Source organism: Carboxylicivirga taeanensis (genome assembly GCF_051851475.1).
In the GTDB taxonomy this organism is placed as follows: Bacteria; Bacteroidota; Bacteroidia; order Bacteroidales; family Marinilabiliaceae; genus Carboxylicivirga; species Carboxylicivirga taeanensis.
Window position 1 is genome coordinate 1 of sequence record NZ_JBPUSJ010000001.1, and the last position, 57,671, is coordinate 57,671.

Here is a 57,671-nt window from a genome sequence, read left to right on the forward strand (position 1 = left end):
AATGCCTGAAACCCTTATCAATCCTGCCCTTTCACGAGTACCATTGTCCTCAAAAGCGGGTGCAAAATAAGGAACTATTTTGCGAATATGCAAATTTATTTTTCGCCCGAATGCCCCACCCTACACCCAAATCAACACTTAACAACTGATAATGCGATGATTGAAATCAAATTATTTTGTTGAAAAAAATGATTCTATTGAAATAATGGACGTTTGACCGTGAAAAAACTAATCTATTTGACGCATGGAGCGTATGTCCACCTTCTCATCGAGCAGTTGATTTGTATTATTTAAAGTCCATATCCTCCGCACCACTTCCATCCCTTTTATTACTTTTCCGAATGCAGCAAAGCCTTGTCCATCTGGATTTCTTTTACCACCATAATCTAACTCAGGCTGATTGCCAATACAAATAAAAAACTCGGACGACGCAGTACCCGGCTCCAAACGCGCCATACTAACCGAACCATCTTCATGCAAAACCCCGGTCTGTTTGGTTGCTTCGTGCTCGATGCTTTTTAACGCCAAAGGATGCTCTTCATCGAACAACCCACCTTGAATAACATCAATTTTCACCTCATCCAGCTCTTGATTACCCTCATCTACAACGCGATAAAACACAGCTCCATCGTACCTTCCTTCCTTAACATACCTTAGAAAGTTGGCGGCTGTTATTGGGGCCTCATCCTGATATACCTCTATCAAAATATCTCCAAAGGCCGTTTCGATAAGTACTTTTGGATTTTCTTCACATCCTATAAGGATAAGCAAACAAGCTAGCGAGACGATGAATTTCATGTTTTTCTTTTTAATACAAATGAGCCCACCAAGATAAGAAGCACTAATGCAACTATAATAAAAGTCCAGTAATTAATTGTTCGATATTCGAGCGACAAGGTATAATCCTTATATAAGAAACTACCTCGCCGGAAAGTCCATTTTGCGCTATTAGCTTCAATACTATTTGCATTGGTTTTGTATAGCAACCCGGGAACCTGCACTTCAGCAGTGTAAACATTGTCGCCAAGCAATATTACTTCATTATCAATCTGCTTTTCGAAAGGTTCAAAATAACCGTTTGTATACGCTTCACTCAGCCAAACAGTGTGCATTTGCTGATCGATCAGCTGACAAATTTCATCCAGATCAGGCCCGTTATCAACCGAAGATTGAAATAGTTGCATTGCAAATAACGAATCCTTCTCAGTTAATGCAGCCATTTGAGAGTTGCTTGCCAGACTATTGGCCAAGGCAACAAACTCAATACCTAAAGAACCAGCCAAGTAGCTCCAAAACCTACTTTCTCCCTGCTCTTCATAGGCTTTAATCTCTGTTTCCATCATATTAATAACTGCGGCGGAATCTCCTTCGAAGAAATAGGCATATTCATCAGTTGACAAATAATCTTCAACGGAGAGGTGTTTAAACGGAAACCGCTGTTTAAAAGTCTCGGTGTATTGATGAAAAGAAAAGAAACCCCTAAACTTTCTATTTAGCTCCCCGTATATATTATCTTTATGAGCCGAGTCGCCTTCTAACTCAAGCGCCCTATTAACATCACTAAGGTTAGCAAATGTTTTTTCGGCGATGACTAAATATAAAGTATCCCCTCCTTCTCCATCTACTTTTTTATCGTAACGCAAGTCCCACCCCTCATTGACATCGAAAGAGAATGGAGACGAGTAAATTAGTGAAGAATCGCCTTCGGCAACAACCCGTTTAAAAATAGTTCCATCAGCATTAATACGTGTAAAATAGCTGTATTTCAAATCTTTGCAGGCCGATACAATTAGCACCAGAACCACAAGCCATAGTTTTGTTTTCATCACTTTTAATTATTAGTTAACCAACTACATACGTCATATTCTTTTCGCAACATCCAGGCGGTCAACCTCACGGTCTCACCAGATTGGAAGGCTTCATAATCAGATGGATTAAATTGCTTCATATACACCAGCACGCCTTCCAACATCTCACCCGCTTCTCTGTTCTCAGCTTTTAACTGATGAAGCTTCTTTTTATTAATCGCCACGCTATTATCAGTAACTACCAACGCTTGTGTACGCCCCAATATGTCCATCATTCTATCGATGGTTTGCCGACATGACCAATCGGCAGCTTCTGTCACCTGCGTTGCAATAGGCTTTTGCTCTGCCAGAAGCCTTTGCTCCCAGGTGTCGACTTCCATCCATACATATGCCCCTAAACTTATAAGTATCAAAATAGATGCTGCCACTCTCAGGCTCAGAAGCAGTTTTTTAGTACGCCTGCTACCACCAGCTATCTCCATAAGCAATTCTCTTTTAAATACCTCCGCTTCGAATAGTTGAGGAGGCTGCGATTTTACCTTCTCAACAAATCTTTTATAGATATCCTGTTCCATCTTCTATATAATTATATATTTCTCCAAACGTGCCCTGATAAGCTTACGGGCCACATAGAGGTTATCCTTTATCTGTTTAGCCGTCAGCCCGGTTACTTGTTTCACTTCTTCTACCTCCAAATCTTCAATATCCCTAAGTACAAACACCACTTTCTGCAAAGGCGATAAAAACTTTGTAGCCTTCAATATCAATTCGCCCATTTCTTTATTAGAGAGCTCGCGATCAATGTCATAATTGGATATTTCATTATCGCTTAGGGCCACACAAGGCTTCCTTTTTCGCAATGTGTCTATTGCCTGCCGGACAGCAATCGTGTATAACCATGTTGTAAACTTTGCCTGTCTGCTATCATATTGCTTCAATTTTTTCCAAACAACAATAAAAGTATCCTGAACAACATCTTTCGCTTCCTCCTCCTCATTAACAAAGCGAAAAACGACGGTATACAAATAGCGGGTATACTTATCAAGCAACAAGCTAAATGCCTCGACATCTCCTTGTTTACTTCTTTGTATCAATCGTTCTTCAAACATTTTGTCTTTTAAGAATCTCACTAACCATTATACGATAAAGTTAACACCAGGTCGAATACAAAAACGAAAAAAGTTATCACCTCAGTATCTGTACGATAACGTACAGCTCGAACACTTCTACTCATACCATGCCTCAAACGCGCTGTCTGCAAAGGCTGCCAGATATCATGTGTTCGAAAATGGACAAAATTCAAGTAATTTTCAGGCGGAAACCTTCCACCGAGTGAATTAACCCATCATTAATTACTATATACCAATACGTTACTGCAACTGGCACAACTATTGATTTCGACAAAAACGCGGTTAGAAACTATACATCTTAGAAGAACAACTATGAGCCAAAGCATTATTAGAGTGAATGAACTTCACAAATCATACATTACCGGAAGCAACTCATTACATGTACTTAAAGGGCTGGACATTAACATTCGTCAAGGCGAAATGGTCTCTATAATGGGCTCTTCAGGTTCTGGAAAATCTACTTTACTAAATATTCTTGGCATTCTGGATAACTATGACGCCGGAGAATATTACCTCAACGATATTCTTATTCAGAAAATGAATGAACGCAAAGCGGCAGCTTTCAGGAATAAATACATCGGCTTTATCTTCCAATCATTCAACCTGATTTCGTTTAAGAATGCAATGGAAAATGTTGCCCTTCCCTTGTATTACCAAGGCGTAAGTCGAAAAAAGCGGAATGCTCAAGCCATGGAATTGCTTGACAGACTTGGCCTAAAGGAATGGTGGAGTCATTTACCAAGTGAACTTTCGGGCGGACAAAAGCAGCGCATTGCCATTGCCCGCTCACTCATTTCACAACCCAAAGTGATTCTTGCCGATGAACCTACTGGTGCACTGGATACCCAAACTTCATACGAAGTAATGGAAATTCTGAAAGAGGTAAATGCTTCTGGCATCACTGTAATAATCGTAACCCACGAAAACGACATTGCGGATATGACGCAACGTGTTATTCGACTGAAAGATGGCGTTATTGAATCTAACCATACCAACGGACAAACAGATTCAAACAATGAAAATCACATAAGCTCACCACACAAGTCTGTTTTATCATGATCGATTACATACAGGAAATATTTTCCACGCTCAAGCAAAACAAGCTCAGGGCCATCATGACAGGATTCAGTGTTGCCTGGGGGATATTTATGCTTATCATTTTACTTGGTTCGGGCAAAGGACTTGAAAATGGTATGGAGTTCAACTTCAGAGGCACTTCTAAAAATGCATTATGGATTTGGAGCCGCCGCACGCAAGTGGCCCACGATGGACTAAAAGCCGGCCGACGAATTAATTTCACGGTAGCAGACGGTGACATGCTGAAACGCAAGTTCGAGGATGATATGGACAACTTTTCGGGCCGATTTCACCTTTGGGGCGACTATGGAGTAACTTACAAAAATGAATATGGCGACTTCCGTATTGAAGGCGTTATGCCCGAATTTAAGGCCATAAAACTGGTTGACATGCTTCAGGGGCGATACATTAACAATATAGACATCAAACAATTCAGAAAATCAGTTATCATTTCGGAACCGGTTCAAAAACACCTTTTTAAGGATGAGGATCCCATGGGAAAATACATCCGAATAAGCGGGGTCCCTTTTATGGTGGTAGGAGTCTTTGTGGACCCGGAAGATAGAGACCGGAAAAATTTGTATATGCCACTAACAACTACTCAACGGGTATTTAACGGCAATAATCGCTTAAGTGAAATGGCCATCTCTACCAATGCCACTACTGTAGCTGAAAATAAACGGATTGAAGAGGCGGTGCGCAACACACTTATGGAGCGACACCGGGTGTCTCCAGAAGATAAGCAGGCAATAGGTATTTGGAATACATTGGAAAATTTCAAACAGGCCCAAGGCGTTTTTGCAGGTATCCGCATGTTTGTATGGGTTATCGGAATCATGACAATTATTGCAGGGATTGTAGGTGTTAGTAATATCATGATTATTCTGGTGAAAGAACGCACCAAAGAAATTGGTATTCGAAAAGCCATAGGAGCCTCTCCATTTTCCATCATCAGGCTGGTTTTATCAGAATCAGTTTTAATAACTGCCTTAGCAGGCTTCTTTGGCTTAGTGGCAGGTATGGGATTATTAGCAGGCGTTTCGGCCATATTAAGACAGATTGCCACAGAGAATCAGGATGTACAAAGAGCTTTTTTTAATCCTTCAGCCGATTTAGGTGTTGCCCTATGGGCGTTGGCAATATTAATAAGCGCCGGACTGATTGCTGGTTACATTCCCGCCCGAAAAGCATCGGCCATACGGCCAATTGAAGCATTACACGATGAGTAAGTCTAACCCCCAAAGTCTATAATTATGTTTGACAAAGATAGGTGGCAAGAAATATTTAACGCCATCAAGAAAAACAAGTTAAGAAGTGTGTTAACAGCCTTTGGTGTGTTTTGGGCCATTTTTATGCTCATTGTAATGACCGGCTCAGGTAACGGACTAAAAAATGGCGTGTATGAAGGCGTTAAAGATTTTGCAACCAACAGTGGTTTTATTTGGGCCGAAAATACAACCGTCGCTTACGAAGGCTTTAAGCGTGGGCGTCATTGGCAAATCAACAACGATGACATTGAAGCGATCAAAGAACAGGTACCTGAAGTGGAAGTGATTTCGCCCCGGCTAAACGGCTGGGATTTACGCAGTGGCGAAAACATTGTGAGAGGCAAACGTTCGGGCGCATTCAATGTGATGGGCGACTACCCCAGCTATCGTCTGATCGACCCATGCTCCATGCCCTATGGACGTTACATAAACGATGAAGACATCAAGCTCAAACGAAAGGTGTGCATTATTGGGGAAAAAGTGTACGAAGTAATGTTTGATGAAGGCGAAGATCCGGTTGGCCAGTACCTGCGCGTAAATGGAGTCTATTTTATGGTGGTGGGCGTATTTAAATCCAACAACCCGAAAATAAACATAGGCAGTAACAAAAAGGAAACTGTTTACCTGCCATTTACAGCCATGCAGCAAACGTTTAACTATGGCGACCAGGTGCATTACTTCGGTTTAATTGCCAAAAAAGGTGTTAAAGTACAAACAGTCATCGATAAAATTTCACCAATACTGCAAAGCAATCACAAACTCTCGCCCGATGATAAAGAAGCCATTGGCCAATTTGATCTCGAAAACCAAATCAAAACCATGAATTTTATTTTTTTGGGCATCGATATATTAATATGGGTGGTTGGTATCGGCACCTTATTTGCTGGAGCAGTGGGTATCAGCAACATCATGCTGGTCATTGTTAAAGAGCGCACCAAAGAAATCGGTATTCAAAGAGCCATTGGAGCCAAACCATCCATCATAGTCAGTCAGTTATTAACAGAATCGGTCTTTCTAACCACAATAGCCGGATTTATAGGTCTCGCATTTGGAACGGTAGTCCTCTACCTCGTTGACATGGCCGTTGATGCCTCCAGAGCAGCCGGTAATGGGGAAGATGAAACATTTTTCCTTAATCCGGAAGTGGGCTTACCACTTGCCATGTCAGCTCTCATCATGCTCATATTGGTTGGTTTAGTTGCCGGATTAATTCCAGCCATGAAAGCGGTTAAAATAAAACCCATTGAGGCCCTTAGACATGAATAAAAAAATGAACATACTAGAAACTATAAAAAATAAAAACTCATGAAAAAGATACTAAAAATATTAGGTGGCGTTGTATTCATCGCATTATTTGCCTGGGTGGTGTTTTATCTCTACACTCAATCGAAAAAAGATCCGGTTGTTTACGAAACGGAATCAGCTGAAGTAACCGATATCATTAAAAAAACAGTTGCTACTGGTTCGGTGGTACCACGAAAGGAAATAGAAATTAAACCACAGGAATCAGGAATCATTACTGACATATTTGTTGAAGCAGGCGATGAAGTTAAAAAAGGAGACTTGATTGCCAAAGTGCAGATTATTCCGGAGATGATTCAAGTAAACAATGCTGAAGCGCAGTTGAAAAGAGCTGAGATAAGCTTCAAAAATGCTGAAATTGAGTTCAGTCGTAAAAAAGAGCTATTCGATACCGGCGTGATACCCGAATCAGAATTTCAGGAAGAGCAATTAAGGTATGAAACTGCCGAAGCCGATAAGCTGGCAGCAGAAAACAACCTGCAACTAATCAAAGAAGGTGTCACCAGCAACTCTAAGAGCCAAACCAACACCTTAATCCGTTCGACCATCACAGGCATGATATTGGATGTGCCCATTAAAGAAGGAAATTCAGTGATAAAGAGTAACACCTTTAACGATGGGACAACCATAGCTGTAGTTGCCGATATGGGTAAAATGGTGTTTGAAGGTAAGGTGGATGAAACTGAAGTTGGAAAAATTAAGCAAGGCATGGCTCTGCTCCTATCTATTGGTGCCATCGAAGACGAAAAGTATGACGCTTTTCTCGAATCCATTGCGCCGAAAGGGGTAGAAGAAAATGGAGCCATCCAGTTTGAGATTAAAGCGGCCGTTAAACTAAAACAAGGGCAGTTTATCAGGGCCGGCTACAGCGCTACAGCCGACATCGTGCTCGACCGCAGAGACAGCGTTCTGGCCATTAAGGAAAAGCTGATTACCTTTAGTAACGATTCGGCTTTTGTTGAAATTCAAACCGGCGAACAGCAGTTTGAGAAACGCCTAATATCCACAGGCTTATCCGATGGTATTAAAATTGAAGTCAAGGAAGGCATTAACAAGGATGATAAAATTAAGATCCCCAAGAGTTAATTGAATAATAATTGATATTTTTATTACTTCATTATTACCCGAAGAGAAACATACAGGCTCACATCCTACAAAAGAATTATCTATGTTACGAAAATCACTTATCGCACTTGCCTGCATCATTTTGATCACGCTAACGACTAAGGCCCAGGACAGCCTGAAGCAGGTTTGGGGCGAAAATAAAAAGCAGTGGTCATTGCTCGAATGCATCAACTATGCACATGAGAATAATATTACCATCCAACGTCAAGCCATTAATACTGAATATCAGGAGAATGTACTAAAACAAAGTAAAAGAAATCAACTCCCAGATCTGAATGCTTCTATTGGTGCTCAGTACAATTCAGGTTTCAACTGGACCGAAAATGGAGGTGCTACATTGTCTAACAGCCAAAGATATAATTCAAATCTTAGCAGTAATGTTTCTGTATTTGAAGGACTAAACAAGCAGAACACTATCAAACGTAATAAAGTTGACCTACTTGCAGCTCTTGAAGATATGGAGAAAACAAAAAATGACATTGGTTTACAAATTACTGGTCATTATCTCCAGATTCTTTTTAATAAAGAACTATTAAATGTTGCTAAAGAACAATATGAAACAAGCCAGCTTCAAATGGATCGCACTAAAAAATTGGTCGACGCCGGCAGTCAAGCAATGGGTAGCTATTTAGAAATCAAATCTCAAGCTGCGAAAGAAGCACTAAATGTGACGCAACAAGAAAATGCCTTAGCTATGTCGCTATTAAGTTTAGCACAGCTATTGGATTTAGAACGACCAATAGAATTTGACATTGAAACACCAGAGTTACCAGAGCTAAATGCGTTTACATCTGACCTCCCAAGAAACGTCTACTCTACAGCTCTTGAAATTATGCCCGAAATAAAAAGTGCAAACTATAAAGTATCCAGCTCTGAATACGACTTGAAAATAGCCAAAAGCTATGTTTACCCAAGTTTAAGCATTGGTGCTAACTATGGCACAAGTGCGTATTTCCTAGAAGGTGCAACTAATGGAGCATTTGAAGATCAATGGAAGGATAACCGGGGAGGAGGTATTGGAGCTACCTTACGTATTCCAATATTCAATAAGCTACAGGCTAGAAACGGGATAGCCAATGCAAAGCTTAGTGTATTGGATGCCCAATACCAATTAAAACAGGAAAAACTCACATTGCGCAAAAGCATCCAGCAGGCCTATGCTGATGCCATGGCGGCCTACAATAATTTTTTATCCAGTCAGGAAGCAGTGAACTCGTTTGCTGAATCATTCAGGTACACCGAAAAGAAATTTAATGTAGGGCTAGTCAACTCGGTGGATTACAATGTGGCTAAAACAGATTTTACGAGGGCACAGTCGGATTTATTACAATCGAAATACGAGTACATCCTACGCACAAAGATTTTAGACTTTTACAAAGGCATCCCTATTGAACTATAGATTCATAATACCCTTTTTACCCTTTATTTAACAACACCGGATAGGCAGCCAGCATTATCCGGTGTTTTAATAATTTATCCTTTTGTTAATATCCCTCTTTAAAATCTAATGATTAAATTAGCCCATAAATTACTGAATCTATGAAGAAACCCGTTGTTATTGCCATCGCCGCTTTAGTTGTTATTCTTATCGTATTAGTTGTTGCCAAAAAACAAGGTTGGATTGGTCAGGATTATCAGGAGAAAGTATTAGCCGAAAAAGCTCAACTACGCACCATTACTGAAACCATTACCGCCAATGGCAAAATAAAACCCATGGTGGAAGTCAAAATCAGTTCAGATGTTTCCGGCGAAATTCTTGAGCTTCTAATCGAAGAGGGAGAAGAAGTTAAGCGCGGACAGGTGCTCGCTCGCATTCAGCCAGACATTTATCAGCGTAACTATGAAAAAATGCAAGCCTCAGTAAAATCTGCCGAAGCCAATGTTTTGCAGGCCAAAGCCCAACTGCAGCAAAAAAAACTGAGCTATGAACGCAACCTGGAGCTATGGGAAGATAAAACCATCTCTGAAGCCGACTTTGAACTAGTAGAGTCGGAGTATCAAATAGCAAAAGCAAACATCTCTTCAGCTGAAGCTGCCTTGCGCAACTCCAGGGCCTCCTTAAACGAAGCAAAAGACAATCTAAATAAAACCACCATTTATGCACCCATGGGTGGCACCATCTCACGACTGAATGTGGAGAAAGGTGAACGCGTGGTGGGGACCGCACAATTTGAAGGTACCGAAATGATGACGCTGGCCAACCTGAACCAAATGGAGGTGTTGGTCGATGTAAATGAGAATGATATCATTCGCGTTAGTCATAACGACACTTGCCTTATTGAAGTGGATGCTTATTTAAAACAGAAGTTTAAAGGCATTGTAACACAAATCGCCAACTCAGCCAAAACAGAAGGCATTAGTGCCGATCAGATTACCAATTTTGAAGTCCGCGTGCTTATACTGCCCGAATCGTACGAGCATCTGGTTAGTGATAAGGCGGAAAATACGTATCCGTTTAGACCAGGTATGTCAGCCACAGTGGATATCCAAACAAACACCCGCTACAACACGCTAACCATCCCCATACAATCAGTCACCACGAGAACGGAAATTTCAAAAAACGACACCACACAGCAAGTGACGGATAAGGATAAACGCATTGAAGTGGTATTTGTAGTGGAAAACGGGAAAGCCAGGCAGCAAGAAGTGGTACCTGGCATCCAAAACACCCAGTTCATTGAAATTCTTGAGGGACTTAACGAAGACGCCGAAGTAATAACCGGGCCTTATTCGGCCATCTCTCGAAAACTTAAAAATGAGACAGCCATTGAGGTTGTTGACAAACTCTTTGAAGATAAATAAGCATATCGAATTAATTCACTCACTGCGGATGGCACTCTATTATTAAAAATTGCCATCCGCATTTTTTTCACCGTTTCCAACTATCAAACAATTTGTTATTTTTGCGGCATAAGGATACGAACATGGCAAAAATTTTAAGCATAGAAACATCAACCGGAGTGTGCTCTGTTGCATACAGCGAAGATGGTAATATTGTCGCATCAAAAGAGCTGTACCAGGTTAACTCACATGCCTCCAACTTAACCGTTCTTATTGAGCAGCTCTTTAAGTTAGACAGTACCCCGGATATTAAAGATATAGATGCCGTTGCTGTTAGTAGCGGACCCGGCTCCTACACAGGCCTTCGCATTGGGGTTTCTACAGCCAAAGGCATTTGTTATGCTTTAAATAAGCCGCTCATTGCAATCGACTCTATGCACATATTAACGCAGCCAGTGGTTGAACAATACAAGGCAACAGAGCCACAAGCAACCGTTTTTTGTCCTTTGATGGATGCCCGCCGCATGGAAGTATATACTGCCGTGTTTGACCATGAACTGAAGTTAATTGAGAACATTTCGGCCAAAATTGTTGATGAAACAACTTTTTCGGATTGGTTAAGTAAATACCAGGTAGTATTTTTTGGCAATGGTGCAGAAAAGTGTAAAGACGTTATTACACACAGCAATGCCTTGTTCATTGACGATTGCCATCCGCTGGCCAAACATTTGGCACCTCTAGCAGAAAGCTATTTTGCAGAAAAAAAGTTTGAAGACGTGGCCTATTTTGAGCCCTTCTATTTAAAAGACTTTGTGGCCACTACACCAAAGAAAAAAGTGTTGTAAGCAAAACCAATAAGTATTTCAAAGCGTTTGTTTGTCATAAAGAGTAAGTAACCTTAACTTATTCTACAAAAACAGCGCCTATGAAACGTGCTATACTATTGTTGCCCGCCTTGCTTTTTTGCATGAGCCTGCTAGCCTCACAAGAGGAAGAAAATGATACCATCTTTATCCCACCATATCCATTAACCAAGCATCAGGCCTATCAGAGTGGTGAACGCTTGGTATTTACGCTTAATTATGGCTTTGTAACGGGCGGCAAGGCAACCTTAACCGTTAAAGACTCTCTCATTAATAACACTTTCACCCATCATGTGGTTGGGAAAGGGGTCACCGTTGGAGTGGCTGATGTACTCTATAAAATACGCGACCGCTACGAAAGTTTCATTGACGTAAAAACCAACCAGCCGGTGAAAGCCATACGCAGCATTCGCGAAGGCCGCTACCGCTATTATAACGAAGTAGAATACAATAGAGATTCATCACAGGTTATCTCTCAAAAATCCGGCATTCATACTGTTCAGGAAGGCATTCTCGACATTCTTTCTGCCTTTTATTTTGCCCGCAACCATAAGTTTAATGAAAATTTGAAAGAAGGGGAAATCATTGAATTTATGACTTATTTTTCCGATGAAAACTTTCCTCTGCGTATCCGCTATAGGGGCACGGAAGTGATAAAAACCAACTTTGGCAAAATAGAATGCTACAAGTTTTCACCAGTTACAGAAGTAGGCCGCGCTTTTAAAACCGAAGATGATATGCATGTGTGGATTACCAGAGATAAAAATCGAATACCCATACGCGTACGATTCGATCTTGCAGTGGGCTCATTTACCTGCAATCTTGAAGAGTTTAAAGGACTGAAACACCCCTTTAGCAGTGTTAGGTATTAATAACAACTGGCATAAGCTATTAGCTTTTAGCGGGAACAATTCGTTTTTTTACTGTAATTAGCTTATTTTTGCACCGTTTTTCTAAAAAGATTTTTAAAATAATCACAATTTCAATAGTATGGCAACTACAGCTGATTTTAGAAACGGGATGTGCATTGAATACAATGGACAGTTGTTTTTCATCGTACAGTTTCAACATGTTAAACCTGGTAAGGGTGCCGCATTTGTTAGAACTAAACTTAAAAATGTATCAACCGGTAAGGTACTAGAAAATACATTTAATGCAGGTGTGAAGGTAAATGAGGCTCGCGTTGAGCGTCGTCCGCATCAGTTTCTTTATAAAGACGATATGGGCTACCACTTTATGAACGCCGAAACTTTTGAGCAGGTGCCTATTGAAGAAGGGCTGATTGACAATACAGCTTTACTCAACGAAGGAATGGAAGTAGAAGTAGTTTACCATGCTGACACTGAAACACCTCTGATGGTTAACCTGCCTGCTAATGTGGTATTCGAAGTGACCTATACTGAACCAGGTGTAAGAGGCGATACTTCATCAACCAACTCATTAAAACCTGCAACAGTTACTACAGGTGCGCAAATTATGGTACCGCTGTTTATCAACACTGGTGATAAAATTAAGATCAATACGAGCGACAACTCTTACGTGGAGCGCGTAAAATAATTTCAAAAGCAAAGAACCTGTTATAAACTTATTATGAATCAAATGATTAAATAAAGTTTGTAACAGGCCTTTTCTCTGCCACCGCAATATTTCCTCACTTTTATAGGTTTTTTTTAATACCTTAGATGGAAAGAGTTATCCCAATATGGTTACGCAACTAAAAAAGAAAAGATTACGCCTCTATAAGGATCGGTTAAACATCATCCTGGATATTGCGCAAACCATTAACCAGGATCATACAATTGATGACTTACTCTCCGAGTTTGAGATTCTGCTTCGGGAAGAACTGGAGGTTGGTAAAGTATTGGTTTATACCCTTTCTAATAACGAATGGAAAAACCTTTTAATATCGGGTGTTACAGAAGATGAAGCTGCCGCCATTGATGTAAAAAAGGATTTGCTGCAGTACGACACAATTGAAAGCATTACCCTCTCTCACCCGCCAAATTTGAAAGGCTTTGATGCCGTTATTCCACTTTTTCACCGCTACAGTGCCATCGGCTACGTGCTGATTGGTGATATTGAAGAAGAGCAGCAAGGGATTAGTCCAACCATTAAGCACCTTAAGCTCATTCAGATTATCTCGAACCTGATTATTGTGTTTGTTGAAAACAAGCGCATGCAACAGGAGCTGCTGGAGCAGGAAGCCATCAAAAAAGAGATGGAACTGGCTTCCCGAATCCAAAATCAGTTGGTTCCCAATGAGCATCAGCTGCCCAAGACATCAAAGCTTGAAATTCATACCTACTATCAACCGCACATGGGAGTTGGAGGCGATTACTACGATGTATTTCGCCTTTCGCGCAACACCATTGGCTTTTGCATAGCCGATGTTTCGGGAAAAGGTATATCAGCAGCCATGCTAATGTCCAACTTTCAGGCAGTTATACGTTCATTATTTTCGTACCGCTGTAATCTAAAGAAGCTGGTGCATCAGCTGAATGCCCGCGTTAATGAAAGCGCTAATAACGAAAAGTTTATCACCCTCTTCATTGGTCGATACAACCTCATTACCCGCCGTTTAAGTTATGTGAATGCCGGCCATTTGCCACCCCTACTTTACGATGCCAGAAAACAACAGCTGACCCATCTGGAAAGTGGATGTATTGGATTGGGAATGCTTGATTTCATTCCCTCTATAGAATTGGGCAAAGTTCACATACCCAGAGGTTCCAAACTACTTGCTTTTACCGATGGATTAGTGGAACTAGATGATGGCTTTCAGGTAGAATCGGGTGCTGAAGAGGTAGAAGCAGTGATGAATAACAGCGCGCCGCTGGAGCAAAACTTTCAGGGGCTTAGAACCATTATCGACCGGATTGAAAAAGAAGGTGCTGCTTTTGATGATATCTCCCTGATAGGATTGGAGTTCAAATAAAAAAGCAGACTTTCCAGCCTGCTTTTCTCAATTATTCGTTTCTATATTTTTACTGTGCGATTATCAAAAAGTAGTTCTTTTTACCTTTTTGAACCAGCAAGTATTTATCATTCAATAAATCAGCTGACTGAATAAGCTTTTCAGCATCAGCCACCTTTTCTTTATTCACACTTAAACCTCCACCTTTTATTGTGCGGCGCAGCTCGCCTTTGGAAGGGAAAACTGTGGCGTGCTCTGCTAACAGGTCAACAATATTAACACCCTCGGACAGGAGCGACTTTTCGACAGTAAACTGCGGCACACCTTCAAATACAGCCAAAAGTGTTTGCTCATCAATCTTTCGCAAAGCCTCTGTGGTTGCTTTACCAAATAGTATTTGAGATGCTTCCACTGCCGCCTCATAGGCCTCTTCGGAATGCACCATGATAGTTACTTCTTTTGCCAAACGTTGCTGCAGTGCCCGTCGATGTGGTGCCTCTTTGTGTTCCTCAATAAGTGTCTCAATCTCGTCTTTTGAGAGCAACGTAAAGATTTTAATATATTTCTCCGCATCCTCATCTGATGTATTTAACCAAAATTGGTAAAAAGCATAAGGTGATGTGCGAACAGGGTCCAACCAAATATTACCAGACTCAGTCTTACCAAATTTCTTACCATCAGCCTTTTTAATTAACGGACAAGTCAGTGCAAATGCCTCTCCACTACCTGTTCTGCGGATTAACTCGGTACCCGTTGTGATATTACCCCACTGATCAGAGCCACCCATCTGCAGCTTACAATTCTTCTCATTATAGAGGTGTAAAAAATCAGTTCCCTGTACCAATTGATAAGTAAATTCGGTGAAAGAGAGGCCGGTTTTATAGCTTCCGTCTAACCGTTTTTTAACCGAATCTTTGGCCATCATATAATTAACCGTGATGTGCTTTCCAATGTCACGAATGAATTCAAGAAACGAATACTCCTTCATCCAATCATAGTTATTTACCATTTCGGCAGCATTTTCTGCATCTGAATCGAAATCCAAGAAATTTGACAGCTGCTTTTTAATTCCATCCTGGTTTTTGCGCAGCTGCTCCTCATTTAACAAGTTCCGTTCATCCGATTTGCCTGAAGGATCGCCAATCATACCTGTTGCTCCACCAACCAAAACAATGGGTTTATGTCCACACACCTGAAAATGCTTTAACATCATTACACTTACCAAGTGACCAATATGTAATGAATCTGCAGTTGGATCGATCCCCACATAAGCCGACGTCAGCTCTTTCTCAAGTTGTTCTTCTGTTCCTGGCATTACATCGTGGATCATACCACGCCATCTTAACTCTTCTACAAAATTCATGGTAAGTGCATTATTAACTGTCTTTAGCAAGACACTATTATACATGTGTTTATTTACAAGAGCACAAAGATAATAAAAACCCGGTGCCAAACGCATGCGATTCTACAGGTAAAAATAGCAATTTAAAGTCCTTAGTATGAATTAACCCCTTTGGGCAGTAGCGAAACTCGATTGTACACTCTAATGCCGGAAAGGCGGTGGGAATGCAAATTACAGTGGTAATGCCAATGTAAAGCTGCCAATTGAATGCCCACGCGAAATGACAAAACAATCGACTGCTGTGCACTAAACATTGCATGCAATATATAATATCACATAAAATATCAATTACAAAGAATTAATAATATCTTTGACAGAGAACCCTAATTACTGATGATTATGAACCATTTAAAACTACTTTTGACAATTATTGCCTGTATGTTTTGTTTAACAAGCTTCGGTCAATACAGTACCCAAACAGATTCTTTACAGGAAAGCACACAACTAAGCCTTAACTTAAAGTTAGAATATCTACCGGTTAAGTTGAGCATCAATTCAAGTGAAATAAATAAAGTGAATCGCCCGATTTATTTATACAATCAGGTAGGGATGTACGAGCAATACCACTTATCGGTCAACTCAAGCCAGATGCTAAGATCTTACAAAGCATATTACCCGGCCGATTTGATGACCATCACTGGGAATAACCGTGTGAGAGACAGCTTTAATCCCCACGGTGCTAATGATATTGGAAGTGCCCTAATCAATGGTTTTTTAAACGGAATATTGCTCGGAAATAAATATTAAACAATATCTCCAGATTCCCTCACCCTGCATTTGGCATAACTATTTTCTTAAGGAGTGAAACATTTTAGGTTTGAGTAGAGATGTGGAGCTGGATCAATATTACATCAGAATCGGTAAGAATGAAGAGCTGAGAATTAACACCTCTGTTTAGCTGCGATTATAAAAAAGAGTATAGTGCATACTCTTTTTAAAATCATTGGCAAACGATTTTAATGAATGGCAAAAGTAATAGAACGAGCCGGCCAATGTGTCGGCTTTTTTCATTCTATCCTGTTAAAAAAGAATTATATTTAGCTATAAAATAAGCAAACCTCATTGTATTATCGACACAACTATGAACGCACGAATACTATTCTTTCTATCTTTTGTTATCCTTCATGCAGGACATGCTCAATCCCCTAAGTTTAAGCACAAATACCTGAATGCGATTGACTCCACAAGTTTAAAAAAACACCTTTACATCCTGGCCTCCGACAGCTTGGAAGGACGAAACACAGGTTCGGATGGAGAACATAAAGCAGCAAAGTATATAATTGAGCAGTTTCAGACTGCCGGCATACAGCCTTATAACGATTCGACCTACCTGCAAAACATTGGCCTCTGGACCTGGCGCTGGAACGCTTTTGACTTCCGCAATAAAGAAAACAAGCTCGAGCATTATAAAGATATAACATACTTGAGTACAGCCCCCATTGAGACAATAATTAATGCAAAGTGTATTTTTATAGGAAATGGAGCAGATACCCTCATGCAAGATCTTAACCTGAATGATAAAATAGCTGTTGCAGTTGTTGAAAACCTTAACAATTGGTACCAGCTGGCCAGTAAAACGAAACGGCAAGGTGCTTTGGCATTTATGATGGTACACTGTTCCGACAATGAAGCGTTTAGTGAGCTGGCTCAAAGGATGCAGGCCAGCCGTCAGGAGCAATCGGTTTATAGCACCAAACCTCACTTTAGCAAGAGCTTAACCAAAGCATTCGCATTGAGTGCTGAAACAGTGGAACAGCTCTTCAGCCTGCCTTTAGATAGTTTAAAAGCCCTCAACTCAGTCGATGCCTTCAGCCGTTTACCCCAACCTGAACTGTCCTTGTATTGCCCAATTACAATCGAAAGAGCTCAGGCCAATAATGTAGTTGGCTACCTGCCCGGCAAAACAAAAACAGCTGCCACGCTGGTCATTTCAGCTCACTATGATCATGTTGGCAAACAGTACAGAGGCATTTGTGTAGGAGCCGATGACAATGCCAGTGGCACTACAGCCATTATTCAATTGGCCAAAGCCTTTGCGCCATTAAAAGGGAAACTGGATAAAAACATTGTTTTTCTGGCCACATCGGGAGAGGAAAAAGGACTACTGGGGGCTTTCTATTTTGCTGATCACCCCCAGGAACACACCTTTGCTATTAAGGCTAACATTAATGTTGATATGATTGGTCGCATCGATTCCACACATAAATCTAACTATATTTATACCATTGGTAATAACCATTATCCCGAGTTTGATTCGCTGGTACACGTTGCCAATAGCATGCTCACTCCCATGCATATCCAATACGATTACAATAAAAGCCAAGGCTTTGGAAACTACTTACGCCTGTCGGACCACTATGCTTTTCACCGAAATAACATACCTGTACTGGGCTTTTTTAGCGGACTACATAAGGATTACCATAAGCCAACAGACACGCCAGACAAGATTAATTATTCGGAGATGGAGCAACGCGTAAAACTCATATTTACAACCGCATTTTTGGCAGCTCAAAAAACTGCATTTAGCACACAAGATGACTAAATACATTTGGTTTATACACTAAAGGCACTATTTTAGCCGTTTGTGAGAAATAACTAATCGTATACATATGTCAAACATTGTGCAAACTTTTAAAAAATTCCCAAAGGTATTTTGGGTAGCAAATATTATTGAGCTCTTTGAGCGATTTGCCTGGTATGGTTTTTTTATGCTTTTTGCCAACTACCTTACCAGTTCTATTGATGCCGGTGGCTTGGAGCTTTCACAAGCACAGAAAGGTATTATTATGGGAGTAGGAACAGGTATTCTCTACTTTTTGCCCGTTATAACAGGTTCTATTGCCGATAGGTTTGGATATAAACGGGTGCTCTTTATCGCCTTTATCATCTATACTTCGGCCTTTATCTTGATGCCGTTATTTAAATCCTTCCTAGGCGTATTTCTTATTTATTTATACTTGGCGCTTGGTGCAGCACTATTTAAGCCCATTATTTCGGCCACTGTGGCTAAATCAACCACATCGGAAACGGCCTCCATTGGCTTTGGTATATTTTACATGATGGTGAATCTGGGAGCATTTTTTGGGCCGCTCGTTACCTTACTGTTTAAAAACTCATCATACACCTTAGTGTATTACATATCGGCAGGCATTATCGCCATTAACTTTTTCTTATTACTATTTTATAAAGAGCCGGAGCGAGAAGAGTCCGATGAAAGTTTTGCTGCATCATTGAAAAAAGTTTTTATCAATATATTTGAAGTACTGGCCGACCGTAAGTTTGTGGTATTCCTACTTATTGTTGCTGGTTTCTGGACCATGTACAACCAACTGTTCTTCACCTTGCCGGTTTTCATCATGCAATGGGTTGACACTTCTTCGATGTACCTATTCTTTCAGGAGTATGCCCCATTCTTCAGCGAGAATTATGGAACAGCCAGTGGTCAGATGGAGGCTGAGTTTATCACCAACTTTGATGCCATGTACATCATCCTGTTTCAGGTAATTGTATCTAGTATTGTGATGAAATGGCGTCCACTACGCTCAATGATGGCCGGATTTCTGGTGTGTGCAATCGGAATGGCCTTAACGTTAACTACACAAAATGTTGTATTTACACTGGTAGCTATCTACATCTTTGCTATTGGGGAAATGGCTGGTTCACCAAAAATCACCGAATACATTGGCCGTATTGCACCTGCCGAGAAGAAAGCGCTGTATATGGGTTACTCATTTATTCCTGTATTCCTGGGAAATATTTTTGCCGGTTTCATTTCGGGTAATGTATACCAATGGATGTCTGATAAAACCACATTTGTGAAACAGGAAGTGCTTGCCAGAGGATTAAGCATTGATGAGAACCTGACGCAGAATGAATACTTTGAACAAGCGGCTTCGGCCATGAATATGAATAGCTCTGAATTAACCAACCATCTTTGGAACACTTACAACCCATCATCAATATGGATAGTTATTCTGATTATTGGTTTGGCAGCCGTTGTAGCCTTGTTCTTCTACGACAAGTACTTAAAAGCACTGGAGAATAAATAATATTGAACCTCAATTTATGTGGCCCGAAGCATTTTGTTTCGGGCTTTTTTATAGCGCATTTGGCGGGTAATCTTGTCAAAGGAGATGGAAAGCATCAGTGATAAAAAAAAGCCTGCCCAACCTTATTCAATACCCTGCGCAATATAAAAGCACAAAAAAGCCTGAGTGTTTTACTCAGGCTGCATCTATTTAAGATTAAAAACGTCGTCTGTTACCGCCTCCTCGGTTACCACCACCTTGACGGCCACCGCCCTGGCGACCACCTTCTTTTGGTCGGGCTTCTTTGATGTTGATGATCTTGCCATCATACTCAGCTCTATCCAATTCGTGAATGGCTTTTTTGGCCGCCTCATTATCGGGCATTTCAACAAAACCAAACCCTCTTGACTTGTTCGTTTCACGATCCATGATAACTTTAGCGGAAGTTACCTCTCCGTACTCTTCAAATAGGTCTTTCAAATCCTCATCCCACACATTATCTGTCAAACCTGCAATAAAAATATTCATGCTAAACACTTTAAAAAATTAAACGATGACACCTGTTGTGTCCATATCAACTATTAAAAAAGAGGAGAATTGAAGGTTTGAAATGTAGTTGGCTTCTTAACGAAGAGAAGAATGGACTAAAAATCAGTATAATATCAAAAATCAATCTTTTAAAATATGTGCAAAGGTAGGCATTTTATTAGTAGTAACACATAAACATGTTATAAAGAGTGTTAAACGTTAGCAAGTTAGTGAAGCATTTTCCTACTTTTGATGTAAACAATTTTTCAATGGATTACATCAATACATTCAAAAAGATCAAAGCCCTTGCTGAAATCGGGCTGGTTTATGCACAAAATGGTTATGAGGTTGAACGCAATCAGGAGTTAATTAACATCAGCAAGGAACTAATTGCTGCTATTGCGCAACAGCCGGTGAAGGTTTTTGATTCTTTCGATTTTCCTCCCAAAGAATACCCTACGCCTAAGGTAGATGTGCGCGCCTTGATATTAAATGATAAGGATGAGATACTTATGGCAAAGGAAAAAATGGACGGCCGATGGTCCATACCCGGAGGCTGGGCCGACATAGGACATAGTCCATCCGAAGTGGTGCTTAAAGAGGTAAAGGAAGAAACCGGGCTGATAGCAAGTACCGAGCGCGTACTTGCCATTTACGACAAGCGCTGCCACCCTCATCCACCTCAACCTTGGTATGTCTATAAAATCATGTTTCTGTGCAAGGTTAAAGGCGGTGAGCTGAGAGGAAATTTTGATATTGAGGAAGCCGGATGGTTTGCTGTTGATAACTTACCTCCGTTATCAGAAGACCGTATACTTGCATCCCAGATAAAAGAGCTGTTTCACCTGGCTAAACATCCTGAATTACCGGTTGTGTGTGACTAATGCTTCAGCAGCCTGTAATAATCATTAATCTTAAACCGGCTTTGCCAGATAGGCCCCTACTCGTTTTACCAGGGAAAACACTAATTTACAGACTCTAACTCAGTACTTGAATGATTAAAACACGCATCACCCCGTAATTAACAACCAACTATTTCCTTATCTTTGCGGCGCTTAAGCAGTACTGTATGTCAACAAATCAGAGCCAAACAACCGGATACCTCTATACATTTCAGGCCTTTTTTACCTGGGGCCTGTTGCCTGTATACTGGAAACTGTTAAATCATGTGCCGGCACTTGAAATATTGGCACACCGAATATTCTGGTCGCTCATTTTTGTGTTGCTCCTGTTGATATGGAAAAAGAAACTTAACATTGGCAACCTCTTTTATAATAAAAAAGCCACCTCTACATTAGCCATTACCGGCCTCTTAGTTGGAAGCAACTGGGGCGTATATATCTATGCAGTTAATATTAATCACATTGTAGAAGCCAGCCTGGGCTATTACATCACTCCACTGGTTAATGTAGCTTTGGGCCTAATTTTCCTGAAAGAAAAACTAAGTAAACTGCAGATACTAGCCCTTGTTCTGGCCGCTACAGCCGTTATCTACCTTACCATAGACTACGGCCGTTTTCCCTGGATATCTATTTACCTGGCTGTTTCATTCGGCCTGTATGGCCTGCTAAAAAAAATGAGCGGCGTTGAAGCCATGCCTGCACTGGCAGTGGAAACTCTGGTACTCACGCCATTTGCATTATCCTACATTGTATGGGGGCTGGTAAGCGGCAAAGGCCATTTATTTAACGACACGATACAAACAGATGCTCTGCTAATTATGGCAGGCGTAGTAACCACCCTCCCGTTATATTGGTTTGGTTTGGGAGCCAAACGTATTACACTTACTTCTGTAGGCTTTATGCAATACATAGCTCCTAGCATCATGCTATTTTTAGGGCTGTTCATTTACCATGAAGGATTTCCTAAAGAGAAACAGGTGGCCTTTGTGGCAATTTGGATTGCACTGGCCTTGTACAGCTACTCTATTTTTGCAAGCTACCGAAAAAAGAAACAGGGTTAAAGAGGCTACTCCCCATTAGACCCTATCGTACGATTCAAATTATTGTTTATTGTTATGACTAATCACTCAACGACCATAAAAGCCTATATGGCCTTGTTTACAGGTTTAATAATTATTGGCTTCTCTGCTATTCTCATTAAATCAGCCAATGCGCCGGGCATTGTTACTGCCTTTTACCGAGTGGCTATCGCTTCACTGGTTCTATTTCTGCCTTTTTTAAGCCGATGGCAAATGGTCAAACAACTGTCGCTAAAAGCCCTATTAATGCCGATTCTGGGCGGCATTGCTTTTGGTGTAGATACAGGTCTGTGGTCGTGGGCCATTGAGATAAGCAATGCAACCATCCCCACCCTGATGGCTAATCTGGCTCCTGTTTGGGTGGGTTTGGGCGCTCTATTCATTTTTAAGGAAAAACAATCGAAAGGATTTTGGATTGGGCTAGCTATTACCATAAGTGGCATGTTTACAATGGCCGCACGAAGTCTGTATGTCAACGATGGCTTAATCGCAGGCATCAGCATCAGTATTGTGGCTGGTATCTTTTATGGTATTTACCACTTATTCACCCAGCAAGGCCGCTCTCTAATGAACACGCTCCTCTACTTATCCATTAGCAGTTTTGCAGCTGCAGCAACAACAGGTATTGGGGTGCTATTGAGTCCCTATTCATTCACCGGATATGCGGATACCACCTGGCTCATCTGGCTTGGTTATGGCATCGGCGTTCATGTGGGTGGATGGGCCCTTATCAACTACTCGCAAGGACACCTGAAAGCAACTACTGTATCACCTACCTTGCTTGGTCAGCCCGTTATTACCGCCATTGCAGCCTTTATTATTCTGAACGAAGCACTCAGCAGCTGGCAAATCATAGGCGGGTTGGTTGTTATTGCCGGAATTTACCTGGTTAATACAACCCGACTAAAAGGGTAAACCAAACTGTAATCAGCTTAAGCCACTGGTGATGATCAAAATTCCATCGAAAAAATGGGCTTTGATTGCGTTAGCTTGAAAAAGATTTTATCTTCATCGTCCTGTTAAAACAAAATAGACCATGACGTTTAAAATCACCCCGTTTAATAATCTACAACTAAAAGAATTATACAACATACTACAGTTAAGAGCAGAAATATTCGTTGTGGAACAAAATTGTGTTTACAACGACATAGATGGGCTCGACCAAGCGGCGTATCACCTGATGGCGCTTGATAAGGATAATGTAGTTGGATATGTCAGAATACTGCCTCCAGGCACCCGGTTTCAGGAAGCTTCCATCGGACGATTGGTGGTCGATAAAGATTTTCGATTTAAAGGACTAGCCCGTCAACTGATGAATAAAGCGGCTGAATGGCTTTATACTCAATGGGAAGCACCCTGCATCCAAATCAGTGCCCAAAAGTACCTGAAAGGATTTTACCTAAGCCTTGGTTACCAAATTATTTCGGATGAGTACCTCGAAGATGGTATCCCTCACCTGAAAATGGAACTAAAAAGAGTCAATTCGATTGACTAATTGCCTTACTTCATCCTCCCAACTTATTGAAATTAATCCAACTTTAAGATAAATACTAACATAGTCTATGAAAGATCAAAAAGCGATTCTACATAAATGTCTGCGTAATGACTGGCCCGCTTTTGTAATTGCCGGCACCGATATTTGTGCAGTGGAAGCAATGGAAGCCTATCTCCAAATTGCCAAAACAAAGGGGTGTAGTCAGGAATTTTTGGATGACATGCAGCTTGTGATTGATGAGATGCGGCAATTCCAAGAGGAAGAGCCCGAACACATTAAAATACCCGATTAATACAGACTCCACAATTATAAAATTATCGATACCTTTACATGAGAGCATTTTAACCCAAAAACGATTCAAAGCAAATAAGTAAAAGCCAGCCTCTTCCAACCATGAAGAACCTAACACCAAGCACATGAAAAAACGCATCATCATAAAGCCCTGGCTAATTGTTGGAATGCTACTGGTTGTGCCCACTTCATTATTTACGGCCATAGAGCTGGTAAAGCTTAACGATCAGGAGGAGGTCATCGAATCAATTTATAACGACCAGCTTGAGTCGGTTTTATATTCGATCAACCAATATGCCGATGACATAACCAATAACTGGATAAACAAAATTTATAAAGAGCTAAACCCAGCTGAATTTCATTCCACGTTTGAAAAACCTCTGGACGATTATCCCCAACTAACCCGCTTTATTGTTCACCCTATCGACAGTAGTTCACTGCACCTGGATGATTTTTTCATCGCTAATGATACTTTACAAACAGAAATAATTAGTCGCTTAAAAAAACACACCAAGGTGATTAATCAATTGCAGCGTTACCTGAAAAGCGGCTATCGTAAAATAATTGGCATTGATTTAGATTATCAGCAACACCTATCAATGCTGGTTTTTGTAACAGAAGAACAAAACCGGACGTTTCTAAATCTGCTGATGCTCGATGCCAGACGCTTTATTGGGGAGGCACTATCTCCACGTTTGCAAATGGTAGCCGGTGATGATCTTATAATCGTAGTTCGCCACATCCAAAGCGGTGAACTTATCACCAGCAGCTTACTCAATGAAGCACCGGAAGAAGTGGTACGCGAGCAGGCACTTTGGCTGCTGCCCGACTACAAACTGGGAATTCAGCCCAATGGAATTGATATCAGACAATTATCAAAGAAACGAGCCCGCCAAAACATTGGTTTACTCATTCTGGTCGATATTCTTTTAATTGCCGGAGCCTGGTTGTTTTACCGGAATGTGAAGCGCGAATTGCATCTGGCCAAAGTGAAATCTGATTTCGTATCTAACGTTTCCCATGAGATACGCACACCACTGGCATTAATTAGCATGTATGCCGAAACTCTGCAATTAGGCCGCTTAAAAGATGACAGTAAACGACAGAAGTACTACGACATCATCTACCGCGAAACTCAGCGTCTCTCAGGCATTGTTAATAACATCCTGAACTTCTCGCGCATCGAAAGCGGGCGTCAGCAATTAAAATTTGCCCCACTTGTGTTAAATGAAATTGTTGAAGAGGTAATGAGTAATTACAATTACCATTTTAAAGAAACCGGCTTCACAGTCACTTACCACCTAAGCCCGGAACTCAAATCTATTTCAGGAGATAAACAAGCCATTACTGAATGCCTGATTAACCTGGTAGACAACGGTATGAAATACAGCAAAGATGTGAAAGAATTAACCATCTCAACGGGCAAAAAAGGCCCTTATCAGTTTATTGAGGTATGTGACAAAGGGATAGGTATTTCGCCCAAAGAGCAGAAGCTTGTATTTGACAAATTTTATCGGGTAACCAAAGGCACACTGGCTCATCACGCAAAAGGCTCAGGACTGGGGCTCAGCATTGTTATGCACCTGGTGAAGGGACATAATGGACGCATTGAACTGGAAAGTGAGGAGCAGGTTGGCAGTTGTTTTAAAATTTTATTCCCAACTAATACCCCCAAACAGCCATGACGAAACGAATATTAGTTATTGAAGACGAAGTAGATATGCAAGCCGGCATCAAAGACAACCTTGAATTCGAAGGCTATGAAGTTGAAACAGCATCTGATGGAAAAGAAGGCCTGCAAAAAATATTAGGCAACAACTTCGACCTGGTTCTGCTGGATGTGATGCTTCCCCACATCAGTGGTTTTGATGTGTGTAAAAAGGTAAGGCATGAGAACAATTCAACGCCCATCATTTTTCTAACTGCTAAAGGGGAAGAAATTGATAAAGTGATCGGATTGGAATCGGGCGGCGACGACTACCTGACCAAGCCCTTCAGTCTGCGCGAATTGCTGGCACGGGTGAAAGCAGTGCTGCGCCGAACAGATAAGCACAATACACCGGCCTCTGCTCAATTAGTTGATATTGGTAAACTATCGGTTGATTTTACGACCTATACCGCACTGGTTGAAGGCCAGCCCGTGAAGATGACCAGTAAAGAGTTTGAAATACTCCATTACCTGCTGAAACACAGGAACGCCACCATAAGCCGCGACAGCCTCCTCGATAATGTTTGGGGATACGACTTTCAGCCAACAGCACGTACCATCGATAATTTTATTCTCAAATTAAGACAGAAGATAGAAGACAATCCCAACGATCCTCAAATTATTATTACCGTTCATGGCATGGGATACCGCTTAGTGCACAGTTATTAGCAGGAAGCAAATCCACCCTCGCAAAATAAACACACGCTGATTTACAAGATGTTAACCACGTAAACGAGCATCAATGACATTTTGATGACAATTAATGACAACAGATGATATTGTTTTGACGATGCGGTGTTAACCTCCCTCTAAATTTGCTTTTGTAATTCAATTAATAACCCAAAAACAAAGAGTTATGAAAGCAAGATTATTTTCCACCGTATTAGTACTTATGATTGGACTAAGTACAACAGCATTGGCAGCTACCCCAGAAGAAATTGCCTTTAAAAAATGTTGCAAACAATTAAACAAGGAACTTAAGAGAAGTTTAAGGGATATAAACCTGGAACACCTTAAACTGGATAACAGTGAAGATTTGACGGTTAAGTTCAAAGTTGACACAAACAACAAGCTGATTTTTCACAAAGTTACTGGTGATGATGAACGCCTAATGCAAATGGTTGAAGAGAGGCTGCAGGAAATAGACATATACGCAATCAATTCATCCTTGCAAGGCAAAATGCTAAAGTTTCCAATTAATTTTCAGTACCTCAAGTACTAATATTGCATTGACAAAACAATTTTAATCATTTTTGGAATACCTGCGATAATATGTACTTTTAATCGTTGATTATACTTATGATAGCCAAAACACTGAAATACGTTGCCCTCTTTCTTTTCCTGTTGTCAGGAACGGTCACTCTTAACTCCCAAATACTTCAGGAAGAACAATCCCTTGAAGGCTTTTGGAAGTTCTCCATCGGCGATGACCCCGAATGGAAAAACTCTACTTATGACGATTCTGACTGGCCTAGCCTTCGGGTGCCCGGTAAGTGGGAGTCGCAAGGGTTTGAAGGATACAATGGCTATGCGTGGTATCGCAAAATGATAAGGATAGATATTATCCCCGATCACGACCTGATACTCCGGCTAGGCATAATAGATGACATTGATGAAGTATACATAAACGGCCGCTTTGTTGGTCGTTCTGGCAGTTTTCCTCCCAATACACAAACAGCATATAGTGAACAGCGCTTTTATACCATTCCTAAAAGCTATTGGCAAAAAGGCACTAATGTGATTGCGGTGCGGGTATACGACTATTACAGTGATGGCGGATTTTTGAGCGGACCGGTATCGCTTAACACCAACGTGTCAGACAAGCTCCTGTCGGTGAACCTGTCTGGCCAATGGAAATTTACTACCCACAACCAGTCTGATGCTGAACAAAGTGCCTTCGACGACTCAGCCTGGAGTGACATAAAAGTTCCATCATTTTGGGAAAGTGCCGGTTGGCCTGATTACGATGGCATTGCCTGGTACCGAAAAACATTTAAGTTACCCGCTCATCTGGCAAAAGAAGAACTAATTTTAGTGCTGGGGCGGATAGATGATGAAGATAAAACCTATCTGAATGGTACGCGCATTGGTGGCGTCTCACCCGGTAACCTCCGCTCATCGTTGGCCAGAGGTCTATCCGGTTCATACCAGTCGTATAGCACTTTGCGGGCCTACCAAATACCTCCGGCCCTGCTGAATACAAACGGTTTTAACACCATAGCCGTTCGGGTGCGTGATACCGGTATTGATGGGGGGATTTACGATGGTCCCATTGGCATTATGACCAAAAAACAATTTGATGCCTATAAACAATTGGTGGGTAAAGAACCCGACTGGCTGGATACATTCTGGGAATGGCTCAACAACTAACACCTATGAACAAAACACTGCTACATATTATCCTATACACAGCTATTTCCATGATGGCCTGGCAGGGAAATGCCCAAGAGCTTCGAGATTACATCTCGCTTAACGGCAAATGGTATTTTTCAATTGGTGACGATAGCAACTGGGCACAAGACCATTATAACCACGATAGCTGGGAACAGATAAGGGTACCATCATTATGGGAACATCAGGGCTTTAATGGCTACGATGGCTTTGCCTGGTACCGGCGTGAAGTAGACATCCCCATTAAAGCACAAAAATTAAGCCTCTGGCTGGATTTGGGCTTCATCGATGATGCTGATGAAGTATTCCTAAATGGGGAGCTCATTAACAAATCGGGGCAATTTCCTCCGGCATTTAAAACCGCTTACAACGCCCACCGCCTCTATAAATTACCTAATCAACTAATTCGTTATGGACGAGCCAATGTAATAGCAGTGCGTGTTTACGATGCCTACAACGAAGGAGGGATCATTTCTGGAAACATTGGCATAAAAGCCGAAATTCATCCGCTTATCCCGGATATTTCTCTGGAAGGCAAATGGCGCTTTAAAACTGGTGACGAAAGCTATTACAAAGCCATAGAATACAACGACCGCAATTGGGAGCAGATTAGTGTGCCACGTTCCTGGGAAGAACAAGGCTACGACGGTTACAATGGCATGGCCTGGTACCGCAAAACCATTACGATACCTGAACACCTGCAGGAAGAAGCCTTAGTGCTGCTACTCGGTAAAATTGATGATGTGGATGAAACCTATATCAATGGTATCTTAATTGGCCAAACCGGGGAGATTAGTGACCATTTCTTTTTTCCCTACAACGAGGCTTGGAAAGCGCTGAGAGGCTACATAATTCCTCGCAGATTGTACCAATCAACCCGCACACTTTCCATTGCCATTCGTGTGCAAGATCGCACGCAAACAGGTGGCATTTACGAAGGTCCGGTCGGTATCATTACCATGGATAAGTACATCGATTATTGGAACGAAAAACGTAATAAGTAGCCACTATAGATGCAAAAAAGCGCCACGGAAAACCGCAGCGCTTTAAAATTCAGGTTGAATTCAGATATTGAGTTAATTAATCATCATCCCCTTCTTCATCCTCTTCATCAATGTCAAAAGAGTTTTCAATGGTGTTTTCAAACTGCTCCAGTATATCTTTATTCCGATCTTTTGAAATTAAGATTGTATTATCTTCCTCAAGCACAGCCTGCGTAAAATCAATGCCTTTTACAAAGCTGATCAAATTACCAAGGTTCAAGTCGATGAATAAACGTGCGTCGGCGCCGTCTAACGAAAATCCGTTCGTATATTCCAGCTCCAGCTCTAACTCTTCATCACTGATAATGCTGAATTCTGTACCATTATAAGTTCCTTTTACAACAATGGTATTTCCCAGCATGCCAACCGGCTCATCCATATCATATGGCTCAAAGTCAAACTCTATTTCTTCATAAACCGCATTTGGTACATTGGCAGTTGCTAAATCAATACCTGTTTCTGCATTACTAGATAACAGATCAATCAAGAATGGTCCTTCCAGCTCAATATCGCTGTAAATTGAATCACCACCTGGTATCAGATCTTCCATTTCATCACTCACATCGAACTCAATTTCTCCCAGGCTGATCATAAATTCGGTCATCTCAACTGGTTCAGCAACTGGCTCACCACCTGTTTTTAAACCCGTTTGCGAAGCCTTAAGCGCTACTTTTACTTTGCTTGTATCAGTATTATTGTCATCATCACTACAGCCACTAAAAATTGCTAATCCAAGGGCTAATACGAATAGGTTTTTGAATAATTTCATTTTTCAGAATATTTATTAGTAAATAATATCGTTTGTCTAATAGCATGACGAGCCCTCGACCAGAAACGTTGGAATGGATGAGTCATTTTTTTAATATTTATCGGCAAAAACAATACATCCACCAACTGTAAAGCCTTTTAGGAAGAACATTTTTTTCTAACTGAAGGCATCGTGCCATCAGTAGTTGCTTAAAAATTGGCGATCAATTATGTATTGAAGGAAGAAGGGCAGCAATGCACCAATTGCATCAAAAGAGGTAATGCTGGTCGCACTTATTATTTACTCAGAACACCCAGGTAGTGATCAATGCCCACTTTGGATTTCCAGCGGTAGGCCAATCCTATCCGAAACTCTAGCGATGCATTGTGTGTTCGGTTGAAATTTTCCGGAACATTGGCATCTCCTTTATACACATTAGGCAGGCCGTATTTAATACTTATTCCGGTTGAAACTTTAATTGGGCCTTTTGAGCGTAACTCAAACTCCTGACCCAGAAGCACACCATAATCCAAAGCGGCGTACTTCGATGTGATATCCAGCGATTCATTTCTAACCATCTCGGTGGCCGAGTTCATATGGCCCACATAGACTCCGGCCACATTGCGGCGAATAAGCTTATCATTCAGATAACTTTTCTTGGCATTTTGCTTGACCAACAACTCGCTTGCCATGTAGTTCAACTGCATTTCTTTTGAGACATACTCCCCATAACTATAGAAGTTGGAGCTTTGCTTGGCCGAGGATTTAAGAAAAATATTTGTCTCTAGAATATACCGCTGGTTGAGGGCATACTGCACATTGATACCCAAATCTGGTTGAAAAGAAAGCTTAGAGCTATTCATCCCCGAGGAAGAAAAACCTTCGAGTGTTTCCTGATTGAGCAAATACGTATTTTTAACTGCCGTTATTAACCCGGTAGTCCACTTACTGTCTTTCCGGTCGAAGGGTAGTTCTTCGCTAGAGGTATTTCTATTGGCTGGAGACGCAAAAGCAGCAATCCAGTAGGTATTATTAATTTCAGGTTCATAGATTTTAACAGCCTCTTCCAGATCTACACCTCCGGGCACATCAATAAAGGCGTCTTTAGCTTTGAGCATTGCGAATGTTTCGGGCAAAGCGAGAGAACCTGATAGCTGAATCGGGATATTAGCGAGATCACTGCTTTCTTTACTAGAAATTAAAACATTTTTCTCTGCTGCATCAAGCTCTTCTCGCTGAGATGTTGTTGTGCGATCATTTTTTGTATTAAAGGTTGATAATGCACTACCTGCAGATTTGGGTTGATTAACGTTTGCGCCGCCAGCGGCTGGCAAACGGTTGGATTCACCAGTCATCGTTTCTTCATTGGTAGATGCGCCATGCCTTTGCTCTATATACTGATGCTTTTTGGCCATCAATGGTTGCGTGAGGCGATCTGTAAATAAATACAGTGTTGCACTCAGGGCAAGCAGAAATAAAATAACTGCAGCGGCAACCCGGTATCTGAACATGGCGAAAAGCGGGCGTTGCTTCTTTTCGTCAAGCTCGGTATTTATCTTCCCCCAAACCTCATCAATATCCAGCTCATTTTCAATTTGACTCCATACCTCATCAACAATATCCTGCTCTGATTTGGTCAGGTCAAGCTGATTTGGTTCGTTATCCAGAGCTGCTGTAATATTATTCCATACGTCATCCGGAGCTTCAAAAGCATTTCGCTCAAGCAATTCTCGATACTTTCTATGGAATTCAAATTTCTGCATTACATTAAACAACACCAGTTAACTGTTCATTTAATAGCTTACGTGCTCTGTTCAACTGAGATTTCGAGGTTCCTTCACTGATATCCAGCTTCTCGGCAATCTCCTTATGACTATAGCCCTCAATGGCATACAGGTTAAATACGATGCGGGCACCGTCGGGCAATTTTTCAACTTCCTTCAATAAATCCTGACAAACCAGGGGATCTGAAAACTCATGAGCCAACTCAGTATTTTCGCCTAAATCATCAATGCGCAGGGTAGTGTTTTGCTGTCTTTTCCGATAGGCATCAATTGCTGTATTAGTGATAATCCTTCTGATCCATGCTTTTAAAGCTCCCTTTCCATTGTATGCTTCAATGTTTCTAAACACCTTAAGAAAAGCATTTTGCAAAATATCTTTGGCGGCTTCCCTATCTGGCTCATAGGCCAGACAAATACGTAGCATTTCACCGGCATATTTACGATACAGTTGCTCCTGCGCTTTGCGCTCCCGCTTTATGCAACCTTTCAGCAACAGCTCATCGTTTATATCTAACGTCACTTCCAAAGTTTACTTAATAAGAGCTTTTACTGAACTTTCAAGGCGAACCAGTACCATTTCATACAGTTCTTCATTCATATCTGATGAAATCTCAATATAGCCTGCCTCATCATCATCGTTCAACTCTGCATTCTCCCACGATTCCAGCGATATAGGCCGCATGGCATAATAGGGATCAATGACCAATTGAATTTCATAACTATCTGTGGCTAACAGAGTAATATCCTGATACCCAGTCTCTGCAATAGTCTTAATCAATAATTCCTCTTCGTCTTCGATAATCACCTTTACCGGCACGGAGGTGCCATCCTGCTTGTTCAACAGTCCACTGATAACAATCCCTCCTTCGATATCACTCTCTTCTTCTACATCAGCATCATCCTCAGCCTCACTCATATCTCCTAAGATGAAACGCCATTCCATATGTGTATAAACCCCTTGAGGAATATCAAATTCTTTAATTGCTCCTACCGTGTTTCCCGTGCAATATACCGGACCGATTGACTTATCGGGTTCGGTTGCAAAGTGAACATCACCTCCCGTCTGCCGATGCCCATCAAATACAATTTGCTCGAAATACACACCTGCCGATTCAAAACTTATTTGGGGTAAGTCTCCAGAAGCCATCGTTACAACCAATTGGGCTACCACAGGTTCTGTAAAGGCTTTTTTTTGACATGAACTGACAAGTAATATGAGCGCGAATACTGAGTTAAGTGTTATGAAAAACCTTCCCATCTTATATAATCTATTCATCTTTATGACGAAACATCATGGTTAATAGTTGGAACTAAAATCCCTTTTTTTGAAAAAAAGTGGAGAGCCAAAATAAGGATATTCTGCTTCAGTGCAAGTCCTCACTATTAATTGATTTAGTACTTTCTCTGGATGCGTTGTTATTATTTCTTCAACCTTTTGTCGTATTTCGAATTGTTTGTATATTTAAAAGTACCTTTAAAACAATCATTATGAATGCATTTCTAAAAAACTTCGGAATTATCCTTATCCTTCTGGGAGTGGCTGTTTTGGCCTTTTACATGATGAATACGCCAGCCAGTAACACCCCATTAGTATTTGCAGCAGTATTATTAGTTGGTGGGCTGATTGTTCATATCGGCATGAATAGAATTATTGATTAACAGTCTGTCTTCAGTCTTTTCCAGATGATAATTAAAAGCCTGCAGCTGCTTTGTGATGATACTCAAAGCAGCTGTAGTTGCTTTAAGAGCTGCGTGTCCCGAAATGCAGTGTGAGACACTGGCAGATATTCTGCTTACAGCTTAACCAAGGCCCCTTCTCTCCAAACAGGAATCGTATTGCAGACGTCGTTTGTAAAACAATACTCTAAATCTTCGGAATAGCCCTTATTCTTCAATACATTATAGTGGTAACCACATGCAGCAAATTGTGCCACATTATTTTTGTGACTTTCAAACAACGCTTTTACCGATAAGGCAAAATCACAGCAGTTAACCGGAACGCCAGCTTGTTCAAGTCGATAAATAATTTGTCCGGCACACAAGGCATCCTCCAATGTGTAGAGACCATTGTTACCGGAACAAACAAGTACAAGCTCTTGCTTTTCGGATACTAACTCGCAAATAGCCTTACTATTAATGAACGAAGCCACCAAAAGCTCCTCAGCACCCATTGAGTTTCGTAAGGCCAAGGTCCCGTTCGTAGTGGTAATAACCAGTGTTTTTCCATCCACCACCTCCTTAGTGTAAGACAGTGGTGAGTTGCCAAAATCAAACCCAGGTATTATTTCAGCCTGCCGCTCACCTCCCAGAATAATACTCCCCTTTTGTTCTTCTTTAATTTTAAAACCTGCTTTGGGATCTAAAACAGGAATGACTGCTGTGGCTCCATTTTTTAGCGCCGTTACCATTACCGTTGTAGCTCTTAAAACGTCAATCACAACGGCTGTTTTACCTTTTACCGCACTTAAATTTGCTTGCTGGGCAGTTGCTATTACTTCAATATTCATCACATTTAATTTTAAACTCCAAAACGCTTTTTATACAGCATCCTGAAACGCAATAATAAAAAAACACCGGCACAGGCCAGTCCGGCCAAATACCCAATCCAAATACCAATGGGCCCGGCGCTAAACACAAATGCCGTGAGGTAACCAACCGGTAAAGATATTAGCCAATAAGCCACACCGGCACCAATCACTGGCATAAGTACATCTTCTAAACCTCTCAATATCCCCAAAGCAACCACCTGAACACCATCAAAAACCTGAAACAAGCCTGCAACCAGCATCAGTCCGGCAGCCAATTCAATCACCTCAGGGTTATCAATAAACAGCGAAGGCAACCAATAGCGAAGCGTTACAAATAAGATACCCATCAACCCCATAAACAATAACACCAGGTGGACCGATGCAAATGCGCTATGTTTGACATCCAAATAATTCTTTTCCCCTCTGAAAATGCTCACCTTAATAGTGGTTGCTGAGGCCAGTCCCGATGACATCATATAGGTTAAGCTGGCCAAACTTAATACAATCTGATGTGCAGCCAAACTAACGGCATTAATCCACCCCATCATGATGCTCCCCAGGCTAAATGCGAACACTTCAATGACGGACTGAAGCCCAATCGGAAGTCCTAATTTGCAGATACGCACAAAAGCCGACTTAGAAAACCTCGTAAGATGAATGCCCCGGTAGTTATTAAATAAGCTAATATGGTAGGACATCCAAACAAAAGCCACGGCCATCATTATGCGCGAAACTAAAGTGCCGATTCCTGCACCTATAACGCCTAAAGCCGGAGAGCCCATGTGTCCGTAGATGAATATATAGTTCAGCCCAACATTTAACAGGTTGCCGGCAACGGTAATATACATAGCTATGCGCGTATTACTAAGTCCCTCCGCAAACTGTTTGTAACTATTAAAAACCTGTAATGGAATAATGGATGCTACTAATAGCAAATAGTATGGAATAGCTTCTTCAACCACACCGGCCTCTTGTCCCATAAACGGCATTCCAAGCACTATGGCGCCTGCCACAAACGACAACAAGATGCCAATGATAATATTAGCAAATATCCCTTGTTGAAACCAGTAGGCACACTCTTCTTTATCTTTTGCGCCAAAGGCTTTACCAACTAAAGGAGTAATTGCATAGGATATACCAATACCCAGAACAAGAACATTTATGAAGATGCTATTGGCAAATGAAGCAGCTGCCAGTGGAATAGTCCCTACCTGCCCAACCATGACTGTATCGGCCAGGTTTACCAACATCTGACCAGCTTGCGCTAATACAACAGGAGTAGCCAGCTTAACATTTGGCCAATAATGAGCTGAGTAACAATTTTTCATTGGAGCTGTTTTATATCAGCTCACAAAAGTAGATAAAACTCTAGTATACAAAACCCGAACCTAAAATTTATCCCTGATGGTGCCTCCACATTTCATAGAAGCGCCCCTGTTTGTCTGCCATTAATTCTTTCACAGTGCCTGACTGAATGACCATTCCCTTTTTAAAAACAAATACTTCATCGGCAATATTGATAACAGACATCCGATGTGCCACCATTATAATTGTTTTCCCCTCTTGCTTAAGCTGCAGAATAAGGTTTTTAACGATGGTTTCTGAACGATCGTCGAGAAAAGATGTGGCTTCATCGAAAATATAGACCTGTGGGTTCAGATAAAGCATGCGAGCAATGGCCAGGCGTTGCCGCTGACCACCTGAAAGTTGAATTGCATTTTCTCCCAGCCAGGTATAAAGTCCTTCGGGTAGTTGCTCGACAGTTTCTTGGAGCCCGAGCTGAGCAATTATTTGAGTGATTCGTTTCAAATCAGGCTCTACGTCACCAAGTGCTATATTTTCAATCACATTACCTGCAAACAACTCAATATACTGTGGCACTACACCTACCACCTTTCTTAAATCATTACGATTAACATGCTCAATATCATAGCCTCCAATGGTTATTTGTCCTTTAGTGACAGGATATAATCCTTGTATTAAGGCACCAATCGTTGATTTTCCGCAACCACTATCACCCAGCAGAACTGATATATTATTTGCTTTGACGTGAAAATTAAAATCTTCAAACAACTCTTGCTCCAGAGTATATGAGAAATGCACCTTACTAAAAAGAATATCGCCAACATCCTCATGCTTAAAGGGCATCGCCGGTTTATCTTCTGCTTCTTGCTTTAATTCCAAAAGTTCGAAAAGACGATCCATTGCAATTAAAGCCCCATGAACATTCCGATTAATGGCCGCTAAACGAGCTACTGGACCGGTAAAATACGCAGATATAGCGAAAAAAGACATTAACTCACCAGAAGACAATTCTGTTTGAATAACCAAAATTGCCCCTGACCATAAAATTAACAGGGTAAGCAAACGGTTCACAAACTGCATGCCTGAAGTTGAAAAAATATCTAGCTTACCCGAATGATAGACCTTCTGGAGCAGGTTAACCAAGCGATTATCAACCCTGTTGGCAAAATGTTCATCCGCTCCCATCTGCTTAATTGTTTTAATAGCCCTTAAGGATTCGACCAGCTGAATTTCCAGTTCAGCGGTATCCTCCATCTTGGCTCTTTCAAACTGCCGGTTAAACGCATTCGTTACAAAAAACAGGAGCAGGTAAATTGGAATAACAGCATAAGCTAAGAGAGCCAGCTTGATACTAAATGCCATCATCACCAAAAATGCAATTATAACTATCAGACTATCAACCACTGTTTCAACAGCTATCTGATTAATAAAATTGCGAATTTTCACTGCATCATTAACCCTCGAAATAAGTTCGCCGATGCGCATACTGTCGAAAAACTTTTGAGGTAATTTTAACAGATGCCTGAAATAACCCGAAATAAGGCTGGTGTCGATATTTTGACTAACCCGCAGCACAAACCACGACTGCAGCACACCTATCAGCAACTGCGCACCAAAGATGAGCAACATAATAACCCCTAAGAGATGCAGTAGATTCTCGTTGTGACCCACTAAAACAAAATCGGTAAGCTTTTGAATGTAAAAGGCAGTAGATAATCCTAGTAAAGAAAAAGCTAAAGCTCCAAAACCCGATTGGACAAATATAGAACGGTGAGGCCTAATCACATTCCATAAGCGCTTGTAGTTGGATTTTGTATGATCTCCTCGTGAAAAAGTAGCAGAAGGAATAAGCAGAATCGCTACTCCTGTCCACCGGTTGGCAAAGGACGCTAATGCTACCTTTTGCATCCTGCCAAGTGCCGGATCCATAATTTGTATTTTGGATTTACCAACTTTATAAACAACAACAAAATGATGAGTTCCCGATGGCATTTGAAAGTGTGCAATGGCGGGTAATGGCAAATCTTGCAATTCTGATAGTTGGACTTGAACACCTTTGGCATCAAAACCTAAGGACTCAGCCGCCTTTATTAATCCATAAGCACTGGTACCGCCCTTACCGGTTCCCGCCGTTCGACGAATATCCCAAAGGGGTAACTTAAGTTTATAATAACGGGATACTGATGCCAGGCATGCGGCACCGCAATCTGTTGTATCATATTGCTGAACAGATAACTTCATTTAGCATTCGCATTTAGTGCAGTTGTTTTATTTGTAAGCACCTTGGGGTTTAACCAATCGTCAATATTATCAAATAACAATTGAAACAGTGAGCGCTGAGTAATTACAAATCGTCCGGTTAAACTCATTCCTTTTTTTAAAGTCCCTCTCACCCCATTCTTCATTTCTAGATAATTATTTGATAAGCGGCACCGAATCCGATAAACATACTGTCCATTAATTAACATCGCATCGTCAGCAACTTCTGCGACCTCGGCCCTTAGGAGTCCCCATTGGTTATAGTCATAGGTTTCAATTTGCAGCTGAACGGGCATGCCAAGGTGTATAAAGCCGATATCGCCCGGCGAAATATAACACTCTGCAATTAGCTCTTCGTTGGGAGACAAAAAAGCAATACGTTGGTTTTCGTTCAAAATATGTCCCGAAGTAATTCCAATAAAATCAATAATACTTCCATCAAATGGAGCAGTAATCACATATTGGTTTTGTTGCTGCTTCAAACTTTCTATTCGACCTTCCAGGTTATGAATGGCCAAAATATAATTGCGCCGCTCAGTTTCCCAACGTGACATTGTTGAGGTTTGAAAGACAGAAAGTCGGTTTCTTGCCTCATCTAACATAAATGAATCTTGTTGAAAAACGGTTTGAGGGACAACCCCATCACGATAAAGTTGAGCAGTGCGCTTAAAATCAATAGAGAGTTTTTTAACCCTGCCTTCATACGCATTATATGAACTGATGTAATCGTCTCTTTCTTTCCGGTACAAAGCAGTCTCAAGCACTGATGAAAAGGTATTTTCCAATAATTTTTTCAAGTCGTCAATATACCGATGCTGTAATGCAATTTGCTTACGGTTCGAAGTAATTTCATTATTTATCCCACTCTGATGCAATACAATAAGGGTGTCACCTCGGTGGACCTTTGAATTTTCTTTAAGCGCGCTTTTGACAACTCTTGCAGTTAACGGAGCGGATAGCGCAACCATTTTATTAGCAGAGGTAATCGTTCCATGGCTTTGAACGGACACATCCACCTCAATAAATGGCAATGATGCAAACCCAATAAAAAGGATTAACAAAAGTACCCAATATAAGGTATACCCACGATAAAACATGGACGAATAGTAGCTGAATTTAGCTTTATGCTGCTGCAAATAGGGTGTTTCAGAAGGCATAGTTATAACTGCTATTTATCGAAAATAGCAATTTAATTCATAAAAGAAGCATCAGGTAATCTGCTATTGAAATTATGCATCGGTTACTTGGCAATTCTCACTTTATCAAAAACAATCCAGCGCACACCATCTTTGAAATAGCCTTCCTCTTCATACTGAAAACTATTTATCTCTTTTGAGAAAAATATGGCAGCACCAAGTCGAGACATCATTTCAATATGGAAATAAAGCATGCGTACAGACATGCGCAAACGATTGGCCAACTCAATTGGTGAGCCAGTCGCTTGTCCTCTGATTTCACAATCAATCAAGGCAATGGTTCTATGTACTTCATGCTGCGCCAAATCGGTCTCTCCTTAATAACAAAATAGAGGAAAAGAAGGTGAGGGGTACTAGGTGAGATAATGTGAGAATCGGGAATCTATAAGGGAAACCGCCCCACCTTCTTTGTTCCTGCATACAGTCTGCGTTCAGACTCTAACTAATCGGGATAGTCTTAAATATTGTTCCTTGCGTTTGAAAGTTATAAGAGCTCTCAGCACACTATATTTTTATTTTGTTGCTATCAGTTTTCTCTTCATTACCAATTAGACTTTCACCACCAATAACCTTTTTTAAAAAAGCGGCATCTTTTGCTATAAACTTTTTATATTGCTCCTGTTTTTTGTTGTTGACCATAGATCTCATGACACTAATGTTTTAATGGTTTCTATAGGTTAATTGCAGAAACAGGAAACCGTAACACCTTTTTCAGAACTTTTTTTAAAACTTTTTTTAAAAAATGACAAAAAAATACGTCATAGCATTGATAATCTGCCTATTATGCACACTTAAAAAAAGTTACACCCAAGATTATAATAGTTACATAATGTACTTTATGGAGCATTATTCGACTGAAAATTATTCCGAGGCAGCTGAAATTGGGGCACAAATTCTTCTTTCAGACCCCATGCATCACAAAAAAGATGAACGTATCCGCCTGTTATATAAAACAATCCGCTCCTATGCCTACGCACAAGAATATAGTAAGGCCTATAAGTTTATTTCAACAATTGAAACCTCAACGGAGGAGCCTCTTTTTAAGAAATACATCCAACTCTATAAAGGGATTGTGGCCCTTGCCGTTAACAAAAACCAACAATCTAAAGAAATATTAACCCGATTATTAACAACAGAAAATACTGTTTTCCTGGTCGACTCTGTAAAAGCTAAAATCTACCACAACCTTTCAATCATTTGCGGCTACGAAGAACAACACACTTTAAAGCTTGACTACCTCAGTAAATCATTTGAGCTTGAAAAAAAAACGCTTTTAAGCAAAGCTAACTATGAGAATTATAACCTATCGGTAGAGGTTTTTACATCTACACTATATAACAACTACAGACAGTACGAAAAGGCCTACCACGTCTTTCAGGAAGCCCTGGCACTGCCTTTTAATCAGGAAATAAATAACCATAACCATGCGCTATACCAAAACTATATTGATTTGAGCCTAAAAATGGGCATGGAGGAAAAGGTTGCCAATAACATTAAAAAACTACGCAGTTTTTACACCGATAAACCACAATATTACCAGAATGAGTATGCTAATTTGCTCGATGCCCTTGCGGGCTACTATTTTGAGCAAAATAACTATACCAACGCCATCCTATTTGCCAACAAAGCCCTTTCCATCACTTCAATCAATCAAAGGACAAAATACATACGCAATTCTGCTAACCATATTCTTGCCGGAACCTACTATGATTTGCAGCAATTGAATCAGATGAAGTTTTACCTTAGGCAGAACATTAAAGAAATTAAACAAGTAGATGCTCGATTGCTTGCCGAAGCCTTTCTTTTTGCCGGGCAATACCATGCGAAAATTTTTGAGGATGATGCAGCCTATGCCTACATCGACTCGGCTAAAACTGTTTATTACCGGAAGCTACGGCTACCTCTCAACAGGCAGTTTGAGAACACGCTTGCCCTCGCCTATTTCGATCTGGAACAGTATAACCAATGCCTTTTTCACCTCGAAAATGTAGAAAACTTACTAAATAGCAACCGCTACTATACTAAGTACCTGTATTGGGACAATGCCTACGAAAAAGCGCTCTGCCATAATAACCTGAAACATTATAAAGAAGCCTACCACATACTGAAGGATGTTGTATCTGAAATGCTAAGTAAATACCCCCACCTGCAAGATAAATTATCAAGTATTCAGGATAGCCGGTTTGCAACACTTTACCGTCAAATCAATATTGCTTTAGCCAATAACCTATATCACCAATATGAAGTAAATAAGAACGTCAATCATCTGAAAGAAGCCCTGGTATGTATTGAGGTGGCTGGAAGAGGTCTTGAGCAATTAAGAAGCAAGCAGAATTATGACAGAGATCGCCTGGTAACTGGTGAGTTATACTATGATTTCACGCTTCAGAGTACCAAAGTGGCAATGGCCTTGTATAAGGCTACGGAAGAAGAGAAATATTTGCATCTGGCATTCTCCTTTATTCAAAAAGGAAAAGCTTATGCCCTGCTTCAAGGAGTAAATGAAAAAGAATATAAACTTAATTCCGGCATACCCACCGAACTGCTTAATGCAGTAAATAAAGCTAAAAAGCAATACGATGTCTATCTTAAACGCTACAATGATGCCCTTTTCTCGAACCAAACAGATAGCAGCCTGATATCTCATCTTACAAGCAGGATGAGTGCAACAATGGGTAAAATCGATAGCCTCAATCTAACTATAAAACACAAATTTCCAGCCTATAAAGAACAAAAAGCCCGGATGCCGTACCTGGATATTCATGAATTACAAATGCGCCTTGGCAGAGAACAAGTTATAATTGACTACTACCAAACCGAAACTGAGCTATTTAGATTTACAATTAGTAAAACCAGCTACAGGTCTGATATAATAAAGTTGGAACAAACTTTTGATGAGGCCATTGAGCTGGTTATAGCTGAAGCATCAACACCATTTTATGGCCAACACTCAGTGGCATATATTCAAAAATTTGCCTCGGCCGCCTACTCTCTTTATAACATCCTTCTTGGGGATATTCATGATATCACTAAGGGGAAAGAGTTAATTATCGTGCCGCATTCTAAACTTTCGTACTTACCGTTTGAGATCCTACTTACTCAAAATTACTCGGGGGCGAAGCCGCGATTTAAAGAATTCCCCTGGTTAATTAAAAAACACACGGTGAGCTATGCCTACAATACGGCCTTATTGAACTACCACTCTTCAGAACCGGTAGCCTTCGATAGGATATTGGCATTCGCCCCTAAATACAGTGGAAAAGGGAATTATGAAGGAAGTACTCTTGAGTCTGTAGCCTCGCTAGATACTATTTTACCCCCGCTTGATGGAGCCGAAAAAGAGATATTATCAATCGAACAAAACTTCCGAACAAAGGTATTCAAAGGAAAAAATGCTACCAGAACTAACTTTATTGGAGCTATGCAGAGCAATGATATTCTGCACTTAGCAATGCACTCGATTAATGATGAAATACACCCATTTAACTCTCAAATTGTTTTTAACTCACAAAACAATGAAGCAGGAAGTTTTACTGCAGCAGAAATATATAACTATAGCATCAAATCGCCGCTCACCGTATTAAGTTCGTGCAGCACAGGAAGCGGACAAAGAGTAAACGGGGAAGGTCTTTTGAGTCTGGCAAGGGCTTTCACATTTGCAGGTGTACAGTCACAAGTGATGACACTATGGCCCGTGCATGATGCAAGTGGGGCTGAAATTACCAAAGGCTTTTATAACGAACTAAGTAACGGTATCCATAAGAATAAAGCCCTCCAGGCAAGTAAACTACATTACCTTAAAAATGCAGATGGCGTCCACTCACACCCCTACTATTGGGCCAATTATGTATTATCAGGCAATACAGATCCGATACAACAAAAAATGCCAAAAGGTGTATTTATTTACCTTTTGGCATTCGCAATGCTATCAGTGATTATTTTATTCATTTACGACAAAAAGCACACACGCTAAAAGTCTACTTTTTTCAACAAGGAACGCGCATCATCCGAATACTTACTTCCAACGTTCTTTATTTCTGTAAGTATTAATTCGGCCTGCTGATACTCCTCCAGTTTAAGGTAACATAAAGCCAAATACCATTTTACCTGCTCATCGTAGAATATAGAAATCTTACTGGTTGCCTCGAGTTGCTGCTTTGCGTCCGCTATATTACCCAGCTCCAAATAGCACAAGCCAGTAAAGAACCCAGCCAATTCCTCATTCTCACTTTTTAATTCAGTAAATGACACAATAGCGGCATCAATATCACCCGCATGATACTGCTCAAAGGCGGCATTAAAACTCCCCGGTTGATCGTTGCCCCTAACAGTCATATCTGTACCATAGGGAGCATAGTACTCAATAAATGCCTGACTACCGCTATACTTTGAGCCACTAAGCAGGCCTAAATAACTCCCCAAGCCAATAACGACAATGACAGAGGCAGCAGCCAACCAATAATTAAGTCTAAAGCTCCTTTTATGTTCTTGGTCACCGGCAATGAACTCATCACCTATCGCTTTTAGTTGTTTTCTGAAATCATCATTATCTTGCTCATGGTGGGCAAGCGTGTAAAGAATTTCTTGCTGGAGCTTCATATCTTCTTTCAGCTCTTCATTATTGGCCATGGCAGCTTTTAACTCTTCGTGTTGTAACGGATCCAGTTCATTCGTAAAAAACTGCAGTATTTTCTTATTATAATCCATACTTCAACTCCTTATATTCTGGATCTGCTTTAATCATCTCCAGCAACTTTTTGTTACACATCGATTTTCTATTCTTGGTATAAGCCACCGAACTAAAAGCCAATTCTGTGGTAATGTGTTCATTCGTAAAGCCAATAGCAACAAGCCTTAGAACATCCTGACAAACCTTTTGAATCTTATTATAATACTTCAGGTATAATTTTCGCCTCTTTTCAAAAAGCTCCTTCTCGTGAATTTCGCTTTCAAGCTCAGGAATCTCATCATGAAGTATTTGGTAAACAGGCTTCACTCGTTGTTTACGCAACTCATATTGCCACAGGTTTTTACACACCGCAACAAAATAGGTTGAAAATTTAGATACCAAAATTGGTTTTTCTTTCTTGGTATAAATGGCGATAAAAGCATCCTGCATAATCTGCATCGCATCCTCCTTAGTTCCATTATTCGCCAAGACAAGACTACTCACTTGCCCCCACACAAGTTGCATAATATACTTTATCAGTTTACTATCTCGTGAATAAACTGCATCCAACAACTCATTATCTGAATATTTTCTTCTTAGCATCGTCCTCGTTTTCGGGCACTAAAATAGTGATTTTAATTGAATTAATGATTTTTAGTCAACGCCCATTCAACAACACAATCTTCAACAATTCTGATATTTACTCTTACACTCGACATAAATTAAACGATGAGAATTTACAAAATGTTACGCTTAAACACAACAATGCAATTACTACATGGCCAAGTAAAAACATTTTGTAAGCGAGATATATTTATCGGAGTAGCAGTGGCGGCCTTTATCTTCGATGATCATTTCATCGCGCACGATAGCAGCTACTTTATTTTTAGCAAACTCCATTAATACACGCACGTAATCCTTTTCTGGAGTCGGCTTAACGTATAATACTTTCCTCAAGTGCCACCCAATGGAATTAGCCACTTCGAGTAAGTCATTCATCGATGGATAGGGCAGTATCAGCGATAATTTACCCTTAGAATTTGAGTGCTTATAGGCATTGCTCAACAGCTCTTCATAAGATAGTGCATCGGTATGCCGGGCCATCGTGCGAGAATGGTTATTCCCCTTAAAAGCATTATTGAAAAAAGGCGGGTTACAAACAATGTGGTCAAAAAGTGTGGGTTCCTCAGCATTCAGTTCCTGAAAGGCACACCTCTTAACGATCAACCTATCTTTCCAGTCGGATAATTCAAAATTAAATGAGGCCTGTTGAACGGCTCCCTCTTCAATATCTATAGCGGTTATTCGGGTATGTTCTGTTTTTTGAGCAAGCATAAGAGCAATCAATCCGGTGCCTGTCCCTACATCTAAAACACTATCAGCATCGCTCACATCCGCCCACGCCCCCAGTAAAACTCCATCTGTTCCCACCTTCATAGCAGCTTTATCCTGATAGACAGTAAACTGTTTAAACCTAAAGTAGTTATTGGCCATAATCAAAACGTTTCTTCCACTCCTAAACTAAAAAGGGCAAAATCATATTTAACCGGGTCGTTAACATCAAACACCCTGAGCGTTTCCATTAATTCATCAACTGCTTTAATATCGTTTTGTTTGCGCTTTAACAGCCCCAATTGCCTTGATACATTTCCAGTATGAACATCTAACGGCAGAAGCAAATCGGCGGGCGAAATAGTATTCCAAATGCCAAAATCAACTCCACGATCATCGGTACGCACCATCCACCGTAAAAACATGTTTAAACGCTTCGCTGAAGCGCCTTTTTGAATATTTGCAACATGCTTATGGGTTCGTGCCGGCGCATCGAAACTTAAAAATAACTCCCTGAAACGCGTGAGTGCCAACTTAATGTTACCGCGCTTATACTGGGATAAAAAAACAGCCTCTAAACCGCCGTGATTCAAGTATATTTCCTTTAGAGCCTTTAAAAAGTAAATACAATCGACGGTTGTAAAAGTGCGGTAATAAAACTTTTCAAAATGCGCCCAGTCAGTTAGACTAGCCGACAATAAAAAATCAGCAGGAGCATAATCCAATAATCGCATCAGGTGGCGTGCACTTTTCAGAATCTGGTCGCGCCTTCCCCAAGCAATTGTGGCCGTTAGGAACCCGGCTATCTCAATATCTTCTTTTTGGGTAAACAGGTGTGGAATGGCAATTGGGTCATTCTCGATAAATTCAGGCCGATTATATTGGTCGACCTTTTCATCCAGAAATTTTTTTATTTCACTCAAATTCATTCCTTAAGTGTTATATACCACTCCATCTTTCATTTCAATCATGCGATCGCACATTCGGGCCAGGTGATAGTCGTGCGTCACAATAACAAATGTTTGCTGAAAGGCCTCCCGGAGGTCGAAAAATAGTTTTTGCAACTCTTCCTGACTATGCGAGTCAAGATTACCGGATGGTTCATCGGCAAACACTACAGCGGGCTGATTAATTAATGCACGTGCTACAGCAACTCTTTGCTTTTCGCCTCCGCTCAACTCGGAGGGCTTATGCTCTAAACGATGATTCAAGCTTAGAAACGCCAATAATTCTCTGGCTTTTGCTTCAGCTTCTTGCTTGGAGTCTCCTTTGATAAGGGCCGGCAGCATCGCATTTTCCAAGGCAGAAAATTCGGGTAACAATTGATGAAACTGAAATACAAAGCCTACTTTATTATTGCGAAACCTGGATAATTCTTTACCTGTTAATGTATTCAAATCGGTTCCATCAATGGCAGCATAACCAGAAGTAGGCTTGTCGAGTGTTCCTAAGATTTGAAGCAACGTGGTTTTACCGGCACCACTGGCACCCACAATGGATACGACCTCTCCTTTACCAATAGACAGATCGATTCCCTTTAAAACCTCCAGTTCGCCGTAATTCTTTCTAATCTGCTGACATTGAATCATAATTAAACAAATAAAAGATATATGTACAGGATGTATATACTTAGCAACACAGCTCCTTTCCAACGTGAAACGACTCCTTTTGAGAGAGGAAGAATTGAAAGTAGCAATAAAATAGCAATACCTCCCATCCACCAGTAATCTGAACTAACAATTGAGGAACTAACATTAATCGGTTTAATAGTGGAAGTGAGCCCTAGCACCGCCCAAATATTAAAAATATTGGAGCCAATAATATTACCAATCGAAATGTCCGACTCTTTCTTAATCGCAGCAATCAGTGAGGTGGCCAGTTCGGGAATACTGGTCCCTATAGCCACAACAGATATCCCAATTACGCGCTCACTAACGCCAAGGTTACTGGCAATATCTTTAGCACCAATAACCAGCCAATCGGCCCCGAAATATAGTCCAAGCGCGGCTGCAACAAACAAGAACAATGTTTTAAGTAAAGACAATGAAGGTTCTTCTATCTTTTCACCACCTTTATTTTGCTTTCGGCTTTGATAAATAGTCCCAATTATATAAAGACCAAGCATCACCAGAAAAAGGATACCTTCGAAAGAGTTCAGTTTAAAATCTGAACTGGCCAGCATCAAGCCTAAAGTGGCAACCATCATCACAATCCAATCAATCAGAATGGTTTTCTTTTTTACCCTAACCGGGTAAACAATAGCTACCATCCCAAGCACCAAGGCTATATTGGCAATGTTTGATCCTACCACATTGCCTACCGAAATATCAGCAGCACCATCAAACACAGCGCGCATACTCACCAGCAGCTCAGGTGCAGATGTTCCAAAAGCCACTACTGTGATTCCAATAACTAAGGTGGATACTTTAAAATGACGTGCTAACTGAACACTTGACTTTACCAGCCAGTCACCACTAAAAAACAACAACACGAATCCGGCTAATAAATATAAAAATGGAGGCATATAAATATTTGTTATTCAATTTTATCTTCCCGAGAAACAGGCTTATCTCCTTCGGTAGGCGGAATTTCATCAGTTTCGCCAACGTCCTTCTGTTGCTCGTTTGTTTTGGTTTCTTTAAGGTTATAAGGATCTGATTCTGCACTGTCTTCCTCAACAGCAGAGCGCACTTCGGTTACTTCCTTATCGAGCTCCCGTTTGGTTTCTTCAACCACATTTGAAATATCACTTGTGTTTTCTCTAAATTCCCGCTTGATCTCTTCGGAAGCCCGTCGGAATTCATTCATCCCCTTTCCTAGCATCCGGGCTACGTCAGGAATACTTTTTGCTCCGAAAAGCAATAGAACGACCAAAACGACAATGATAATCTCGCCACCGGATATAAAAAGAATTGTAGTCATATCAAATATTTTCGCCATCAAAGATAGTTCCAAAAATAGCAATAGAAAAATCAAAACAACAATGACTGGCTTGTTCTGACAGAAAATATTTGGGTTCGTAATGCGAGAGTCATAAAACACAAAAGCCCCGCAGTATTACTGCGGGGCTGTGCTATACTAAAATCGAATTATTTCTTCTGTTTCTTCTTATTAATAAAGTTGAAGGCCACTGGCGTTGCAATGAACAAAGAAGAGTAGGTACCTACAAGTACACCCACCATCAAGGCAAACACAAAACCACGAATCACCTCGCCACCGAACAAGAAGATAACCAATAACACCACAAAAGTAGTTAATGATGTATTTATTGTACGGCTTACTGTTGAATTCAGGGCTGCATCTACTACTTCGTCTTTGGCGCGTTTCGGATACAACTTAAAGTACTCACGAATACGGTCAAACACAACCACTGTATCGTTAATTGAGTAACCAATAACTGTAAGGATAGCTGCAATGAATGACTGGTCGATTTCCATTGAGAATGGCATGAACGAATAAGTCAGTGAGAACACCCCTAATACAATGATAACATCGTGCACCAACGCAGCCAAGGCTCCATAACCAAACTCCTTATTGCGGAAACGGATAAGGATATACAGGAAGATCACCAATAAACTAAAGCCAATTGCATAAGCTGCATTCTTTTTAATGTCGCTCGCAATGGTTGGCCCCACCTTTTGGGAACTCATTCGGTAGTCAGCCAAAAATTCGTCTTGTGTAACATCCTGTGATAAGAACGATTTAAGTCCTTCATACAGTTTTGTTTCAACTTGATTGTCTACCTCCTCAGTGCTTTCCTCAATCATGTAGTTAGTAGCAATTCGCACTTGATCTCCATCGTTACCAAATTGCTTGGCTTCCACGTGTGCACCATCAAAGGCTTCTGATAAGGTCTTTTGGACATCAACCGACGACACCTGGTCATCAAAACGAACTACAAAAGTACGACCTCCGGTAAAATCAATACCTTGCTTTAAGCCAAGCGTGCTTAAAGAAACAATCGATGCAAGAACAGCCACTGCAGATACCACGAAGAAAATTTTCTTTTTCTCCAGGAATTTTACATGCAAGTTCTTATAAAGATTGCGGGTCAATTTTGTATCAAATACCAACTTCTTATTCTTGCTCAACATTTGATCAAAAATCAAACGAGTAATGAAGATAGCTGAGAAGAAAGAAGTAGCAATACCAATCATTAAAGTAGTAGCAAACCCTTTAATCGGTCCTGTACCAAACAAGAACAAGATTAAACCAGTCAGGAAGGTTGTAACGTTGGCGTCAATAATAGCAGAGAAGGCATTGTTATAACCATCTTTAATGGCCAACTGAATCCCTTTACCTGTTCTTAACTCCTCTTTTATTCGCTCATAAATAAGTACATTGGCATCCACCGACATACCTATCGTTAAGACGATACCTGCAATACCTGGTAGTGTTAACACGGCACCAAAGGATGCGAGAACACCTAATATAAAGAACATGTTTGCGATCAATGCAAAGTCAGCTACCCATCCTGAGCGAATTCCGTAGTAAATCAACATATAAATAAGCACGACAACAAAGGCCCAGATAAATGAAGTTAAACCACTATCAACAGCTTCCTGACCAAGCGAAGGACCAACAACCGTGTCCTCAACAATACGAGCAGGTGCAGGTAACTTACCTGACTTTAAGATGTTTGCCAAATCCTGAGATTCTTCAGGGGTAAAATTACCAGTTATCTGACTTTGTCCACCATCAATTTTTTGATTAACGGTTGGGAAACTATATACGAATCCATCTAACACCACTGCGATACAACGATCGACGTTGGCTCCTGTTAAACGCGACCATGTTTTAGCCCCTTCGGCATTCATACTCATGCTCACCTCAAACTGACCACGCTGGTTTGTTTGACTGCGTGCCGAAGTAATAACATCCCCTTCTAACGGAGGACGACCATCATGTGTGCTTACTTTGATAGCTACCAACTGAAATGCTGATTCTTTCTCGTTAACATCATTTCCGAAGCGGCTAACCAGGTAATCTTTTTCAATTGGCTTAACAGTCCAGAAAAAACGAACATCTTTAGGGAACAGGCTTTTTATGGAAGGATTAGCTAAATAACTATTCACTTCTGCAGTGTCGCGTGATAAAGCAACTCCAACAACCGGCCCTCTTTGCTGTGGGTGATTAGGTTGTAAGAAAGAAAACAGCGATTTTGCACTGGCAGCTTCTAAAGAATCTGTTCCGGCAGCATCAGCAGCTAATTGATCAACAAGAGATGTTGCATCATCGGCTTCAGTTTCTGTTGCTTCTTCGGCGGCAGCTTCCTGGCTTGTTGGAGCTTTAGCAGCTTCCATCTCACGCACTTTCGTGTCGGCCTGTACTAAATACTCAAACAACTCTGAATTCTCATAGGTTTCCCAAAACTCCAGACTTGCAGTTCCTTGCAATAACTTACGTACACGCTGAGGATCTGTTACTCCAGGTAATTCCACCAATACACGACCAGCCTTTTCTAAGCGCTGAATATTTGGCTGCGTCACACCAAAACGGTCAATACGTGAGCGCAAAATATTGAATGCGTTATCAATAGCACTTGTCGATTCTTCACGAATCACCTTTAATACTTCCTCGTTAGTAGAGTTATAGCTAACTCGTTCCTTCAATTCAACAGTATTGAAAATAGTCGCCAGCTGCGCATTCGGGTCTATTCTGGTAAAAGCTTCACCAAAAAGAGTTATAAAATCTTTTGATGAATTTTTCTCTTCAGCTTCTGCAGCTTTCAACGCCTTTATAAAGGTGTCATCTGTATTATAATTTGAAAGAGCTCTAACGATATCTGCAACCTTTACCTCCAGGATAAGGTTCATTCCCCCTTTTAAGTCAAGACCGAAATTTATTTCGCGTTCTTTACACTCTTGGTAGGTATACTTACGGGCGCCCCATAAAAAGTTGTAAACCGTCTCGTTTTTAATTGAGTCCAGGTAAGCAAATTCTTTATCAGGATCACCACCTGCCATCTCTTTCGCCACATTTTCCACTCGTTGAGTCTTGAATGTAAACATCAATTGATATAAGCTGACTAACACCAGCAAAATGGCAAAAAGTCTTATAGCTCCTTTGTTCTGCATTTGTTAAAAATTTTTATAATTCGTTTTGACAAACTTCACGTCTTAGCGCGCAAATATATCGAAATTTTTAATATAGAAGCCTTAAAAAGAAGTGTTAAATTGATAGTAAGACCAGATTCTTACACAAAAGAATATGTTGAACAGTATTATTTTAAATTATAGCTCAATTATGAATTGACAGGACGAAGACCTACGCCCTTAAAGGCCTGTATGAAAGTGGCAAAAACAGAGAGTAACATTAACACCAGTGCCCACCCAATAAAAACCCAACTTCCAACAAAATCAAAATAAGCATAGCTGCTAGCCCAGGCCTGAATGGCCCAGTAAGCGGGTAATACGGCCAACACAATGCCTAAAACGACATAAACGCTGTACATGGAAAACACCTGATTCATGATGGACTGCCGAGATGCGCCTAACACATTTTTAATGGCAATTACATCGGAGCGGTATTCAATAACAAAAGTGACCAGGGCAACCAGCCCTAACAGGGCAGTAAATAAGGATATAAACGCAAACACAGACATGATTTTGGCGATTCGCACATCTTCTTCATACAGGCCATCAATGCGCTCATTGAGATCGGTAAACACAAATGGCGCACCATCCGAATACTTTTTCCAGACCGTCTCTACACCGCCCATATCAAGCGGCTCTGTTGCACTCTTTTTAACCAGCACATAATCAAACCGCATTTTATCAGCCAATAATATCAACACTAAAGGTTTTATTTTTGTGAAGTACGACTCGTATTGGTAATCTTTAACAACACCTACCGTATTTAGCGATAATGTGCCATCGCCAAACACTTCCAATTTTTCATCTAAAGGCTTCCTCAATCCCAACTTTTCAACAGCCGACTCATTCAAATTAACACCCAGACTATCTCCTAATCCTTCACTCAAAAACCTCCCCGCCTTCAGGCGCAAGCCCATTACATTAAAATAATCTTCATCAACATACATAACCGGTAACATCAGCATCTGCTCCCCATTGGCTTTATTAACTCTAAAAGCGCCTTGATAGTGGTCATCACCCGGTAAACTAACACAGGCGCTTACAAATTGCACCCCTTTAATTTTCATCAGGTCTGATTTAAATGCTTTTAGATCGCTACGTACGGCATGTCCCCGCTCTATTACCATAATATTCTCGGAATCAAAGCCAGGATCGTCTGTTCGAACAAAGTTAATTTGCCACCACATCGCCGTGGATACCACCACTAAAAACATAGCTACAGCAAACTGACTGGTTACTAACAGCCCCCGAATAATAAACCCTGACTTTCCGATTTTATAGTTTCCTGCGATTAGCTTGCCAGGTTTACGGGAAGAAAAGAAAAAGGCAGGAAAACTGCCGGCCAGCAATCCAACAATTAATAAAACCAATAGTATGCCGAAAAAGTCAATCCATCCGCGAAAAAAATCAAACTGTAACCTCAGCTCAAAGAAATTGTTAAAAAAAGGCAGTAGCAACTCCAACAAAACCATTCCGATAAACATGGCACCGAGCCCATACACCAGTGCCTCAACTAAAAATTGATCGACCAATTGGGAGCGACTAGCACCAATGAGTTGCCGATAGCCTATCTCCTGGTATTTCACTCGCAATTTTGCTGTTGTTAAGTTGATGAAGTTTATGCAAGTTGTTAACAGAACAAACACCGCAACAAAAACAAAAAACTGTATGTATATAGGTTTTGAGTTACTACTTAATTCCCCATCTAAATGCGATTCGAAATGGATATTTCGAATATTCTGCTCAAAAAAAGCCAGCTCAATACTATCAGGGGTCTGTTGGATTTCAATAAACTTTTTGACTTGAGGAACTAACAAGCTATCTTTTTTACGATTGACCTGACTGATGAATTGTTCAACATCTACTTTTTCTTTTAACTTTAGGTAAGTGTAGCAATTCAGATACAACCAGTCATTCTTCCGGTTTTCAAGATAAGTCGAATCGGCTTTTTTAAGAAGAATTTCATCAATGGTACTGATGGATGCAACAAAATCAAAATGAAAGTGTGCAGCTGAGGGCAAGTCTTTACACACGCCTATAATTTCATATTCAATACCCTCTCTACCAATACTGTCACCTACCACATCGGTATGCCCAAAGTACTTTATCGCACTCGATTCGGTAATTACAACCTGACGCGGCTTATTTAAGAGTAGTGATTGAGTTTGTTCGGAATCGGTATAATCAAACAATTGAAAAAATTCGGCATCACCAAAAACAAACCCATCTTCATTAAACCGCTTATCTTCGTTGACAACAACATTGTTAGCTCCAGGAATAATTCGCACCACGCCTTCAACCTCATCCAATTGCTTTAGCATATTGGCTAAAGGCAAAGGCGATGTGGCACTACTAACGATGTTACTCCCCAGCACTCCTTGTGTTGCCAGGCGATAAATTCGCTGGCTGTCTTTAAAGGCGGTATCATAACTTAACTCATGTTTCACCAGTAAAAGTACAAACAAACCAAGCACCAAGCCCAAGGCTAAGCCAAAGATATTCAACACGGCATAGACACCTTGCTTACGAATGCTGCGGATGGCAACTTTTATGTGGTGAATAAGCATCATTACAAGTGGTTCTTAATGTTTTCTGTTATGATATGTCCATCGAATAATTGAATGACCCGCTGACCGCGATCAGCTTCCATTGCCGAGTGAGTGGACATAACAATTGTAAACCCTTCCTCATTTAAAGACGAAAGCACTTCCATCACTTTATTCCCGCATGCAGAGGTAAGGTTGCCGGTTGGCTCATCGGCGATAATAAGATCAGGCTGCGTGATAACAGCCCGCCCAATACCTACCAGCTGCTTCTGAAGAGCGGCCAGCTGGTTTGGAAAGAAGTGCCGTAGATGAGTGATCTGCAGCTTAGACAGCACCGCATTTACTTTAGATTGGCGCTCCTTTTTTCCATATTGAAGGTACCTGAGTGGCAGCTCGATATTCTCATATACATTTAATTCGTCAATCAATCCAAAGTTCTGAAAAACAAACCCAATGCCACCTCGTCGAAGATTACTACGCTGCCGTTCATTGAGCCGGCTAACCTCATGGCCCATCAAAAATAACTCTCCAGAGGTGGGTTTTTCAATTAAACCAATGGTATTGACGAGTGTCGACTTACCACTGCCCGATGGCCCAAGAATGGCCACATATTCCCCCTGTTCAATATCGATATTGACATTTTGGAGAACAGTTGTTTCAATAGAACCATCCCAAACTACCTTTGTTAGATTTCTTGCGTGAATCATGATCTACTAAATAATGTGTACGATTTTAAAACAACATTGTACGAAATCGAACACCTCTTCATATATAATATTGTCCAGATTATCCCCTTTTTGTCAGTAACTGCTTTGATATTTGCGCTCAAGCACATCCCCCAATCCATTACAGTTCTGAACTTTAACTCCCAATATTTCATAAATTGCATTACTAATGCTTATGACTTCTTAGCAAAAATGCTTTCACTTTCCATGCCACAAGGCTTAACGCCTTATAATCAAGTCTATTACAAAAACGGCACCTTTTTTGGTTGCTATGCTTCGAAAAATAACCGTACGCTTTCGAACATCTTTTACTGAAGTTGTTAGCAAATTATGGTATATTTAATTGTGAAAAATTCAAAGCAATGACAAAAAAATCAGGACGCATACTAGCAATTGATGACAATGCGGACATACTATTCGCGCTCAAGCTTTTATTAAAACCCCATGTTGAAACCATTACGACCTCAACCGATCCGAATAAAATACCGGCTTTAATGGCTGAAGAGTCGTTTGACGTGGTATTATTGGATATGAATTTCACAAAAGATGCCATTAGCGGACAAGAAGGTTTTCAGTGGCTGGAAAAAATTTTGGAAATCGACCCCTCAGCTGTGGTGTTATTTATTACGGCATACGGAGATGTAGAAAAATCGGTCAAAGCCATTAGAGCAGGAGCCACCGACTTCATCTTAAAACCCTGGCAGAACGAAAAACTGCTGGCAACAGTCAACTCGGCCATACAACTTCGTCAATCGCGAAATGAGGTAAAGGACCTCAAAAGCAAACAAAAGGAAATTAATACAATTTTAGACCAGCCTTTTGCCGATTTCATTGGCGTATCCCCTGGCATGCAAAATGTGTTTAACACCATAAAGAAAGTAGCTGCTACCGATGCAAACATACTAATACTGGGAGAGAACGGAACTGGTAAAGAACTGGTGGCAAGAGCCCTGCACAGAAACTCACTAAGAAATAATGAAAGCTTTATCAGCGTTGACTTGGGAGCCTTAAGTGAGACCCTTTTTGAAAGTGAGCTCTTTGGACATGTTAAAGGAGCCTTCACCGATGCTAAAGCCGATCGTCCGGGACGCTTTGAACTGGCATCAGGCGGCACGATTTTTCTTGATGAGATTGGCAACCTTTCGCTCCCTCTTCAGGCCAAACTACTAACTGTACTGGAGCGTCGAGAGGTAACGCGTGTTGGCGCCAACAAACCCAAAGCCATTGACATACGCTTGATTTGCGCAACCAACATGAATCTCAAGCAAATGGCAATGGAAGACAGCTACCGGCAGGATTTGATCTACCGCATTAACACCGTCGAAATTGAACTGCCTCCATTGCGTGAGCGCCCTGAAGACATTCCGGTGTTGGCCGATCATTTCTTGAAAATATTCTCAAAGAAATACAAGAAAAAGGTAAACAGACTCTCCTCAAAAGTTATCAAAAAACTCACCAATTACCCATGGCCCGGTAACGTTCGTGAGTTTCAGCACATTCTCGAACGTACTGTGATTATGAGTGAGTCGCCCAACCTTGAAGAATCCGATTTTCAACTTTCATCCTTACCTACAAGCTCCGAAGGCTTCGAGTTTGACACCTTTAACCTGGAAGAAATAGAAAAGCAAATTATTGAAAAAGTGTTGCGCATGAACCGGGGAAATGTATCAAAAGCAGCGGCCGACCTCGGCCTAACAAGAACATCGTTATATCGAAGACTGGAAAAACATGGTTTATAACAACTTCAGAATAAACTTCATTGTAAGGACCTTGCTGCTGGCAGGGTCTATTTTTGCATTTTTCTACCTGTTTTTTAACACCGAACTTACCATGACACTGGTATTGGTTGGCTTGCTCATTGCTTTTCAGATTTTTGCAATGATCCATTATGTTGACCGAACCAACCGGGTACTGAACAATTTCCTTGAATCCATTCGCTACTCTGACTTCACAAGAACCTTTCAGGTCGAAAGCCTGGACTCCTCATTTGATAAACTCAAAAAGTCATTCAACGAAGTAATAAAAGATTTTCAGGAAGTTAGAGCTGAAAAAGAGGAGAATTATTACTATTTACAAACAGTTATTCAACACATAGGCATTTCTCTGATTGCCTATAGCAAAGATGGTAAAGTGGAACTCATTAATAACGCCACAAAAAAGCTCTTTCAGGTACGTTCACTCAATAACATACAAGCCCTTCAAGACTTTAGTCCCGAATTGGTTAAGAAACTACTTAGCATTCGACATGGCGAAAATACTTTGATCAGGGTTCAGGAAAAAGATGAACTACTGCAACTTGCCATTTATGCGACCGAATTTAAGATACATAATCGTACAATTTTGCTTACATCCATCAAAAACATCCAGGATGAGCTGGAGGAGAAAGAGATGGAATCCTGGCAGAAACTAATTCGTGTGCTCACCCACGAAATCATGAACTCCATCACCCCCATCTCGTCATTATCATCTACCATAACACTCATACTTAAGGACCTGTCGAACAGCCTTCAGGAAAAAGACACTTGTGAAGAAGACATCGAAACCATTAAGGAAGTAGAAGGTGCGCTTCAAACCATTCATAAACGCACGGACGGCTTGCTGCATTTCGTAAACACTTACCGTGACTTAACCAGAATACCCACACCTACTTTTTCGATATTCCCAATTAGTAAGCTCTTATTGAATATTAAAGGGCTGCTAAGCGAAGAAATGAAGGCGAAAGGCATTAAGTGCAACATCAATATCGAACCCAACTCATTGGAGTTATCTGCCGATGAAAAGCTGATTGAGCAAGTGATTATTAATTTGGTGAAAAACGGCATTCAAGCGCTGGAATCAAGACCCAACCCCGAAATACAGCTTAATGCCTTCTTGAATAAAAGAGGCCGCATAACGATACAGGTTATTGATAACGGACACGGTATTCTCCCCAATGTATTGGATAAAATTTTCATTCCGTTCTTTACTACCAAGCCACAAGGTTCTGGTATAGGCCTCAGCTTATCGAAACAAATACTAAGGCTGCATGGCGGTAATATTTCTGCCTATTCAGAGCCAGATACAATGACCAAATTCACATTGACGTTTTAACAAAAAGAGGCGCTTATCTGCACCGATAAGCACCTCTTCTATATTTTCGAATTGGAAAGGCTAGTCAGCTTTCATACGATTAAACATCACAGCCAGGTGGGCATATAACGATGTGTTTTGAACTACCACGTTATCGTCAACTTTAATGCGAACGGGAGTAAAGTTCCATAAAGCTTTTATACCTACTTCGACCAATTTATTTGCCACATCCTGCGCTTTATCCACCGGAACCGTTAGTATACCAATTTTTGCGGTTTCT

Annotated in this window: 54 protein-coding genes (1 of these 54 running past the window's edge); 27 read left to right on the forward strand and 27 right to left on the reverse strand. The window is 40.8% G+C overall.

All coding sequences use genetic code 11. The features are described from left to right. Positions 1 to 228: 228 nt before the first annotated feature. Genes ACSX1H_RS00005 through ACSX1H_RS00020 form a run of 4 tightly spaced genes read right to left on the reverse strand, consistent with a single transcriptional unit; the run spans position 229 to position 2,917 of the window. A complete protein-coding gene (locus tag ACSX1H_RS00005; RefSeq protein ID WP_439181467.1) occupies positions 229 to 798 on the reverse strand; it encodes a peptidylprolyl isomerase in 570 nt (189 codons plus the stop codon). Further along, positions 795 to 1,826 (reverse strand): hypothetical protein, encoded by a 1,032-nt coding sequence (locus ACSX1H_RS00010; RefSeq protein WP_439181468.1) that lies wholly within the window; start codon positions 1,824 to 1,826, stop codon positions 795 to 797. Before ACSX1H_RS00010 ends, ACSX1H_RS00005 begins: the two co-directional genes overlap by 4 nt. A gap of 5 nt (positions 1,827 to 1,831) precedes the next feature. Continuing rightward, positions 1,832 to 2,383: a hypothetical protein gene (locus ACSX1H_RS00015; RefSeq protein ID WP_439181469.1), complete on the reverse strand. Its 552-nt coding sequence runs from the start codon at positions 2,381 to 2,383 to the stop codon at positions 1,832 to 1,834. 3 nt (positions 2,384 to 2,386) lie between these two features. Beyond that, positions 2,387 to 2,917: an RNA polymerase sigma factor gene (locus ACSX1H_RS00020; RefSeq protein ID WP_439181470.1), complete on the reverse strand. Its 531-nt coding sequence runs from the start codon at positions 2,915 to 2,917 to the stop codon at positions 2,387 to 2,389. A 333-nt stretch (positions 2,918 to 3,250) separates the two neighbouring features. Between ACSX1H_RS00020 and ACSX1H_RS00025 the strand changes: the two genes are divergently transcribed. The 10 genes from ACSX1H_RS00025 to ACSX1H_RS00070 all read left to right on the forward strand — a co-directional run bounded on the left by ACSX1H_RS00025 (position 3,251) and on the right by ACSX1H_RS00070 (position 14,289). Then, positions 3,251 to 3,997: an ABC transporter ATP-binding protein gene (locus ACSX1H_RS00025; RefSeq protein WP_439181471.1), complete on the forward strand. Its 747-nt coding sequence runs from the start codon at positions 3,251 to 3,253 to the stop codon at positions 3,995 to 3,997. Continuing rightward, positions 3,994 to 5,244, forward strand: coding sequence for an ABC transporter permease (locus tag ACSX1H_RS00030; protein ID WP_439181472.1), 1,251 nt, complete (start codon positions 3,994 to 3,996; stop codon positions 5,242 to 5,244). The genes ACSX1H_RS00025 and ACSX1H_RS00030 overlap by 4 nt, the downstream gene beginning before the upstream one ends. A gap of 24 nt (positions 5,245 to 5,268) precedes the next feature. Continuing rightward, on the forward strand, positions 5,269 to 6,549 hold the full coding sequence (locus ACSX1H_RS00035; protein ID WP_439181473.1) for an ABC transporter permease: 1,281 nt from the start codon (positions 5,269 to 5,271) through the stop codon (positions 6,547 to 6,549). Positions 6,550 to 6,588: 39 nt separating this feature from the next. Continuing rightward, on the forward strand, positions 6,589 to 7,671 hold the full coding sequence (locus ACSX1H_RS00040; protein ID WP_439181474.1) for an efflux RND transporter periplasmic adaptor subunit: 1,083 nt from the start codon (positions 6,589 to 6,591) through the stop codon (positions 7,669 to 7,671). Positions 7,672 to 7,753: 82 nt separating this feature from the next. Beyond that, a complete protein-coding gene (locus tag ACSX1H_RS00045; RefSeq protein ID WP_439181475.1) occupies positions 7,754 to 9,109 on the forward strand; it encodes a TolC family protein in 1,356 nt (451 codons plus the stop codon). 140 nt (positions 9,110 to 9,249) lie between these two features. Continuing rightward, a complete protein-coding gene (locus ACSX1H_RS00050) occupies positions 9,250 to 10,512 on the forward strand; it encodes an efflux RND transporter periplasmic adaptor subunit (RefSeq protein ID WP_439181476.1) in 1,263 nt (420 codons plus the stop codon). A gap of 122 nt (positions 10,513 to 10,634) precedes the next feature. Then, a complete protein-coding gene (gene tsaB / locus ACSX1H_RS00055; RefSeq protein ID WP_439181477.1) occupies positions 10,635 to 11,336 on the forward strand; it encodes a tRNA (adenosine(37)-N6)-threonylcarbamoyltransferase complex dimerization subunit type 1 TsaB in 702 nt (233 codons plus the stop codon). A gap of 80 nt (positions 11,337 to 11,416) precedes the next feature. Then, positions 11,417 to 12,226 carry a DUF3108 domain-containing protein gene (locus tag ACSX1H_RS00060; protein WP_439181478.1) on the forward strand — a complete coding sequence of 270 codons (810 nt, stop codon included), beginning with the start codon at positions 11,417 to 11,419 and terminating at the stop codon, positions 12,224 to 12,226. Between the two features lie 118 nt (positions 12,227 to 12,344). Continuing rightward, on the forward strand, positions 12,345 to 12,911 hold the full coding sequence (efp, locus tag ACSX1H_RS00065; protein WP_439181479.1) for an elongation factor P: 567 nt from the start codon (positions 12,345 to 12,347) through the stop codon (positions 12,909 to 12,911). 145 nt (positions 12,912 to 13,056) lie between these two features. Continuing rightward, a complete protein-coding gene (locus tag ACSX1H_RS00070; protein ID WP_439181480.1) occupies positions 13,057 to 14,289 on the forward strand; it encodes a PP2C family protein-serine/threonine phosphatase in 1,233 nt (410 codons plus the stop codon). Between the two features lie 49 nt (positions 14,290 to 14,338). On the opposite strand, the gene tyrS is transcribed toward ACSX1H_RS00070, so the two are convergent. Further along, positions 14,339 to 15,631 carry a tyrosine--tRNA ligase gene (tyrS, locus tag ACSX1H_RS00075; protein ID WP_439181481.1) on the reverse strand — a complete coding sequence of 431 codons (1,293 nt, stop codon included), beginning with the start codon at positions 15,629 to 15,631 and terminating at the stop codon, positions 14,339 to 14,341. A 417-nt stretch (positions 15,632 to 16,048) separates the two neighbouring features. On the opposite strand from tyrS, the gene ACSX1H_RS00080 reads away from it, so the two are divergent. From ACSX1H_RS00080 to ACSX1H_RS00090, 3 genes are all read left to right on the forward strand, one after another. Continuing rightward, positions 16,049 to 16,417 (forward strand): hypothetical protein, encoded by a 369-nt coding sequence (locus ACSX1H_RS00080; RefSeq protein ID WP_439181482.1) that lies wholly within the window; start codon positions 16,049 to 16,051, stop codon positions 16,415 to 16,417. Between the two features lie 334 nt (positions 16,418 to 16,751). Further along, the gene (locus ACSX1H_RS00085; RefSeq protein ID WP_439181483.1) at positions 16,752 to 18,212 is read left to right on the forward strand and encodes a M28 family peptidase; all 1,461 of its coding nucleotides are present in this window, start codon (positions 16,752 to 16,754) and stop codon (positions 18,210 to 18,212) included. 67 nt (positions 18,213 to 18,279) lie between these two features. Continuing rightward, on the forward strand, positions 18,280 to 19,719 hold the full coding sequence (locus ACSX1H_RS00090) for an MFS transporter (protein WP_439181484.1): 1,440 nt from the start codon (positions 18,280 to 18,282) through the stop codon (positions 19,717 to 19,719). A 195-nt stretch (positions 19,720 to 19,914) separates the two neighbouring features. On the opposite strand, the gene rbp is transcribed toward ACSX1H_RS00090, so the two are convergent. Beyond that, positions 19,915 to 20,226 carry an RNA-binding regulator gene (gene rbp / locus ACSX1H_RS00095; protein WP_439181485.1) on the reverse strand — a complete coding sequence of 104 codons (312 nt, stop codon included), beginning with the start codon at positions 20,224 to 20,226 and terminating at the stop codon, positions 19,915 to 19,917. Between the two features lie 269 nt (positions 20,227 to 20,495). Between rbp and ACSX1H_RS00100 the strand changes: the two genes are divergently transcribed. The 10 genes from ACSX1H_RS00100 (at position 20,496) to ACSX1H_RS00145 (ending at position 29,096) form a co-directional block, all read left to right on the forward strand. Continuing rightward, the gene (locus tag ACSX1H_RS00100) at positions 20,496 to 21,110 is read left to right on the forward strand and encodes an NUDIX hydrolase N-terminal domain-containing protein (RefSeq protein ID WP_439181486.1); all 615 of its coding nucleotides are present in this window, start codon (positions 20,496 to 20,498) and stop codon (positions 21,108 to 21,110) included. 185 nt (positions 21,111 to 21,295) lie between these two features. Further along, positions 21,296 to 22,189: an EamA family transporter RarD gene (rarD, locus tag ACSX1H_RS00105; RefSeq protein ID WP_439181487.1), complete on the forward strand. Its 894-nt coding sequence runs from the start codon at positions 21,296 to 21,298 to the stop codon at positions 22,187 to 22,189. 54 nt (positions 22,190 to 22,243) lie between these two features. After that, positions 22,244 to 23,122: a DMT family transporter gene (locus ACSX1H_RS00110; protein WP_439181488.1), complete on the forward strand. Its 879-nt coding sequence runs from the start codon at positions 22,244 to 22,246 to the stop codon at positions 23,120 to 23,122. A gap of 121 nt (positions 23,123 to 23,243) precedes the next feature. After that, complete coding sequence (locus ACSX1H_RS00115) at positions 23,244 to 23,702, forward strand: GNAT family N-acetyltransferase (RefSeq protein ID WP_439181489.1); 459 nt, start codon at positions 23,244 to 23,246, stop codon at positions 23,700 to 23,702. A 67-nt stretch (positions 23,703 to 23,769) separates the two neighbouring features. Next, a complete protein-coding gene (locus tag ACSX1H_RS00120) occupies positions 23,770 to 23,994 on the forward strand; it encodes a hypothetical protein (protein ID WP_439181490.1) in 225 nt (74 codons plus the stop codon). A gap of 124 nt (positions 23,995 to 24,118) precedes the next feature. Further along, positions 24,119 to 25,678 carry a sensor histidine kinase gene (locus tag ACSX1H_RS00125; protein WP_439181491.1) on the forward strand — a complete coding sequence of 520 codons (1,560 nt, stop codon included), beginning with the start codon at positions 24,119 to 24,121 and terminating at the stop codon, positions 25,676 to 25,678. After that, entirely contained in the window at positions 25,675 to 26,370 is a 696-nt protein-coding gene (locus tag ACSX1H_RS00130) for a response regulator transcription factor (protein ID WP_439181492.1), read from the forward strand. Before ACSX1H_RS00125 ends, ACSX1H_RS00130 begins: the two co-directional genes overlap by 4 nt. A 187-nt stretch (positions 26,371 to 26,557) precedes the next feature. Next, the gene (locus ACSX1H_RS00135; protein WP_439181493.1) at positions 26,558 to 26,923 is read left to right on the forward strand and encodes a hypothetical protein; all 366 of its coding nucleotides are present in this window, start codon (positions 26,558 to 26,560) and stop codon (positions 26,921 to 26,923) included. A gap of 77 nt (positions 26,924 to 27,000) precedes the next feature. Further along, a complete protein-coding gene (locus tag ACSX1H_RS00140; protein WP_439181494.1) occupies positions 27,001 to 28,071 on the forward strand; it encodes a beta galactosidase jelly roll domain-containing protein in 1,071 nt (356 codons plus the stop codon). 5 nt (positions 28,072 to 28,076) lie between these two features. After that, positions 28,077 to 29,096 (forward strand): glycoside hydrolase, encoded by a 1,020-nt coding sequence (locus ACSX1H_RS00145; RefSeq protein ID WP_439181495.1) that lies wholly within the window; start codon positions 28,077 to 28,079, stop codon positions 29,094 to 29,096. A 76-nt stretch (positions 29,097 to 29,172) separates the two neighbouring features. Here ACSX1H_RS00145 and ACSX1H_RS00150 read toward each other — a convergent pair whose 3' ends face one another. From ACSX1H_RS00150 to ACSX1H_RS00165, 4 genes are all read right to left on the reverse strand, one after another. Continuing rightward, entirely contained in the window at positions 29,173 to 29,904 is a 732-nt protein-coding gene (locus ACSX1H_RS00150; protein WP_439181496.1) for a hypothetical protein, read from the reverse strand. Between the two features lie 275 nt (positions 29,905 to 30,179). Then, positions 30,180 to 31,646, reverse strand: a complete 1,467-nt coding sequence (locus ACSX1H_RS00155; protein ID WP_439181497.1) for a hypothetical protein — start codon at positions 31,644 to 31,646, stop codon at positions 30,180 to 30,182. A gap of 4 nt (positions 31,647 to 31,650) precedes the next feature. Next, positions 31,651 to 32,187, reverse strand: coding sequence for an RNA polymerase sigma factor (locus ACSX1H_RS00160; protein ID WP_439181498.1), 537 nt, complete (start codon positions 32,185 to 32,187; stop codon positions 31,651 to 31,653). A gap of 9 nt (positions 32,188 to 32,196) precedes the next feature. Further along, positions 32,197 to 32,943: a hypothetical protein gene (locus ACSX1H_RS00165; RefSeq protein ID WP_439181499.1), complete on the reverse strand. Its 747-nt coding sequence runs from the start codon at positions 32,941 to 32,943 to the stop codon at positions 32,197 to 32,199. A 212-nt stretch (positions 32,944 to 33,155) separates the two neighbouring features. On the opposite strand from ACSX1H_RS00165, the gene ACSX1H_RS00170 reads away from it, so the two are divergent. Further along, on the forward strand, positions 33,156 to 33,326 hold the full coding sequence (locus ACSX1H_RS00170) for a hypothetical protein (protein ID WP_439181500.1): 171 nt from the start codon (positions 33,156 to 33,158) through the stop codon (positions 33,324 to 33,326). A gap of 134 nt (positions 33,327 to 33,460) precedes the next feature. Here the strand turns inward: ACSX1H_RS00170 and ACSX1H_RS00175 are convergent, their stop codons facing one another. From ACSX1H_RS00175 to ACSX1H_RS00200, 6 genes are all read right to left on the reverse strand, one after another. Further along, positions 33,461 to 34,174 carry a 2-phosphosulfolactate phosphatase gene (locus tag ACSX1H_RS00175; RefSeq protein WP_439181501.1) on the reverse strand — a complete coding sequence of 238 codons (714 nt, stop codon included), beginning with the start codon at positions 34,172 to 34,174 and terminating at the stop codon, positions 33,461 to 33,463. Between the two features lie 11 nt (positions 34,175 to 34,185). Continuing rightward, positions 34,186 to 35,523 carry an MATE family efflux transporter gene (locus tag ACSX1H_RS00180; protein ID WP_439181502.1) on the reverse strand — a complete coding sequence of 446 codons (1,338 nt, stop codon included), beginning with the start codon at positions 35,521 to 35,523 and terminating at the stop codon, positions 34,186 to 34,188. Positions 35,524 to 35,590: 67 nt separating this feature from the next. Continuing rightward, positions 35,591 to 37,741 (reverse strand): peptidase domain-containing ABC transporter, encoded by a 2,151-nt coding sequence (locus ACSX1H_RS00185; protein WP_439181503.1) that lies wholly within the window; start codon positions 37,739 to 37,741, stop codon positions 35,591 to 35,593. Further along, positions 37,738 to 38,916 carry an HlyD family secretion protein gene (locus ACSX1H_RS00190; protein WP_439181504.1) on the reverse strand — a complete coding sequence of 393 codons (1,179 nt, stop codon included), beginning with the start codon at positions 38,914 to 38,916 and terminating at the stop codon, positions 37,738 to 37,740. Before ACSX1H_RS00190 ends, ACSX1H_RS00185 begins: the two co-directional genes overlap by 4 nt. 83 nt (positions 38,917 to 38,999) lie before the next feature. After that, positions 39,000 to 39,260 (reverse strand): hypothetical protein, encoded by a 261-nt coding sequence (locus ACSX1H_RS00195; RefSeq protein WP_439181505.1) that lies wholly within the window; start codon positions 39,258 to 39,260, stop codon positions 39,000 to 39,002. 199 nt (positions 39,261 to 39,459) lie between these two features. After that, complete coding sequence (locus ACSX1H_RS00200; RefSeq protein ID WP_439181506.1) at positions 39,460 to 39,603, reverse strand: hypothetical protein; 144 nt, start codon at positions 39,601 to 39,603, stop codon at positions 39,460 to 39,462. 181 nt (positions 39,604 to 39,784) lie between these two features. On the opposite strand from ACSX1H_RS00200, the gene ACSX1H_RS00205 reads away from it, so the two are divergent. Further along, entirely contained in the window at positions 39,785 to 42,928 is a 3,144-nt protein-coding gene (locus ACSX1H_RS00205; RefSeq protein WP_439181507.1) for a CHAT domain-containing protein, read from the forward strand. Here ACSX1H_RS00205 and ACSX1H_RS00210 read toward each other — a convergent pair. From ACSX1H_RS00210 to ACSX1H_RS00255, 10 genes are all read right to left on the reverse strand, one after another. Then, on the reverse strand, positions 42,925 to 43,662 hold the full coding sequence (locus ACSX1H_RS00210) for a tetratricopeptide repeat protein (RefSeq protein ID WP_439181508.1): 738 nt from the start codon (positions 43,660 to 43,662) through the stop codon (positions 42,925 to 42,927). The genes ACSX1H_RS00205 and ACSX1H_RS00210 overlap by 4 nt on opposite strands. Next, positions 43,652 to 44,227 (reverse strand): RNA polymerase sigma factor, encoded by a 576-nt coding sequence (locus ACSX1H_RS00215; protein WP_439181509.1) that lies wholly within the window; start codon positions 44,225 to 44,227, stop codon positions 43,652 to 43,654. The genes ACSX1H_RS00210 and ACSX1H_RS00215 overlap by 11 nt, the downstream gene beginning before the upstream one ends. A 171-nt stretch (positions 44,228 to 44,398) precedes the next feature. Continuing rightward, positions 44,399 to 45,118: a tRNA1(Val) (adenine(37)-N6)-methyltransferase gene (locus ACSX1H_RS00220; protein WP_439181510.1), complete on the reverse strand. Its 720-nt coding sequence runs from the start codon at positions 45,116 to 45,118 to the stop codon at positions 44,399 to 44,401. Between the two features lie 2 nt (positions 45,119 to 45,120). Next, on the reverse strand, positions 45,121 to 45,885 hold the full coding sequence (locus ACSX1H_RS00225; protein ID WP_439181511.1) for a TIGR02757 family protein: 765 nt from the start codon (positions 45,883 to 45,885) through the stop codon (positions 45,121 to 45,123). 3 nt (positions 45,886 to 45,888) lie between these two features. Then, complete coding sequence (locus ACSX1H_RS00230; RefSeq protein WP_439181512.1) at positions 45,889 to 46,545, reverse strand: ABC transporter ATP-binding protein; 657 nt, start codon at positions 46,543 to 46,545, stop codon at positions 45,889 to 45,891. Between the two features lie 2 nt (positions 46,546 to 46,547). After that, positions 46,548 to 47,480 carry a calcium/sodium antiporter gene (locus ACSX1H_RS00235; RefSeq protein WP_439181513.1) on the reverse strand — a complete coding sequence of 311 codons (933 nt, stop codon included), beginning with the start codon at positions 47,478 to 47,480 and terminating at the stop codon, positions 46,548 to 46,550. A gap of 11 nt (positions 47,481 to 47,491) precedes the next feature. Beyond that, complete coding sequence (locus ACSX1H_RS00240) at positions 47,492 to 47,878, reverse strand: twin-arginine translocase TatA/TatE family subunit (RefSeq protein WP_439181514.1); 387 nt, start codon at positions 47,876 to 47,878, stop codon at positions 47,492 to 47,494. 167 nt (positions 47,879 to 48,045) lie between these two features. Beyond that, positions 48,046 to 51,033 (reverse strand): protein translocase subunit SecDF, encoded by a 2,988-nt coding sequence (secDF, locus tag ACSX1H_RS00245; RefSeq protein ID WP_439181515.1) that lies wholly within the window; start codon positions 51,031 to 51,033, stop codon positions 48,046 to 48,048. Positions 51,034 to 51,200: 167 nt separating this feature from the next. Further along, entirely contained in the window at positions 51,201 to 53,621 is a 2,421-nt protein-coding gene (locus tag ACSX1H_RS00250; RefSeq protein WP_439181516.1) for an ABC transporter permease, read from the reverse strand. Beyond that, complete coding sequence (locus tag ACSX1H_RS00255; protein ID WP_439181517.1) at positions 53,621 to 54,304, reverse strand: ABC transporter ATP-binding protein; 684 nt, start codon at positions 54,302 to 54,304, stop codon at positions 53,621 to 53,623. The genes ACSX1H_RS00250 and ACSX1H_RS00255 overlap by 1 nt, the downstream gene beginning before the upstream one ends. A 380-nt stretch (positions 54,305 to 54,684) precedes the next feature. Between ACSX1H_RS00255 and ACSX1H_RS00260 the strand changes: the two genes are divergently transcribed. Both ACSX1H_RS00260 and ACSX1H_RS00265 read left to right on the forward strand, forming a co-directional pair. Next, positions 54,685 to 56,061 (forward strand): sigma-54-dependent transcriptional regulator, encoded by a 1,377-nt coding sequence (locus ACSX1H_RS00260; protein ID WP_439181518.1) that lies wholly within the window; start codon positions 54,685 to 54,687, stop codon positions 56,059 to 56,061. After that, the gene (locus ACSX1H_RS00265; RefSeq protein WP_439181519.1) at positions 56,051 to 57,412 is read left to right on the forward strand and encodes a sensor histidine kinase; all 1,362 of its coding nucleotides are present in this window, start codon (positions 56,051 to 56,053) and stop codon (positions 57,410 to 57,412) included. Before ACSX1H_RS00260 ends, ACSX1H_RS00265 begins: the two co-directional genes overlap by 11 nt. A 60-nt stretch (positions 57,413 to 57,472) precedes the next feature. Here the strand turns inward: ACSX1H_RS00265 and ACSX1H_RS00270 are convergent, their stop codons facing one another. Next, on the reverse strand, positions 57,473 to 57,671 hold the end of the coding sequence (locus ACSX1H_RS00270; protein ID WP_439181520.1) for a redox-sensing transcriptional repressor Rex. It continues 443 nt past the right edge of the window; 199 of the gene's 642 nt are visible here — the last part of the coding sequence; its start codon lies beyond the right edge, outside the window; it ends in the stop codon at positions 57,473 to 57,475.

Bases quoted from the DNA above. Each gene is read 5' to 3' on its own strand.
- ACSX1H_RS00005 (WP_439181467.1), bottom strand. From the start codon at position 798: ATGAAATTCATCGTCTCGCTAGCTTGTTTGCTTATCCTTATAGGATGT.
- ACSX1H_RS00010 (WP_439181468.1), bottom strand. From the start codon at position 1,826: ATGAAAACAAAACTATGGCTTGTGGTTCTGGTGCTAATTGTATCGGCC.
- ACSX1H_RS00015 (WP_439181469.1), bottom strand. From the start codon at position 2,383: ATGGAACAGGATATCTATAAAAGATTTGTTGAGAAGGTAAAATCGCAG.
- ACSX1H_RS00020 (WP_439181470.1), bottom strand. From the start codon at position 2,917: ATGTTTGAAGAACGATTGATACAAAGAAGTAAACAAGGAGATGTCGAG.
- ACSX1H_RS00025 (WP_439181471.1), top strand. From the start codon at position 3,251: ATGAGCCAAAGCATTATTAGAGTGAATGAACTTCACAAATCATACATT.
- ACSX1H_RS00030 (WP_439181472.1), top strand. From the start codon at position 3,994: ATGATCGATTACATACAGGAAATATTTTCCACGCTCAAGCAAAACAAG.
- ACSX1H_RS00035 (WP_439181473.1), top strand. From the start codon at position 5,269: ATGTTTGACAAAGATAGGTGGCAAGAAATATTTAACGCCATCAAGAAA.
- ACSX1H_RS00040 (WP_439181474.1), top strand. From the start codon at position 6,589: ATGAAAAAGATACTAAAAATATTAGGTGGCGTTGTATTCATCGCATTA.
- ACSX1H_RS00045 (WP_439181475.1), top strand. From the start codon at position 7,754: ATGTTACGAAAATCACTTATCGCACTTGCCTGCATCATTTTGATCACG.
- ACSX1H_RS00050 (WP_439181476.1), top strand. From the start codon at position 9,250: ATGAAGAAACCCGTTGTTATTGCCATCGCCGCTTTAGTTGTTATTCTT.
- tsaB (WP_439181477.1), top strand. From the start codon at position 10,635: ATGGCAAAAATTTTAAGCATAGAAACATCAACCGGAGTGTGCTCTGTT.
- ACSX1H_RS00060 (WP_439181478.1), top strand. From the start codon at position 11,417: ATGAAACGTGCTATACTATTGTTGCCCGCCTTGCTTTTTTGCATGAGC.
- efp (WP_439181479.1), top strand. From the start codon at position 12,345: ATGGCAACTACAGCTGATTTTAGAAACGGGATGTGCATTGAATACAAT.
- ACSX1H_RS00070 (WP_439181480.1), top strand. From the start codon at position 13,057: ATGGTTACGCAACTAAAAAAGAAAAGATTACGCCTCTATAAGGATCGG.
- tyrS (WP_439181481.1), bottom strand. From the start codon at position 15,631: ATGAATTTTGTAGAAGAGTTAAGATGGCGTGGTATGATCCACGATGTA.
- ACSX1H_RS00080 (WP_439181482.1), top strand. From the start codon at position 16,049: ATGTTTTGTTTAACAAGCTTCGGTCAATACAGTACCCAAACAGATTCT.
- ACSX1H_RS00085 (WP_439181483.1), top strand. From the start codon at position 16,752: ATGAACGCACGAATACTATTCTTTCTATCTTTTGTTATCCTTCATGCA.
- ACSX1H_RS00090 (WP_439181484.1), top strand. From the start codon at position 18,280: ATGTCAAACATTGTGCAAACTTTTAAAAAATTCCCAAAGGTATTTTGG.
- rbp (WP_439181485.1), bottom strand. From the start codon at position 20,226: ATGAATATTTTTATTGCAGGTTTGACAGATAATGTGTGGGATGAGGAT.
- ACSX1H_RS00100 (WP_439181486.1), top strand. From the start codon at position 20,496: ATGGATTACATCAATACATTCAAAAAGATCAAAGCCCTTGCTGAAATC.
- rarD (WP_439181487.1), top strand. From the start codon at position 21,296: ATGTCAACAAATCAGAGCCAAACAACCGGATACCTCTATACATTTCAG.
- ACSX1H_RS00110 (WP_439181488.1), top strand. From the start codon at position 22,244: ATGACTAATCACTCAACGACCATAAAAGCCTATATGGCCTTGTTTACA.
- ACSX1H_RS00115 (WP_439181489.1), top strand. From the start codon at position 23,244: ATGACGTTTAAAATCACCCCGTTTAATAATCTACAACTAAAAGAATTA.
- ACSX1H_RS00120 (WP_439181490.1), top strand. From the start codon at position 23,770: ATGAAAGATCAAAAAGCGATTCTACATAAATGTCTGCGTAATGACTGG.
- ACSX1H_RS00125 (WP_439181491.1), top strand. From the start codon at position 24,119: ATGAAAAAACGCATCATCATAAAGCCCTGGCTAATTGTTGGAATGCTA.
- ACSX1H_RS00130 (WP_439181492.1), top strand. From the start codon at position 25,675: ATGACGAAACGAATATTAGTTATTGAAGACGAAGTAGATATGCAAGCC.
- ACSX1H_RS00135 (WP_439181493.1), top strand. From the start codon at position 26,558: ATGAAAGCAAGATTATTTTCCACCGTATTAGTACTTATGATTGGACTA.
- ACSX1H_RS00140 (WP_439181494.1), top strand. From the start codon at position 27,001: ATGATAGCCAAAACACTGAAATACGTTGCCCTCTTTCTTTTCCTGTTG.
- ACSX1H_RS00145 (WP_439181495.1), top strand. From the start codon at position 28,077: ATGAACAAAACACTGCTACATATTATCCTATACACAGCTATTTCCATG.
- ACSX1H_RS00150 (WP_439181496.1), bottom strand. From the start codon at position 29,904: ATGAAATTATTCAAAAACCTATTCGTATTAGCCCTTGGATTAGCAATT.
- ACSX1H_RS00155 (WP_439181497.1), bottom strand. From the start codon at position 31,646: ATGCAGAAATTTGAATTCCATAGAAAGTATCGAGAATTGCTTGAGCGA.
- ACSX1H_RS00165 (WP_439181499.1), bottom strand. From the start codon at position 32,943: ATGAATAGATTATATAAGATGGGAAGGTTTTTCATAACACTTAACTCA.
- ACSX1H_RS00170 (WP_439181500.1), top strand. From the start codon at position 33,156: ATGAATGCATTTCTAAAAAACTTCGGAATTATCCTTATCCTTCTGGGA.
- ACSX1H_RS00175 (WP_439181501.1), bottom strand. From the start codon at position 34,174: ATGAATATTGAAGTAATAGCAACTGCCCAGCAAGCAAATTTAAGTGCG.
- ACSX1H_RS00180 (WP_439181502.1), bottom strand. From the start codon at position 35,523: ATGAAAAATTGTTACTCAGCTCATTATTGGCCAAATGTTAAGCTGGCT.
- ACSX1H_RS00185 (WP_439181503.1), bottom strand. From the start codon at position 37,741: ATGAAGTTATCTGTTCAGCAATATGATACAACAGATTGCGGTGCCGCA.
- ACSX1H_RS00190 (WP_439181504.1), bottom strand. From the start codon at position 38,916: ATGCCTTCTGAAACACCCTATTTGCAGCAGCATAAAGCTAAATTCAGC.
- ACSX1H_RS00200 (WP_439181506.1), bottom strand. From the start codon at position 39,603: ATGAGATCTATGGTCAACAACAAAAAACAGGAGCAATATAAAAAGTTT.
- ACSX1H_RS00205 (WP_439181507.1), top strand. From the start codon at position 39,785: ATGTACTTTATGGAGCATTATTCGACTGAAAATTATTCCGAGGCAGCT.
- ACSX1H_RS00210 (WP_439181508.1), bottom strand. From the start codon at position 43,662: ATGGATTATAATAAGAAAATACTGCAGTTTTTTACGAATGAACTGGAT.
- ACSX1H_RS00215 (WP_439181509.1), bottom strand. From the start codon at position 44,227: ATGCTAAGAAGAAAATATTCAGATAATGAGTTGTTGGATGCAGTTTAT.
- ACSX1H_RS00220 (WP_439181510.1), bottom strand. From the start codon at position 45,118: ATGGCCAATAACTACTTTAGGTTTAAACAGTTTACTGTCTATCAGGAT.
- ACSX1H_RS00225 (WP_439181511.1), bottom strand. From the start codon at position 45,885: ATGAATTTGAGTGAAATAAAAAAATTTCTGGATGAAAAGGTCGACCAA.
- ACSX1H_RS00230 (WP_439181512.1), bottom strand. From the start codon at position 46,545: ATGATTCAATGTCAGCAGATTAGAAAGAATTACGGCGAACTGGAGGTT.
- ACSX1H_RS00235 (WP_439181513.1), bottom strand. From the start codon at position 47,480: ATGCCTCCATTTTTATATTTATTAGCCGGATTCGTGTTGTTGTTTTTT.
- ACSX1H_RS00240 (WP_439181514.1), bottom strand. From the start codon at position 47,878: ATGACTACAATTCTTTTTATATCCGGTGGCGAGATTATCATTGTCGTT.
- secDF (WP_439181515.1), bottom strand. From the start codon at position 51,033: ATGCAGAACAAAGGAGCTATAAGACTTTTTGCCATTTTGCTGGTGTTA.
- ACSX1H_RS00250 (WP_439181516.1), bottom strand. From the start codon at position 53,621: ATGATGCTTATTCACCACATAAAAGTTGCCATCCGCAGCATTCGTAAG.
- ACSX1H_RS00255 (WP_439181517.1), bottom strand. From the start codon at position 54,304: ATGATTCACGCAAGAAATCTAACAAAGGTAGTTTGGGATGGTTCTATT.
- ACSX1H_RS00260 (WP_439181518.1), top strand. From the start codon at position 54,685: ATGACAAAAAAATCAGGACGCATACTAGCAATTGATGACAATGCGGAC.
- ACSX1H_RS00265 (WP_439181519.1), top strand. From the start codon at position 56,051: ATGGTTTATAACAACTTCAGAATAAACTTCATTGTAAGGACCTTGCTG.